Source organism: Acinetobacter sp. YH12116 (genome assembly GCF_013418895.1).
Classification (GTDB): Bacteria; Pseudomonadota; Gammaproteobacteria; order Pseudomonadales; family Moraxellaceae; genus Acinetobacter; species Acinetobacter indicus.
Map to the genome: position 1 here is coordinate 57672 of NZ_VPBE01000007.1, position 57671 is coordinate 115342.

General features: G+C 46.8%; 58 protein-coding genes, 4 tRNA genes and 1 pseudogene (2 of these 63 cut by a window edge). 38 read left to right on the forward strand and 25 right to left on the reverse strand.

Annotation, left to right across the window (positions count from 1 at the left end):
- The 4 genes in view from FTU54_RS06415 to FTU54_RS06430 are tightly spaced (at most 34 nt apart) and all read right to left on the reverse strand, a layout consistent with a single transcriptional unit that may run on beyond the window.
- Window positions 1-44 carry the 5' portion of an acetyl/propionyl/methylcrotonyl-CoA carboxylase subunit alpha gene (locus FTU54_RS06415; protein ID WP_180074566.1) on the reverse strand. 1951 nt of this gene lie to the left of the window's left edge, so only the first 44 of its 1995 coding nucleotides appear in the window; the start codon lies at window positions 42-44; the stop codon falls past the left edge of the window.
- A gap of 19 nt (window positions 45-63) precedes the next feature.
- Window positions 64-858: an enoyl-CoA hydratase/isomerase family protein gene (locus FTU54_RS06420; protein ID WP_180074567.1), complete on the reverse strand. Its 795-nt coding sequence runs from the start codon at window positions 856-858 to the stop codon at window positions 64-66.
- A gap of 12 nt (window positions 859-870) precedes the next feature.
- Entirely contained in the window at window positions 871-2472 is a 1602-nt protein-coding gene (locus tag FTU54_RS06425) for a carboxyl transferase domain-containing protein (protein WP_005177066.1), read from the reverse strand.
- A gap of 34 nt (window positions 2473-2506) precedes the next feature.
- On the reverse strand, window positions 2507-3679 hold the full coding sequence (locus tag FTU54_RS06430) for an isovaleryl-CoA dehydrogenase (protein WP_005177068.1): 1173 nt from the start codon (window positions 3677-3679) through the stop codon (window positions 2507-2509).
- Window positions 3680-3826: 147 nt separating this feature from the next.
- Between FTU54_RS06430 and FTU54_RS06435 the strand changes: the two genes are divergently transcribed.
- The 5 genes from FTU54_RS06435 (at window position 3827) to FTU54_RS06455 (ending at window position 8819) form a co-directional block, all read left to right on the forward strand.
- On the forward strand, window positions 3827-4456 hold the full coding sequence (locus FTU54_RS06435; RefSeq protein ID WP_104488770.1) for a TetR/AcrR family transcriptional regulator: 630 nt from the start codon (window positions 3827-3829) through the stop codon (window positions 4454-4456).
- Window positions 4457-4558: 102 nt separating this feature from the next.
- On the forward strand, window positions 4559-6247 hold the full coding sequence (locus FTU54_RS06440) for an AMP-binding protein (protein ID WP_180074568.1): 1689 nt from the start codon (window positions 4559-4561) through the stop codon (window positions 6245-6247).
- Window positions 6248-6425: 178 nt separating this feature from the next.
- Window positions 6426-7097 carry a class I SAM-dependent methyltransferase gene (locus FTU54_RS06445; RefSeq protein WP_104488772.1) on the forward strand — a complete coding sequence of 224 codons (672 nt, stop codon included), beginning with the start codon at window positions 6426-6428 and terminating at the stop codon, window positions 7095-7097.
- Between the two features lie 63 nt (window positions 7098-7160).
- Window positions 7161-7958 carry a thioesterase family protein gene (locus FTU54_RS06450; protein WP_005177084.1) on the forward strand — a complete coding sequence of 266 codons (798 nt, stop codon included), beginning with the start codon at window positions 7161-7163 and terminating at the stop codon, window positions 7956-7958.
- Window positions 7959-8042: 84 nt separating this feature from the next.
- Window positions 8043-8819 (forward strand): Rossmann-like and DUF2520 domain-containing protein, encoded by a 777-nt coding sequence (locus FTU54_RS06455; RefSeq protein ID WP_180074579.1) that lies wholly within the window; start codon window positions 8043-8045, stop codon window positions 8817-8819.
- 156 nt (window positions 8820-8975) lie between these two features.
- Here the strand turns inward: FTU54_RS06455 and trmB are convergent, their stop codons facing one another.
- The gene (gene trmB, locus FTU54_RS06460) at window positions 8976-9692 is read right to left on the reverse strand and encodes a tRNA (guanosine(46)-N7)-methyltransferase TrmB (RefSeq protein ID WP_075166682.1); all 717 of its coding nucleotides are present in this window, start codon (window positions 9690-9692) and stop codon (window positions 8976-8978) included.
- 221 nt (window positions 9693-9913) lie between these two features.
- Between trmB and FTU54_RS06465 the strand changes: the two genes are divergently transcribed.
- Window positions 9914-12322, forward strand: coding sequence for an ExeM/NucH family extracellular endonuclease (locus FTU54_RS06465; protein ID WP_180074580.1), 2409 nt, complete (start codon window positions 9914-9916; stop codon window positions 12320-12322).
- Between the two features lie 68 nt (window positions 12323-12390).
- Here FTU54_RS06465 and FTU54_RS06470 read toward each other — a convergent pair whose 3' ends face one another.
- Window positions 12391-13836 (reverse strand): SulP family inorganic anion transporter, encoded by a 1446-nt coding sequence (locus tag FTU54_RS06470; protein ID WP_180074569.1) that lies wholly within the window; start codon window positions 13834-13836, stop codon window positions 12391-12393.
- Window positions 13837-14054: 218 nt separating this feature from the next.
- On the opposite strand from FTU54_RS06470, the gene FTU54_RS06475 reads away from it, so the two are divergent.
- Window positions 14055-14666 (forward strand): glutathione binding-like protein, encoded by a 612-nt coding sequence (locus FTU54_RS06475; protein ID WP_005177091.1) that lies wholly within the window; start codon window positions 14055-14057, stop codon window positions 14664-14666.
- A gap of 118 nt (window positions 14667-14784) precedes the next feature.
- On the opposite strand, the gene FTU54_RS06480 is transcribed toward FTU54_RS06475, so the two are convergent.
- The 5 genes from FTU54_RS06480 to FTU54_RS06500 form a co-directional block, all read right to left on the reverse strand.
- Entirely contained in the window at window positions 14785-15570 is a 786-nt protein-coding gene (locus FTU54_RS06480; protein WP_005177093.1) for a thiazole synthase, read from the reverse strand.
- Window positions 15571-15582: 12 nt separating this feature from the next.
- A complete protein-coding gene (thiS, locus tag FTU54_RS06485) occupies window positions 15583-15780 on the reverse strand; it encodes a sulfur carrier protein ThiS (protein ID WP_005177095.1) in 198 nt (65 codons plus the stop codon).
- 32 nt (window positions 15781-15812) lie between these two features.
- Complete coding sequence (locus tag FTU54_RS06490) at window positions 15813-16178, reverse strand: DUF423 domain-containing protein (RefSeq protein WP_005177099.1); 366 nt, start codon at window positions 16176-16178, stop codon at window positions 15813-15815.
- 221 nt (window positions 16179-16399) lie between these two features.
- The gene (rpoH, locus tag FTU54_RS06495; RefSeq protein WP_005177101.1) at window positions 16400-17269 is read right to left on the reverse strand and encodes an RNA polymerase sigma factor RpoH; all 870 of its coding nucleotides are present in this window, start codon (window positions 17267-17269) and stop codon (window positions 16400-16402) included.
- Window positions 17270-17405: 136 nt separating this feature from the next.
- Entirely contained in the window at window positions 17406-17642 is a 237-nt protein-coding gene (locus tag FTU54_RS06500) for a sulfurtransferase TusA family protein (RefSeq protein ID WP_180074570.1), read from the reverse strand.
- A 385-nt stretch (window positions 17643-18027) separates the two neighbouring features.
- On the opposite strand from FTU54_RS06500, the gene FTU54_RS06505 reads away from it, so the two are divergent.
- Together FTU54_RS06505 and rhlB are read left to right on the forward strand one after the other, a co-directional pair.
- Entirely contained in the window at window positions 18028-18240 is a 213-nt protein-coding gene (locus FTU54_RS06505; RefSeq protein ID WP_005177104.1) for a cold-shock protein, read from the forward strand.
- A 95-nt stretch (window positions 18241-18335) separates the two neighbouring features.
- The gene (gene rhlB / locus FTU54_RS06510; RefSeq protein WP_005177106.1) at window positions 18336-19487 is read left to right on the forward strand and encodes an ATP-dependent RNA helicase RhlB; all 1152 of its coding nucleotides are present in this window, start codon (window positions 18336-18338) and stop codon (window positions 19485-19487) included.
- A gap of 112 nt (window positions 19488-19599) precedes the next feature.
- Here the strand turns inward: rhlB and FTU54_RS06515 are convergent, their stop codons facing one another.
- Window positions 19600-19980, reverse strand: coding sequence for a hypothetical protein (locus FTU54_RS06515; RefSeq protein ID WP_005177108.1), 381 nt, complete (start codon window positions 19978-19980; stop codon window positions 19600-19602).
- Between the two features lie 224 nt (window positions 19981-20204).
- Between FTU54_RS06515 and FTU54_RS06520 the strand changes: the two genes are divergently transcribed.
- From FTU54_RS06520 to FTU54_RS06585, 14 genes are all read left to right on the forward strand, one after another.
- Complete coding sequence (locus FTU54_RS06520; protein WP_034597478.1) at window positions 20205-20780, forward strand: nitroreductase family protein; 576 nt, start codon at window positions 20205-20207, stop codon at window positions 20778-20780.
- 30 nt (window positions 20781-20810) lie between these two features.
- The gene (locus tag FTU54_RS06525; protein WP_005177113.1) at window positions 20811-21884 is read left to right on the forward strand and encodes an NAD(P)H-dependent glycerol-3-phosphate dehydrogenase; all 1074 of its coding nucleotides are present in this window, start codon (window positions 20811-20813) and stop codon (window positions 21882-21884) included.
- Between the two features lie 84 nt (window positions 21885-21968).
- Window positions 21969-22424 (forward strand): phosphohistidine phosphatase SixA, encoded by a 456-nt coding sequence (gene sixA, locus FTU54_RS06530; RefSeq protein ID WP_163142241.1) that lies wholly within the window; start codon window positions 21969-21971, stop codon window positions 22422-22424.
- Window positions 22425-22457: 33 nt separating this feature from the next.
- Window positions 22458-23597, forward strand: a complete 1140-nt coding sequence (gene gspL, locus FTU54_RS06535; protein ID WP_180074571.1) for a type II secretion system protein GspL — start codon at window positions 22458-22460, stop codon at window positions 23595-23597.
- Entirely contained in the window at window positions 23597-24076 is a 480-nt protein-coding gene (gene gspM, locus FTU54_RS06540) for a type II secretion system protein GspM (RefSeq protein ID WP_045795041.1), read from the forward strand. The genes gspL and gspM overlap by 1 nt, the downstream gene beginning before the upstream one ends.
- A gap of 90 nt (window positions 24077-24166) precedes the next feature.
- Window positions 24167-25168: a quinone-dependent dihydroorotate dehydrogenase gene (locus FTU54_RS06545; protein WP_160241433.1), complete on the forward strand. Its 1002-nt coding sequence runs from the start codon at window positions 24167-24169 to the stop codon at window positions 25166-25168.
- 4 nt (window positions 25169-25172) lie between these two features.
- Window positions 25173-25748, forward strand: coding sequence for a CvpA family protein (locus FTU54_RS06550; protein ID WP_016658356.1), 576 nt, complete (start codon window positions 25173-25175; stop codon window positions 25746-25748).
- Window positions 25749-25772: 24 nt separating this feature from the next.
- Window positions 25773-27311: an amidophosphoribosyltransferase gene (gene purF, locus FTU54_RS06555; protein ID WP_005177128.1), complete on the forward strand. Its 1539-nt coding sequence runs from the start codon at window positions 25773-25775 to the stop codon at window positions 27309-27311.
- A 90-nt stretch (window positions 27312-27401) separates the two neighbouring features.
- On the forward strand, window positions 27402-29291 hold the full coding sequence (locus FTU54_RS06560; protein WP_104505564.1) for a M48 family metallopeptidase: 1890 nt from the start codon (window positions 27402-27404) through the stop codon (window positions 29289-29291).
- Between the two features lie 136 nt (window positions 29292-29427).
- Entirely contained in the window at window positions 29428-30099 is a 672-nt protein-coding gene (locus FTU54_RS06565; RefSeq protein ID WP_180074572.1) for a hypothetical protein, read from the forward strand.
- On the forward strand, window positions 30096-31064 hold the full coding sequence (locus tag FTU54_RS06570; protein ID WP_180074573.1) for a D-glycerate dehydrogenase: 969 nt from the start codon (window positions 30096-30098) through the stop codon (window positions 31062-31064). Before FTU54_RS06565 ends, FTU54_RS06570 begins: the two co-directional genes overlap by 4 nt.
- 82 nt (window positions 31065-31146) lie before the next feature.
- Window positions 31147-32586, forward strand: a complete 1440-nt coding sequence (locus tag FTU54_RS06575) for a M48 family metalloprotease (protein WP_168405084.1) — start codon at window positions 31147-31149, stop codon at window positions 32584-32586.
- Between the two features lie 38 nt (window positions 32587-32624).
- Entirely contained in the window at window positions 32625-33020 is a 396-nt protein-coding gene (locus FTU54_RS06580; protein WP_168400012.1) for a GFA family protein, read from the forward strand.
- A 48-nt stretch (window positions 33021-33068) separates the two neighbouring features.
- A complete protein-coding gene (locus FTU54_RS06585; RefSeq protein ID WP_171526532.1) occupies window positions 33069-33428 on the forward strand; it encodes a hypothetical protein in 360 nt (119 codons plus the stop codon).
- A 114-nt stretch (window positions 33429-33542) separates the two neighbouring features.
- On the opposite strand, the gene FTU54_RS06590 is transcribed toward FTU54_RS06585, so the two are convergent.
- Together FTU54_RS06590 and rpsU are read right to left on the reverse strand one after the other, a co-directional pair.
- Window positions 33543-33989 (reverse strand): GatB/YqeY domain-containing protein, encoded by a 447-nt coding sequence (locus FTU54_RS06590; RefSeq protein WP_168400005.1) that lies wholly within the window; start codon window positions 33987-33989, stop codon window positions 33543-33545.
- A gap of 33 nt (window positions 33990-34022) precedes the next feature.
- A complete protein-coding gene (gene rpsU / locus FTU54_RS06595; RefSeq protein WP_001136722.1) occupies window positions 34023-34238 on the reverse strand; it encodes a 30S ribosomal protein S21 in 216 nt (71 codons plus the stop codon).
- Window positions 34239-34385: 147 nt separating this feature from the next.
- Between rpsU and tsaD the strand changes: the two genes are divergently transcribed.
- The 3 genes from tsaD to FTU54_RS15275 all read left to right on the forward strand — a co-directional run bounded on the left by tsaD (window position 34386) and on the right by FTU54_RS15275 (window position 36179).
- Window positions 34386-35402, forward strand: coding sequence for a tRNA (adenosine(37)-N6)-threonylcarbamoyltransferase complex transferase subunit TsaD (tsaD, locus tag FTU54_RS06600; RefSeq protein WP_005177148.1), 1017 nt, complete (start codon window positions 34386-34388; stop codon window positions 35400-35402).
- Between the two features lie 67 nt (window positions 35403-35469).
- The gene (locus FTU54_RS15270; RefSeq protein ID WP_228153075.1) at window positions 35470-35856 is read left to right on the forward strand and encodes a hypothetical protein; all 387 of its coding nucleotides are present in this window, start codon (window positions 35470-35472) and stop codon (window positions 35854-35856) included.
- A 38-nt stretch (window positions 35857-35894) separates the two neighbouring features.
- On the forward strand, window positions 35895-36179 hold the full coding sequence (locus FTU54_RS15275) for a hypothetical protein (protein ID WP_228153076.1): 285 nt from the start codon (window positions 35895-35897) through the stop codon (window positions 36177-36179).
- Between the two features lie 113 nt (window positions 36180-36292).
- Here the strand turns inward: FTU54_RS15275 and FTU54_RS06610 are convergent, their stop codons facing one another.
- Window positions 36293-37165, reverse strand: coding sequence for an ATP-binding protein (locus FTU54_RS06610; protein WP_160243372.1), 873 nt, complete (start codon window positions 37163-37165; stop codon window positions 36293-36295).
- Window positions 37166-37345: 180 nt separating this feature from the next.
- On the opposite strand from FTU54_RS06610, the gene FTU54_RS06615 reads away from it, so the two are divergent.
- From FTU54_RS06615 to FTU54_RS06640, 6 genes are all read left to right on the forward strand, one after another.
- Entirely contained in the window at window positions 37346-38860 is a 1515-nt protein-coding gene (locus tag FTU54_RS06615; RefSeq protein WP_180074574.1) for a DUF3336 domain-containing protein, read from the forward strand.
- Window positions 38826-39662, forward strand: coding sequence for a protein kinase (locus FTU54_RS06620; RefSeq protein ID WP_180074575.1), 837 nt, complete (start codon window positions 38826-38828; stop codon window positions 39660-39662). The genes FTU54_RS06615 and FTU54_RS06620 overlap by 35 nt, the downstream gene beginning before the upstream one ends.
- 107 nt (window positions 39663-39769) lie before the next feature.
- Window positions 39770-39854: transfer RNA gene (locus FTU54_RS06625), tRNA-Leu, on the forward strand.
- Between the two features lie 33 nt (window positions 39855-39887).
- Window positions 39888-39961, forward strand: a tRNA-Trp gene (locus FTU54_RS06630).
- Window positions 39962-40000: 39 nt separating this feature from the next.
- A tRNA-Leu gene (locus FTU54_RS06635) sits at window positions 40001-40085 on the forward strand.
- 86 nt (window positions 40086-40171) lie between these two features.
- Window positions 40172-40256: transfer RNA gene (locus tag FTU54_RS06640), tRNA-Leu, on the forward strand.
- Window positions 40257-40414: 158 nt separating this feature from the next.
- Here FTU54_RS06640 and FTU54_RS06645 read toward each other — a convergent pair.
- The gene (locus FTU54_RS06645; protein ID WP_005177162.1) at window positions 40415-40618 is read right to left on the reverse strand and encodes a hypothetical protein; all 204 of its coding nucleotides are present in this window, start codon (window positions 40616-40618) and stop codon (window positions 40415-40417) included.
- A 452-nt stretch (window positions 40619-41070) separates the two neighbouring features.
- On the opposite strand from FTU54_RS06645, the gene FTU54_RS06650 reads away from it, so the two are divergent.
- Entirely contained in the window at window positions 41071-41343 is a 273-nt protein-coding gene (locus FTU54_RS06650) for a hypothetical protein (protein ID WP_005177167.1), read from the forward strand.
- 15 nt (window positions 41344-41358) lie between these two features.
- On the opposite strand, the gene gloB is transcribed toward FTU54_RS06650, so the two are convergent.
- Window positions 41359-42093 carry a hydroxyacylglutathione hydrolase gene (gene gloB / locus FTU54_RS06655; protein WP_045795028.1) on the reverse strand — a complete coding sequence of 245 codons (735 nt, stop codon included), beginning with the start codon at window positions 42091-42093 and terminating at the stop codon, window positions 41359-41361.
- 129 nt (window positions 42094-42222) lie between these two features.
- On the opposite strand from gloB, the gene FTU54_RS06660 reads away from it, so the two are divergent.
- Window positions 42223-44199 (forward strand): acyltransferase family protein, encoded by a 1977-nt coding sequence (locus FTU54_RS06660; protein ID WP_180074576.1) that lies wholly within the window; start codon window positions 42223-42225, stop codon window positions 44197-44199.
- Window positions 44200-44259: 60 nt separating this feature from the next.
- On the opposite strand, the gene FTU54_RS06665 is transcribed toward FTU54_RS06660, so the two are convergent.
- Window positions 44260-45492 carry a pyridoxal phosphate-dependent aminotransferase gene (locus FTU54_RS06665; RefSeq protein WP_005177173.1) on the reverse strand — a complete coding sequence of 411 codons (1233 nt, stop codon included), beginning with the start codon at window positions 45490-45492 and terminating at the stop codon, window positions 44260-44262.
- A 155-nt stretch (window positions 45493-45647) separates the two neighbouring features.
- Between FTU54_RS06665 and msrB the strand changes: the two genes are divergently transcribed.
- Both msrB and FTU54_RS06675 read left to right on the forward strand, forming a co-directional pair.
- Window positions 45648-46067 carry a peptide-methionine (R)-S-oxide reductase MsrB gene (gene msrB, locus FTU54_RS06670; RefSeq protein WP_005177175.1) on the forward strand — a complete coding sequence of 140 codons (420 nt, stop codon included), beginning with the start codon at window positions 45648-45650 and terminating at the stop codon, window positions 46065-46067.
- A complete protein-coding gene (locus FTU54_RS06675; protein WP_005177178.1) occupies window positions 46064-46546 on the forward strand; it encodes a glutathione peroxidase in 483 nt (160 codons plus the stop codon). Before msrB ends, FTU54_RS06675 begins: the two co-directional genes overlap by 4 nt.
- Window positions 46547-46670: 124 nt before the next feature.
- Here FTU54_RS06675 and dapC read toward each other — a convergent pair whose 3' ends face one another.
- From dapC to FTU54_RS06700, 5 genes are all read right to left on the reverse strand, one after another.
- A complete protein-coding gene (gene dapC / locus FTU54_RS06680) occupies window positions 46671-47840 on the reverse strand; it encodes a succinyldiaminopimelate transaminase (RefSeq protein WP_168400008.1) in 1170 nt (389 codons plus the stop codon).
- 24 nt (window positions 47841-47864) lie between these two features.
- Window positions 47865-50528, reverse strand: coding sequence for a [protein-PII] uridylyltransferase (glnD, locus tag FTU54_RS06685; RefSeq protein WP_168400009.1), 2664 nt, complete (start codon window positions 50526-50528; stop codon window positions 47865-47867).
- A gap of 23 nt (window positions 50529-50551) precedes the next feature.
- Window positions 50552-51757: a formate-dependent phosphoribosylglycinamide formyltransferase gene (gene purT / locus FTU54_RS06690; protein ID WP_104472646.1), complete on the reverse strand. Its 1206-nt coding sequence runs from the start codon at window positions 51755-51757 to the stop codon at window positions 50552-50554.
- 190 nt (window positions 51758-51947) lie between these two features.
- Entirely contained in the window at window positions 51948-52295 is a 348-nt protein-coding gene (ygaH, locus tag FTU54_RS06695) for an L-valine transporter subunit YgaH (RefSeq protein WP_104472645.1), read from the reverse strand.
- Window positions 52285-53043, reverse strand: coding sequence for an AzlC family ABC transporter permease (locus FTU54_RS06700; RefSeq protein ID WP_045795021.1), 759 nt, complete (start codon window positions 53041-53043; stop codon window positions 52285-52287). The genes ygaH and FTU54_RS06700 overlap by 11 nt, the downstream gene beginning before the upstream one ends.
- Before the next feature lie 102 nt (window positions 53044-53145).
- Between FTU54_RS06700 and FTU54_RS06705 the strand changes: the two genes are divergently transcribed.
- Window positions 53146-53640 carry a hypothetical protein gene (locus FTU54_RS06705; protein ID WP_163145919.1) on the forward strand — a complete coding sequence of 165 codons (495 nt, stop codon included), beginning with the start codon at window positions 53146-53148 and terminating at the stop codon, window positions 53638-53640.
- Between the two features lie 353 nt (window positions 53641-53993).
- On the opposite strand, the gene ychF is transcribed toward FTU54_RS06705, so the two are convergent.
- Window positions 53994-55085 carry a redox-regulated ATPase YchF gene (ychF, locus tag FTU54_RS06710; RefSeq protein WP_005177206.1) on the reverse strand — a complete coding sequence of 364 codons (1092 nt, stop codon included), beginning with the start codon at window positions 55083-55085 and terminating at the stop codon, window positions 53994-53996.
- A 322-nt stretch (window positions 55086-55407) separates the two neighbouring features.
- Here ychF and FTU54_RS06715 point away from each other — a divergent pair, with 322 nt between their 5' ends.
- On the forward strand, window positions 55408-56172 hold the full coding sequence (locus FTU54_RS06715; protein ID WP_005177208.1) for a glutathione S-transferase family protein: 765 nt from the start codon (window positions 55408-55410) through the stop codon (window positions 56170-56172).
- Window positions 56173-56231: 59 nt separating this feature from the next.
- On the opposite strand, the pseudogene FTU54_RS06720 reads toward FTU54_RS06715, so the two are convergent.
- Window positions 56232-57671 (reverse strand): annotated as a pseudogene (locus tag FTU54_RS06720) (hypothetical protein); it runs 147 nt beyond the window's last position.

Consider the following 57671-nt stretch of genomic DNA (forward strand, 5'->3'; position numbering starts at 1 on the left):
CAGGCAATTTCACCACGGTTGGCAATTAAAATCTTTTCAAACATCCTACGATCCTTCTTGTTGTTATGCCGTGGTCTTGATCCAGGCCGGGCTTTTTTTGTTTAAAAATGCATTCAGTCCATTTTTCGCCTCATCTCCCTGGCGAACATGGGCAATATGCTGTGCGGTTTTAAGCAGCAGATCTTCAGTCAGGACCTGTTGATCGACGAGTTGAATCAGTTGTTTTGAGGCGTTCTGTGCTTCTGGTCCACCGAGTAAGAGCGCTTCAACAATCTCATCAATTTTACTGTCGAGATGTTCTGGTGCAGTTACTTCATGTGCCAGACCAATGGTTTTCGCCTGTTCAGCTGAGATTCGCTCAGCAGTCAGGAAATAGCGTGACGCCTGACGGGCACCAATCGCACGTATCACATAAGGACTAATGGTGGAAGGAGCCAATCCTAAACGTACTTCGGAGGTTGCAAACTTGGCATCGGTGCTGGCGATACAGATATCACAAGCTGAAGCCAGACCCATACCACCACCAAAAGCAATACCATGGACACGGGCAATGGTGGGTTGTTTCAAGGTAGCCAGACTTTGTAGCATTTTTGCCAGTTTTAAGGCATCGGCTTGGTTTTCTGCTTCAGAGGCTTGACCTGCTTGTTTCATCCAGTTCAGGTCTGCACCGGCAGAGAAGCTTTTGCCGCGTCCAGCTAAAATTACGACACGTACATCCTCACGCGTATTCAGATACTGAAAGCAGGCGTGTAATTCTTCAATCACTTGGGTATTGAAGGCATTATGCAGTTCCGCACGGTTAATCCACACCGTGGCCACCTGATCTTGCTGTTCGAGTTGTAAAAATTGATAATCCATTTTTGTCACCTCTTACATGCGGAACACGCCGAATTTGGTTGGCTGGATTGGGGCATTTAATGCCGCCGCCAGACTGAGCGCCAATACTTCACGTGATTGTGCTGGATCAATAACACCATCATCCCATAAACGCGCAGAAGCATAATATGGATGACCCTGACGTTCATACTGGTCACGAATAGGCTGTTTAAACTGATCTTCTTCTTCCGCTGACCAGCTGCCACCTTTGCTTTCAATCTGGTCGCGTTTCAGGGTCGAGAGTACACTCGAAGCCTGCTCACCGCCCATCACCGAAATACGCGAGTTTGGCCAGGTCCACATAAAACGTGGTGAATAGGCGCGGCCACACATGCCGTAGTTGCCGGCACCAAAAGAACCGCCAATCACCAGGGTCAGTTTTGGTACATTGGCTGTCGCGACTGCCATTACCAGTTTGGCACCATTTTTGGCAATACCTTCATTTTCATACTGACGGCCAACCATAAAGCCGGTGATGTTCTGAATAAACAGTAGGGGAATGTTGCGCTGGGTGCACAGTTCAATAAAGTGTGCGCCTTTTTGTGCCGACTCGGAAAACAGAATCCCGTTATTGGCAATAATACCAACCGGCATACCGTACAGTTTGGCAAAGCCGGTGACCAGCGTGGTCCCAAAACGTGCCTTGAACTCGTCAAAACGTGAACCATCGACAATACGGGCAATCACTTCACGCACATCAAACGGTTTACGCGCATCGGTCGGGACAATGCCGTACAGCTCGGACGCATCGAATAATGGTGCTTCGACATTTTCCGGTTGTGGATTTGGTTTTTTATTTAAATTGGCGACGATGTTGCGGGCAATGGCCAAAGCATGTTCGTCATTTTCTGCCAGATGATCGGCCACACCTGATAAACGGGTGTGCACATCTCCACCGCCCAGGTCTTCACTGCTGACCACTTCACCGGTGGCAGCTTTCACCAGTGGCGGGCCACCCAGGAAAATCGTACCCTGATTCCGCACAATAATGGTTTCATCCGACATGGCAGGGACATAAGCACCGCCGGCTGTACAGCTGCCCATCACCACGGCGATCTGGGCAATGCCCATGCTCGACATACGCGCCTGATTGTAGAAAATACGGCCGAAGTGATCACGGTCCGGGAATACTTCATCTTGCAGCGGTAAATAGGCACCGCCAGAATCGACCAGATAGATACAGGTCAGATGGTTCTGCTCGGCAATTTCCTGAGCGCGTAAATGCTTTTTCACAGTCAGCGGATAATACGTTCCGCCTTTGACTGTCGCATCATTGGCAATGATCATACAGGTCACGCCATTGACCTGACCGACACCGGCCACCACACCGGCAGCAGGCACATCATCCTGATACACCTGATAGGCAGCCAGCTGACCAATTTCAATAAAAGCCGTACCCGGATCAATCAGGTGGTCAATCCGTTCACGTGGTAATAATTTACCGCGATCCAGATGTTTCTGACGTGCAGTTTCACCGCCGCCGAGGGCAATTTTCTGGACTTTCTGTTTCAGGTCATCGACCAGGGTTTGCATCGCTGCGTGGTTGTTTTTGAACTCTTCGCTGCGAATATTGATTTTGCTCTGTAATTGATTCATGCCAACATCCTTGTCTATTCTTGTGATTTATTTTTTAGGCAGTTTCGTTAAACAGTTCGCGGCCAATCAGCATACGGCGAATTTCCGAGGTGCCTGCACCAATTTCATAGAGTTTGGCATCACGCCATAAACGTCCAGCAGAAAATTCATTGATATAACCGTTCCCACCTAGCGTCTGAATGGTTTCACCGGCCATCCAGGTGGCTTTTTCGGCTGCATATAAAATTGCGCTGGCAGCATCTTTACGCAGGCTGCGGCTATGCTCGGCTTTGTCACATTCTGCACCTACGGCATAGACCAGTGCTTTACAGGCCAGCCAGGTCGAATACATATCAGCAATTTTGCCTTGCATCAGCTGGAATTCGCCCAGTGCCTGACCAAACTGTTTACGCTCGTGGATATACGGAATCACGGTGTCTAGGCAGGCATCCATAATGCCCAGTGGGCCTGCGCTTAATACAGCACGTTCATAGTCCAGACCACTCATCAGCACTTTTACACCATTGCCGACACCGCCGAGGACGTTTTCTTTCGGTACGCGCACGTTGTCAAAGAACAGTGGATAGGTATTCGAGCCGCGCATGCCCAGTTTGTCCAGGTGCGTACCGTGGCTAAAGCCCGGCATGGTTTTTTCAATCAGGAAAGCGGTCATGCCTTTGGCGCCGGCTTGGGTATCAGTTTTGGCATAGACCACCAGCACATCTGCATCGCCACCGTTGGTGATCCACATTTTTGAACCGTTTAGCAGATAATGATCGCCCTGATCTTCAGCTTTGAGTTTCATGCTCACCACATCGGAGCCGGCATTCGGTTCTGACATGGCCAATGCGCCGACATATTCACCTGAAATCAGTTTCGGTAAATAGCGCTGTTTCTGTTCTTCGTTACCATTACGCTTAATTTGGTTCACACATAGGTTAGAATGTGCCCCGTAGGAAAGGCCAATGGATGCTGAGGCACGTGAAATTTCCTGCATGGCAATAATATGTGCCAGATAACCGAGGTTGGTGCCACCATATTCCTCACTTACAGTCAGACCGAGTAAACCCATGTCCCCAAACTTTTTCCAAAGATGAGCAGGGAATTCGTTGTCACGGTCGACCTGTTGAGCAATTGGTGCGATCTCTTTTGCACAAAATGCAGCAACTGAATCACGAAGGGCGATCAGTGTTTCATCCAAACCGAAATCCAAGCTTTGTAAATTCATTTCTTCATCCATCCTGCGGTTATATTTGTTGTTTCCAAAAAAGCATTTTTGTTGTGCTTGGTTTTTAACATACATCGAAAATTTAAAAAAGTGAACTAAAATTCACAAAATGATTTACAATTCATTTTATCTGGTTGAGAATAAGATATGAGTTATAAAAGATCATCATTGATGCAGGAACGAATGGAACAGAATCGCCTGTCGATTTTGCAGTCCGCTCGTGAACTAATTGCTCAAGGGGGCTTAAAAGAGGCGTCGATTCAGGCCATTGCGGAACGCGCCGGTGTATCTACCGGTCTGGTCTATCGATATTTCGAAAACAAAAGCCAGATTTTAATTGAAGTGTTGTCGAATGCGATTCAGCATGAGGTTGAAATTTTGAACCACATTGCCGGCTCGGATTTATCGCCAAAACAGAAATTGCAAAAATCTGTTACAACTTTTGTGAAGCGTGCCATGAACAGTCCCCAACTGGCGTATGCGCTCATGTTTGAACCGGTCGATCCGGAAATGGAACATGAACGTTTTCGCAGTAAACAGCTGATCAAGCAGAGCATTAAGGAAATTTTGGCTGAAGGAAAAGTCAATGGTGAGTTTGAGTTTGAAGATTTGAATACCGCCGCACTGGGCGTGGTTGGCTCCATGACCTTTGTGGTGATTGAACCTTTAAACCCATCTCGCAATGTGATGTTTGATCAAAACTATAAGGATTACTTTGTCAAACAGATTGCCGATTTTTGTGTGAATGCAGTACGTCGACAGGAGGGAAGTGAGTAAAAAACGATAAAAACGGCAGGGAAGACAGACAGGTAGTCGTGGTTCAAAAACAATTAGTAGAGTTGAAAATCAGAATTACAAAGAATCAAGGAGAACGATTCAATGACACAAGTACGGTTAAGCTACGCCTACGGAACGAGCAGCCAGCCTTTACTGGGCACAACGATTGGTGAAAAATTTGATCAGGCTTGCGCGCAATACGCCGAACAGGATGCGGTGGTCAGCCTGCATCAGAATGTGCGTTTGAGCTACCGGCAGTTGCAAGAGCAGGTGAATGCCTTTGCCTGCAGTTTGCTGAAACTGGGCTTTCAAAAAGGTGACCGTCTTGCAATCTGGTCGCCGAACTGCGTGGAATGGACCATTACCCAGTTTGCGGCCTTTAAAGCCGGCATTATTCTGGTGAACCTGAACCCGGCCTATAAAAGCAATGAGCTGGAATATGTACTGAATAAAGTGTCGTGTAAGGGACTGGTGATTGCCTCGCAGTTCAAGACCACCAATTATCAGGAGATTCTGACCAAAATTGCCCCGGAGCTGAACCAGGCAGCAAGCAAAGTGCTGAAAGCCGAGCGCCTGCCGCATCTGAAACATATTATTAAAATTGATGATCAGGAACATGCCGGATTACACCGCTTTCAGGATTTACTGACCCCGCCAACCAAAAAAATGCTGCAAAAACTGCAGCAGATTTCTAGTGAATTGCAGTTTGATGAAACTATTAATATCCAGTTTACATCGGGCACCACCGGGAATCCGAAAGGCACCATGCTGACCCATAACAACATTTTAAATAATGGCTATTTTGTCGGTGAAGCAATTCATCTCAGCCCGGCAGATCGGGTCTGTATTTCAGTGCCGTTATTCCACTGTTTCGGGATGGTGATGGGGAACTTGGCCTGTATCACTCATGGTTCCACCATGGTTTATCCATCAGCCGTATTTAACCCGCTGGATACTTTAAAAGCCATTCAGCAGGAAAAATGTACCGCCGCTTATGGCGTACCGACCATGTTCATTGCCATTTTAGAGCATGAACAGTTTGATGAGTTTGACCTGTCAAGCTTGCGCACCGGTATTATGGCCGGCAGTCCATGTCCGCAGGAAATCATGCAGCGCGTGATTGACCGCATGCATATGTCGGAAATTACCATCTGCTATGGCATGACTGAAACAGCACCGGTAAGTGCGCAAAGTTCAACGGAAGATTCGGTGGAACGTCGCGTCAGTACCGTAGGCCGAGTCCATCCACATCTGGAAGTCAAAATTGTCGATGAAGAGGGCAAGGTGGTACCACGTGGACAGCTCGGTGAACTCTGTGTTCGCGGTTATTCGGTAATGCTCGGCTATTGGGAAGATCAGGAAAAAACCGCAGAAGTGATTGATGCTGCACGCTGGATGCATACCGGTGATATCGCTGAAATGGACGATGAAGGCTTTGTCAAAATTAAAGGCCGGATTAAAGATGTGGTGATTCGTGGCGGTGAAAACCTGTTCCCGAAAGAAATTGAAGATTTCCTCTATACCCATCCGGCGGTTTGCGATGTACAGGTGATTGGCGTACCTGACCATAAATATGGCGAAGAACTCTGCGCCTGCATTATCTTGCATGAAAACGACCCTTGCACAGAAGAAACCATTCGCCAGTACTGCGCCGAGCATATTTCACACAATAAAGTGCCACGTTATGTGCGTTTCTTTAGCGAGTTTCCAATGACGGCATCGGGTAAGGCGCAGAAGTTTAAGCTGCGTGAATTTATGCGTGAAGAGTTAAACCTAAAAGAAATTGCTTGATTCATGCAGGCATCTAATCACATGACAGGGCGACAGGGATATCGCCGGTCATGTGATTGAATCTCGGGAAAAATCAAATCAGAGCAAAATTGCTTTGCTTTCCGCGAGCTGTCATGACTTTCCAACAAGAATGATCTTCGCAAGTCTATTCAAGAGTCAGAGGTAGAGTGAGTTAAAGATGGCCAAAAACTTTCACAGTGAAGTCATTGTCGCCGGCTATGATGATCACATCCGTAAACTGATTCCCGGCTATGAACTGGTACATCAACAGATTGATGCCATTCTAACAGCAGAATTACCGGAAACTGCGCATATTCTGGTGGTCGGGTGCGGGACAGGCTATGAGCTGACCTATTTATTGGCGCATCATCCACAGTGGCAGATTACCGCCATTGATCCCTCCCGTGCCATGCTGGAACAGGCACAAAATACGATCCGCTCAATTGCAGGTGCCGAGCGGGTGCAGTTTATTCAGGCCGATACCCAGAGTTTAGAGTCCCCTCAGCCTTTTGATGCGGCACTGGCCATTCTGGTGGCGCATTTTATTCCCATGCCGGCCAAAGCCGATTTTTTTCAGGACATCTGCCAGCGCTTAAAACCGGGTGGTGTTTTCCTCAGTTATGACCTGATGCAGCCTGAAACATTGGCTGAACAGCAAGTGCTGCAGCATGTAGCGGTGCAACAGGGCTTAACAGTGAGCCAGAGTGAAAAGATGATTGCACGTCTGGATGATGATTTTGAACTGGTTTCGGCTGAACAGACCAAAGACGTATTAACAAAAGTCGGATTTAAAAGTTGCAGGGTTTATTGTCAAATCATGAATTATTATGGTTTTTTTGCACGAAAATAAACGAGACAGGGGCTACACAGGCAGGTAGCACACAGACCAAAGAGCAAGGAAGTAGGGAAAATAATGTCGGCATATTACAGTTTTATCAGACGTGAACAGCATGCAGATGGCAGCAGCACAGCTTATTATGAATCGAATATTCATGCTCAGGGCGCGTGGAATCCGCATGAGCAGCATATGGCACCTGCCACCGGTATTCTCTGTGCAGAGCTGGAACAGTTCCAGCCACGTGCAGAAATGCGCATTGGCCGGGTCGGGCTGGATATTTTTGGTTTGATTGCCTTTGGTGAATTTTCGATTACCACCCGCATGATTCGCCCGGGAAAAACCATTGAACTGATTGAAGCGGAAATGTGTGCCAATGGCAAAACCTGTATTGTGGCGCGTGCCTGGAAAATGCTGACTTCCGACACTCGTGCCATTGCCGGTCTGGAAGATTTACCGGCAGAAAGTCCGGACTATTTACCCGAGTGGGATGGCATGCGCTGCTGGCCAGGCGGCTATATTCAAAGCATTCAGACCCGTGCCCATCTGGACCATCGTCCGGGCAAAGGCATTGTCTGGCTCAGTAATCAGCTTGAAATGATTGACGGCCAGCCGACATCGGATTTCACTCGCCTGATGGGTATGGTAGATACCGCCAATGGTGTGGTGCCACGTCAGGACCCAAATGCCGGTTGGGGCTTTCCAAACCTGGATTTGCAAATTCATCTGCACCGCTTACCGCAAGGCCAGTGGCTAGGACTGGAAGTGGTACAACAATATGGTGAAGACGGTATTGGTCTGACCAGCGGCATTCTGCATGATGTTCATGGGCCATTTGGACGCAGTGAACAGATTCTGACCTTAAGAAAGTTCTAAAACTGGCTCAAATCTATCAGGACGAATTGATTCGTCCTTTTTTTATTGGCATGCTGTGGGCGGTTCAAAATATAGATGAAACAGATGCGAATCGGGATTATTGGCGCGGGGCGGGTAGCACATCATCTGGCACGGGCATTGAGTGCACGGCACCAGATAGTACAGATTTATAGCCGCAGTTTGGATAAGGCAGCGCAGCTGGCACAGCAGGTACAGGCCAGTGCAATTCACAGCCCGGCACAGTTTGATGCGACACTGGACTTGGTGATCATTGCGGTGAGTGATCAATCCATTGCCGCAGTGATTGAGCAGGTGCATCCTCATCTGCCTGAAGTGCTGATGGTCCATACCTCCGGCAGTACTGCAATGCAGCTGTTACAGCAGGTACATGCACGTGCCGGAGTATTTTATCCGCTGCAAACCTTTAGTCTGGAACGTGAGATTGACTGGAGTCAGACCCCTGTATTTATTGAAGCGGCAGATGAAGACGATCAGGCTGTATTATTGCAGCTGGCCAATGAACTCAGTCAGCGGGTCTATGCCTATAGCTCCGAGCAGCGTCTGAGCCTGCATCTGGCCGCGGTGTTTGCTTGTAATTTCAGTAATTATTGTTATGACATAGCTCGGCAAATTGTTGATGTCCAGCAGGTCGATTTTAGTCTGCTGTATCCGTTAATACTGGAAACGGCGCAGAAGGCCACCCAGGCCGATCCTAAAACCATGCAGACCGGCCCGGCCATGCGTGGTGATCAGAATATTTTACAGATGCATCAGCAGTTATTGGCCGATGCACAGCGACCCGATTTACAGGCGGTTTATCAACTATTCAGCCAGCAGATTTTAGAACGTCATCAGTCATAACCCATTGTTGTTATTTTCGGTTTTATACTGGTTAATCGAGTCGTTGATCTGATCTTTTAAATCACTTTTGACTGGTAGATCATCTATTTTGTCTAATCTCAAGATAGGGACGTATAAAAAAAGCGCTGAGATTTCAGCGCTTTTTCAACTTTGTGATTAAGAAATTTTCTTAAAGATAAAGTCGTTAATCTTGTGACCGGCTTCAATACCGCGGCGTTCAAATTTGGTTTGTGGGCGCCATTCCGGACGTGGATAGCTGTTGCCTTTGCCTGCCAGGTTTTCTAAACGGGAACGGTTGTCCAGCACGTCCAGCATCCATTCTGCATACGGTTCCCAGTCAGTTGCTGCATGGAAAGTGCCGCCCATTTCCAGCTTTTGTTCCACCAGTTCCATACGCTCATCCACTACAAAACGGCGTTTGAAGTGACGTTTCTTCTGCCATGGGTCCGGGAAGTACAGTTGCACCGTGTTAATGCTGTTGTCTGGCATTTCACGCAGCACCTGAATTGCATCGGCATCCAGTACACGCAGGTTGCTTAAACCAGCTGTGCCTGCTTCATATACGCACTGGGCAATTCCCGGCACATGCACTTCAATACCCACAAAGTTACGCTCCGGATTGGCCTGCGCCATTAAGACCAGTGAACGGCCCATTCCAAAACCGATTTCTACCGTTAAAGGACGTTCTGGATGTTCAAAATGCTGACGTAAATCGCCAACCGGATATTCCAAAATTAGGTGACCATATTGTTCAAGCGCAGTACGTTGAGAGGTGTTGAGTGGTGAGGAACGACGCATAAACGTCACAATTTCACGGTGCTCGTTTAAGTTGTCCAGCTCGACGACTTGCTGGTCTAATTGATCATTCGACATAACTTTGGCAATCGTAAAAAATTCAAATGCGGTATTTTAAGTCCTGAGCAGTTGAAGTCAAATTTTTTCATGCATTGCGCTATTTTTTTCACGGTAGCTGTCATGAAAATGCAGAAATAGTTTCATCAAATGTTCATACATCTGTCATGTCTAAAAAATAGCCTGAATAAGCTTTAACAACTGATAAAAAAATAATGAAATTACATACTTTATGCTGGGCCATGGCACTCATGGGTTGTGGATTTTCTGCACATGCAGAGCTGATGTTCAGTCAATATGTCGATGGTACGTCGAACCGTAAGGGACTGGAGATTTATAACCCCGATACGACAGCGGCCGATTTATCTCAGTATCAAATCAAGATTTTTTCCAATGGCTCAACCACAGCCGGACTGACGGTATCTTTAGAGGGAGTGTTGCCGGCCAAAGCTGAATATCTGGTCGGGCGAAGTGAATTGGAGCTGGTGCTGGGCGATCTGGTCAAAAAAATCGCAAGTCTGAATTTTAATGGTAATGATGCGGTTGTGCTGTATAAGCATAATACACCGGTCGATCGTTTTGGTGTGCTTGGACAGACTACGAGTTGGGCAGAGGGCACCAGTTTAAGCCGCAATAAAACCACGCATAGTGTTAGCTCAGTTGATCCAACAGCGCCCTTTGATGTGAACAGTGAATGGACGGCCTGGTCTGACCGGAACGCTTTTAGCCAGTATTTGCTGCCAGAAGGAGAGCAGCCACCGCCTGTGACGGAAACGATTAGCTGTAGCAGTTCCGATACTGCCATTGCCGATTTGCACAGTGCCAGCAAGAACCAGATCTATACCGTGCGTGGGGTGATGACCGCAGATTATCGTTATAGCAATGGTTTTTCCGGTTTTTATCTGCAAACGCCAGATAGCAAAGCCAAGCCAAACCTGAATAATGCGATTTTTGTTTATATTCCGGCCAGCAGCCAGATCAAAGGTGGTCAGGTTGGGGAAGAGGTGATTTTACGCGGTCGCCTCACTAGCTATCAAAACCAGCTGCAGCTGGACCAGCTGACTCAGGATATTCAAACCTGTAATCCGCAAGCGGCAAGCTGGGTAGCACCAAAAACGGTAAATTTACCGTTTGAAAGCCTGACGGATATGCAGCAGCATGCACCGCAGCGTTATCAGGGTGCGCTGGTTAAACTGCCGCAAACTCTGACCGTCAGTGAAAACTATAATTATGGCCGTTATGGCGAGCTGGCCTTAAGCCTTGGGCGCTTATATATGCCGACCAATCTGTATCCGGCCAAATCCGACGAAGCACTCAGCCTGGCCAAGCAAAACCTGCTATCCAAAATTATTCTGGATGATGGCTATAACAACCAGAACCGGACGCCGTGGTTGCCGCTGAACTTTAATGCGCAAAATACCTTAAGAGCCGGCTATGAGCTGCAAAATGTAGAAGGGATTTTGGAATATCGTTTTAACCAGTGGCGTATTCAGCCTGTTCAGGGCAGAACCTTGCCGAATATCGTGGCAGACAAAAATGAGCGCAGCAGCGTCAGTGCCAAAAATACTGCCCAGATTCGTGCTGCGGCCTTTAATGTCCTGAACTATGACAATGGCGCTGCACAAGGCTTCCCGACCGAGCGCGGTGCAAAAACCAAAGCAGAGTTCGACAAGCAGCATCAGAAAATTGTCAGTGCCTTAAAAGCTATTGATGCCGATGTCTATGGCCTGAATGAAATTGCCAACAATGGTTATGGCCCAGACAGCGCCATTGCCTATTTAACCCAAAGTCTGGGGCCAGACTGGAAGTATGTGACACCGCCAAATGCAGATCGCTTGGGCACCGATATCATTGCCGTAGCCATGATTTATAACAGCAAACGCCTGACGCCGGTGAATGCCGCTACCGTGTTTGATGATGGTACGCAATTGAACCGTGTCACCATGGCGCAAAGTTTTAAACCTGTGGCGGGTGGCGAAAGCTTTACCGTGGTGCCACAGCATCTGAAATCCAAAGGTAGCTGTCCTGACACGGGTGTAGATGCAGATCAGGGTGATGGTCAAGGCTGCTGGAATAGCACCCGTGTGACCGCAGTACAGAAATTAATGCAATGGCTGGCGACCAATCCAACCAAAGTAACGCAGCCCAATGTCCTGATTCTGGGCGACTTAAACAGTTATGCCAAGGAAGATCCGATTTTGGCGCTGGAAAAGGCCAACTATAAAAATCTGTTTAATGATGAAAAAATCGGACAGGGCAAACAGGCTTATAGTTATGTGTTTGGTGTAGCCAGTAATACCCAGGGCTATGGCGGCGCCGGTAATTTAGACCATGCCATTGCCGATGCGCAATTGTATCCACGGGTTAAACGTGCTTTTGCATGGGCCATTAATGCCGATGAACCGACGGCGCTGGCCTATAATGAAGACTATAAAACCGCCGAGCAGATTCAGGCCTTTTATAGCCCGGATGCTTTCCGTTCATCTGACCACGACCCGATTATTATTGATCTGGATTTGGCAGATGCACCGGTAGAGCCAAAGCCATCGGAAGACTCCAAAGCGGATACCCATGGGGGGAGTACCGGTCTATGGTCATTATTGGGATTATTCGGTCTGAGTGCTGCGGCTTGGTTACGTCGCCGTAAATAAGGCGGGTATTGATCTGCCATAAAAAACGCCTGATTATCAGGCGTTTTTTTATGTGGTTTTACTCAAGCTTAATTCGGACTTAATTTATCAATCAGGGTGTCACTGGCTTCATTTAAGCCAATCAGCTCGACCTGAATCCCGCGAGCTTCAAATTTTTGCACCACAGTATTTAGCATATTCACTGAGGTTAAATCCCAAATATGCGCATGAGTCAGATCAATCTTTACCTGTTGCAGATTTTCCTTAAAGTCAAAGAACTGGAAAAACTTGTCCGAGCTGCTAAAGAAAATCTGTCCGGTAATCTGATAACGGCGTGTATCCTGTACGCGTTCAGACTGAACTTGGACTTCACTTTCCAGCTTATTCACCAGGAATAAGGCCGACAGCAATACCCCAACGAAAACACCCAAGGCCAGGTTGTGTGTGGCCAGTACAATCGCCACCACGGTCAGCATCACAATATTACTTTGCTTTGGATGCTTGCTAAAGTTACGCACCGAATCCCAGTTAAAGGTGGTAAAGGCCACCATAATCATAATCGCCACCAGCGCCGCCATTGGAATATAAGCCAGCCAGTCTTTAAAGAACACCACCAGACACAGCAGGAAAACGCCGGCGACCAAAGTAGAAAGACGAGTACGCGCACCAGAGCTGACGTTAATAATCGACTGGCCAATCATGGCACAGCCGGCCATCCCGCCCATAAAACCGCTGACAATATTGGCATAGCCCTGACCACGACATTCCTGATGACGGTCACCTTCAGTTTCCGTCACTTCATTCACAATGGTGGTGGTCATCATGGTTTCCAGTAAACCCACTGTCGCAAGGGTGATGGAATAGGGGAAGATAATCGCCAGCGTTTCAAAATTCAGCGGGATTTCAGGAATTAAAAATACCGGTAAAGTATCTGGAAACTGTCCCAGATCGCTCACCGTACGCATATCAGCACCTAAAAATAGCGCCAGCAAACTCAGCACAATAATGCAGATTAAGGGTGAGGACACCGCCTTGCCAATTTTAGGCAGATAGGGAAACAGATAAACCACCGCCAGCCCCAAGCCAACAAAGGCATAGCCCCACAGATCCATTTGCATCAGCTCTGGAAGTTGCGCGACAAAAATTAAAATCGCCAGCGCATTCACAAAACCATAGACCACCGATTGCGACACAAAACGCATCAGCTTGGCCACTTTAAAATAGCCGGCCACCACCTGAATGATCCCGGTCAGTACCGTTGCCGCCAGCAAATATTGCAGCCCGTGCTCTTTGACCAGGGTAATCATCAGCAGCGCCATGGCACCTGTCGCGGCCGAAATCATTGCCGTGCGGCCACCAAAAAAGGCAATAGTCACAGCAATGCAGAAGGAGGCATATAAGCCAACTTGTGGATCGACGCCGGCAATCGCAGAAAAGGCAATGGATTCAGGAATCAGGGCCAGCCCCACCACCAGACCGGCCAGCACATCGGTCCGGATATTGGAAAACCACTCTTCTTTTTTCAGACTAATCACAATCGGCTTTTCATGAAACTTTAAAGGCGACTATGGTAAAACAAATGAAGTGAAAAAAGCAGCCGCAATCCACTTGAAAAAGCGCCGCGCTTGCTCAATATTGAAAAGGTAAATGTTTTTTACGCATTTACGCTTTTTTGCAATTTACAGGTTCGATCACTTGAAAGTTTGTTAGAAGCCATTTAAAACAGTTAGTAGTTATATAACAAGGATCAGATATGAAGCTTTATTATTCACCGGGTGCATGTTCTTTAGCGGCCCATATTATTTTAAATGAAATTAATGTAGATTTTGATTTAGAACGTGTCGACCTGAAAACCCATAAAACCGAAAAAGGTCATGATTATTACGAAATTAATCCAAAAGGCTATGTTCCGGCGCTTGAGATTAATCCAGGTCTAATTCTGACCGAGAACGTGGCAATTTTACCGTTTCTGGCCCAGCACGATCCAAAACAAGATTTAATTCCGCCATCTGGCATGGGCCGTGCCAAAGTGCTGGAATGGTTAGGTTATCTCAACTCGGAACTGCATGATGCCTACGCGGTATTCTTCGGTGGCCAGTTAACCGATGATGAAAAAAATAAAGCCTATGCTGAAATTGACCGTCTGTTAAGTTATATTGATAAAACTATTGGTGAATCAGACAATGAGTATCTGGTCGATGATAACTTTGGCCCGGCCGATGCCTATTTATTCGTACTGACCAACTGGTCGAACCATATTCATCATGATTTAACCCCATATACCCATATTATTGCGCTACGCAATAAAGTGGCCGAGCGTCAATCGGTGCAGATTGCCATGCGTGATGAAGGCTTGATTCCTTGATTCAGGTCTAAAAACCGCAATAAAAAAGGACTCAAGCAGAGTCCTTTTTTCATGTTTAGCTTTTAATCAAGTAAAACCTGAAGGAGTAACTTATCTCTCAGCGCAGATAATGTTCGGATTATTTAAAGAAATAACCGGTTTCTGGCGAGCTGGCATTGGCCATACGTTTACGCGGCATCCGGCCTGCCAGATAAGCTTCACGGCCCGCTTCCACTGCTTTGCGCATTGCCGAAGCCATCAGGACCGGATTTTGCGCTGCTGCAATTGCAGTATTCATTAACACACCATCACAGCCCAGTTCCATGGCAATTGCTGCATCGCTGGCAGTGCCGACACCCGCATCGACCAGTACCGGTACTTTGGCATTTTCTTTAATAATAGAAATAGTATGCGGGTTTAAAATCCCCAGCCCTGAACCAATTAAGCTGCCTAAAGGCATAATTGCCACACAGCCCATGCTTTCCAGTTCTTGTGCCACAATCGGATCATCCGAGGTATAGACCATAATCTCGAAACCATCATCAATAAGCGTGCGCGCTGCCTTTAAGGTTTCGGTGATGTTTGGATACAGGGTTTTTTCATCGCCCAGTACTTCCAGTTTTACCAGATTGTGACCATCGAGCAGTTCGCGCGCCAGCATACAGGTACGCACTGCACTGTTGGCATCAAAACAGCCGGCAGTATTCGGTAAAATGGTATATTTTTCTGGTGGAATCACAGACAGCAAATTTGGCTGATCGGGATGCTGACCAATATTCACGCGACGAATAGCAACGGTCACAATTTCCGCACCACTGGCCTGAATGGCCAGATCTGTTTCCTGCAAATCTTTATATTTTCCCGTGCCCACCAACAAGCGCGAGTTAAAAGTGCGTGAACCGATTTTAAGTAGGGTGTCTTCCATACGTGCTCCGTCTTAGCCGCCGCCAACGGCATGAATAATTTCAATGCGGTCTTGATCATGAATAGGGGTGCTTTCCAGTCGGCTTTTCGGCACAATCATCTCGTTTTGTTCTACCGCAAAACGTTTGCCTTCCAACGCCAGTTGTTGCACCAGTTCTAGTAAATTATGGCACTGTGTCTGTTGTAATTCGCCGTTTAAATAAATGTGCATACCTGCAGTTTCCTAGCTGTTCCGTTCCCGAATTATCGGGCATATTTCATGGCATTCCAGGCCAGTACCAGCCAGCCGGCAATCATTAGCGCACCGCCAATTGGGGTAATGGCCCCCAGACCGCGCGGCAAACCTAGCGCCATCACATACAATGAGCCACAGAAAAACACAATCCCGACCTGAATCAGCAGGAAGCTGGCTTTAATGGGAAATTGAGTCATGACTTTGGCCAGAATCGCCAGTGCCAATAATCCGAGGGCATGATAGAAAAAATAATCAGTCGCTGTTTGCCACCACGCCAGTTGAGCTTCTGTTGCGCGTGCTTTTAAGCCATGTGCCCCAAATGCACCTAACATCACCGCAAGTGCTAAATTAAGGGCAGAAATTGCAATCCACATAGCAAGAATGACCTGAGTAAATTTGCGCTCAACCTTAACATTTTTCCGGGCAACGAGAAAGTGAAAAACTTTCACCCTGAAATGTGGTATTGAATCCAGCTTTTTGATTTTAGGGGGGAAGAAAATGGATTTCTTTAAGATCATCGCCCGGTTTCAGCAAGCACAGACAGCAAAAAAGGGCAGATCGCCCTTTTTTAACTTTAGCACTCTGGAATCATCACTTAGTTAGATGACATTGCCACTTTAATTTTTTCCATGGCATTTTTTTCAAGCTGGCGAATACGCTCCGCAGAAACATTATATTCAGCTGCTAGTTCATGCAGGGTCGATTTATCATCATCTAACCAGCGACGCTGCAAGATATTACGCGAACGGTCATCCAGCTGCTCCATGGCTTCATGCAGGGCAGAGGTACTTTGTGCCTCATAATCTTCATCTTCGACCAGACGGGCCGGATCGTAACGGTTATCTTCTAAATAAAGCGCCGGCGCAACATGGGTAGTGTTTTCACTTTCATCATCATTTTGCGCTTCGAAAGCCGCGTCATAAGCGGTCAGACGGCCTTCCATTTCCAGGACCTGTTCCGGAGTGACATTCAGGTCGTTGGCAATCGATTTGGCTTCTTCCAGCGTCAGTTTTTTGCTGGATTTTTTCAGGCTGCGTAAATTAAAGAACAGTTTACGCTGTGCCTTGGTGGTGGCAATTTTAACAATACGCCAGTTACGGATCACGTATTCGTGAATCTCGGCTTTAATCCAGTGCACGGCAAATGACACCAGACGCACGCCCATATTCGGGTCGAAGCGTTTCACGGCCTTCATTAGACCGAGGTTGCCTTCCTGAATCAGGTCGCCTTGTGGCAAACCATAACCTGCATAACTACGCGCAATATGGACTACAAATCGCAAATGCGACATGACCAGCATTTTTGCTGCATCTAAATCTTGATCATAATAATAACGTTCAGCTAACTCTTTTTCTTGTTCAGCCGTTAAAATAGGAATTTGATTGACGGTACTAATATAAGCACCGAGATTTACGCCTGGCGCAGATAATGACAGGGGCATCAACTGATTGCGGCTGTCACTCATGAGTTCTCCTTATAGGATCGGTGGGTCGTATTACCTGTAAATTTCATCTTAATACCAATATCCTTGCAAATTAAGGAAAAAAGGTAGAGAAATGTAAAGTTTTATGCCAATGCATGCTGTTTACTTTAATTGAAAATTATTTAATTTCAATAAAGTAATGAAACTCGTTGGCAGAAATTTGTGTCAATTCACAGCCGTACTGGTGAATCTGACAATAGCGGCTGACATCTTGCTGACTATGCGGGTCAGAGGACTTGAGCAGAAAGTGTCCGGCGCCGGTTTTTTTTAAAACGCGTTTTAGCATCAGTAAGGGCATGGGGCAGGGTTGTCCCATCGCATCAATGATGATCATTTCATCGACAGAGTTGTCCATAATCTGCTTCAATCGGGTCTTTAAAAAAGGACTCAAAATATTAGCAAATTTGGTGCCAAATCTAAAGTTTATTTGCGGTTTTTATCAAAATATAACATTGAAAAATCTTGAATTAACTTTGTCAAAAAAAGCATGAATTCTGAATAAGATAAATCAAAAAAAATCTATTATTTGTCATAAACCCGTGTTAAGCTCGATGCGTATTTAGGATTTGAGATAGGCAGTTGTTGTTTGTCGCCCTATTACAAATTGGATGTAACCGGGATTTTGTTAATAGTTATACAGAATGATTACAAGCTTAGAAATAAAAATATTTTTAAACTTTGTTTACTCTGCTGTTTGCAACACCGGGTGGTCCTTCTTTTTAATCAATGAGGATTAACTTATGACAGCTCGTGAACAAGGCGTAGTTAAATGGTTCAACGACACTAAAGGTTTTGGCTTTATTCAACGTAACGGCGGCGACGATGTATTCGTTCACTTCCGTGCGATTCAGGGCGAAGGCCACCGTTCACTTCGTGACGGTCAACGTGTTGAGTTCAGCGTAGTTAAAGGTCAAAAAGGCTTCCAAGCGGAAGAAGTACAACCTTTAGACTAATCGTTGGATTAATCTGAAAAACGCTCCATCTATTGGGGCGTTTTTTGTTTATAATATGATACGTTTTTGTGATTAATAAGTTAGAGCACATTTTTATGTCATCTGGTTTTGAAACCTTAAATTTACATCCGAAACTGAGACAAGCTATTGCGGCCTTAGGTTTTAAGGAAATGACGCCCATTCAGCAAAAGGTTTTAAAATTTACTTTGGCTGGACATGATGCCATTGGTCGCGCCCAGACCGGTACCGGCAAAACCGCTGCCTTCCTCATTAGCGTAATCAATGACTTATTGAATAATCCGGTGAAAGAGCAGCGTTTCCGCGGTGAGCCGCGTGCCCTAATTCTGGCACCGACGCGTGAACTGGCCTTACAGATTGAAAGTGATGCCAAAGAGCTGGTGAAGTTTACCGACCTGCATGTGGTGACTTTGTTGGGCGGTGTCGATTTTGACAAGCAAAAAGCGCAGCTGGATAAAAACTTTGTCGACATTATGGTCGCGACCCCGGGTCGTCTGATTGACTTTGTCGAGCAAAAAGAAGTCTGGCTGGATCAGCTGGAATTTCTGGTGATTGATGAAGCCGACCGTTTACTGGATATGGGCTTTATTCCATCGGTAAAACGGATTGTGCGTTTTTCACCGCGTAAAGAGCAGCGCCAGACTTTAATGTTCTCAGCCACTTTTAGCTATGATGTGCTGAATCTGGCCCAGCAATGGTTATTTGAACCGGTGACTGTCGAAATTGAACCGGAAAAGAAAACCAATGCCGATGTCGAGCAGCGCGTATATATGGTGTCGAATTCAGACAAATATAAACTGCTGCAAGATATTTTGCGCGACGAGCCGATTGAAAAAGTCATGATCTTTGCCAACCGCCGCGATCAGGTGCGCCGTCTGTATGACCATCTGAAACGTGATGGCTATAAAGTGGTGATGCTATCTGGTGAAATTGCCCAGGATAAACGCCTGAAAATGCTGGACCAGTTTAAAAATGGCAAACACAACATCATGATTGCCACCGATGTCGCCGGACGCGGCATTCACGTCGATGGCGTGTCGCATGTGGTGAACTTTACCTTGCCAGAACAATCAGATGACTACGTGCACCGTATTGGCCGTACTGGTCGTGCTGGTACGCGTGGGGTGAGTATCAGTTTCCTGGCCGAAGATGATGCTTTCTATTTGCCAGAAATTGAAAAAGCCATCGGACAAAAACTGCCATTAACCCGTTTAGATGGTTATTGCTAGACTTTACTATGTCGTGTTGTTGCTGAGGCAGCTACCCGCATCAAAATGAAAAAATGGATCAGCTCGAAAGGACCTGATCCATTTTTTATTGCATCTTTTGATTACGTTCAGATTAGTTGGCCTGACAGCGGAAGGTGAGTACGGTCTGATAATCATCATCCTGTGCCAGCTGGGCATTACGACCCGAGATGGTGCCGAGCACAGTCGCGGCAGCCTGAATCATCTGTCCGGTCTGTTCATCGACCACGCCTTTTAAAGCGCCGTTATAAGTGGTCTGTTCATCGACCACCACCGGTGTAGCGCGGCTACCACAGGTTTTGTTGGCCGCACTAATCGCATTGTTTTTGGAGATGATATTGCTTTTACCTAAACCGGTGACTTCGTACTGATTATTTTCTTTCTGAATTGCCAGCGAAGAGGTCGGGTTTGAAGCACAGGCGGTCAAAAATAGCGCAGCGGTGGCTGCAGCACTTAAACCAATCAGCTTGTTCATGTGTGGTCCCCATATTTTATTTGTTGAATCAGTCATCTATCTAAACATATCTGCACTTTTAGAGTTTGTAGAAGCTGTAAAGAAATGCAGTTTTATATAGTGGCTCTGTGACAGACAAGCCGGCCATTAAAACTCAGGATTTATACAAATAACCCAACGCAAATAGAGTAAATTCTGTGGTTTATGCTAATCTTGAGGCAGATTTTATAGATAGATATAAGCCAATGACGGATACAATGGAAGCTACGGTTCATCAGAATATTCATCAACGTCAGTCGATTGGGCATCTGGTCGAGCCGGCACCGAATGCAGCGCAGCTGGAGCGTGCCTTTCAGGCAGCCTTGACCGCGCCTGATCATCATCGTTTAAAACCGACCCGTTTTGTGGTGATTCCGGCAGAGCGCCGCGAAGCTTTTGGCGAGTTGCTGGTACAGGCTCTGGCCGATTTAGGCCAGACCGATGCGGTGCAGCTGGAACGTGTGAAACATCATCCTTTCCGGGCGCCATTACTGGTGCTGGCACTGACCAAATTCCAGCCGCATCCTAAAGTTCCGGATTTTGAGCAGACCTTAAGTACCGGGGCGGCGGTACAGAATTTCCTGCTGTCTTTACAGGCACAAGGCTTTGCCAGCATGTGGCGCAGTGGTGCCGTGGTTGAATCAAAATTATTGAAAAAAGCTTTGAAATTAAATGAAGATGATTTAATTTCAGGCATCATCTATATTGGAACTGCCGCAAAAGCGATTGCGCCGCGTGCGGACATTCAGACTGACGCCTATGTCAGTTACTGGACGGAATAAGCATCGCATACGGCTGAGGATATAAAAATAATGTCAGAATTGAATTTTGCCAGTCTGGTAGAACCGGTCAATATTGATCAGAAAACCGCATTAAGAATTACCGTCTTGGGTGGGGGCAGTTTTGGTACCGCAATGGCCAATACCGCGGTGCGTAACGGCTGCGATACCATGATCTGGATTCGGGATGAAGCCACCGCTGAAGAAATTAACCGCACTCATATCAATAAACGCTATTTGCCGGATTTTCCTTTAGAGCCGGGCTTAAAAGCAGTATCGGATCTGGAACTGGCGGTGCGCGACCGAGATATTATTCTGGTTGCCATTCCAAGTCATTCTTTTCGTGATGTGCTGAAGCAGATTAAGCCGTTTATCACCTCGCAAGCGGTGGTGTCCCTGACCAAGGGTATTGAGGCCAAAACCTTCTGCTTTATGAGCGATATTATTCGCGCCGAATTGCCGGAAGTGCCGTATGGGGTGCTGTCTGGCCCGAACCTGGCCAAAGAAATTGTAGCCGGGCAGCCTGCCGGAACCGTGATTGCCAGCCAGTCAGAACTGGTACGTTATGCGGTGCAGCAGGCACTCCATAGTGCTTTATTCCGTGTATTCGGTAGTGATGATGTACACGGGGTGGAACTTGGTGGGGCGTTAAAAAATATTTATGCCGTGGCCATGGGCATGGCCGCCGCGTATAACGTCGGTGAAAATACCAAAAGTATGATTTTAACCCGTGCTTTAGCTGAAATGAGCCGTTTTGCGGTCAAGCTGGGCGCCAACCCGCTGACATTCTTAGGTCTGTCAGGTGTCGGTGATTTATTTGCCACCTGTAGCAGTCCACTGAGTCGTAACTATCAGGTCGGGTTTGCACTGGGCAAAGGCAAAACCCTGGAACAGGCCACACAGGAACTGGGCCAGACCGCAGAAGGGATTAATACCATTGTGCAGGTCAAAGCGCGTTCTGAAGAGCTGGATGTGTATATGCCAATTACCAGCGCCTTGTATGATGTAATTTATGAAGGACAGCCGCCGCTGACGATTGCACTGGCACTCATGAAAAATGGCCATCGTAGTGATGTAGAGTTTGTATTGCCACATCATGAGGTATAAATTGGTTAAAATATGACAGTTTGATGAACCGAACTGTCATATTTACTGCTTATAATGCGGACAAAATGAAATAAGGAAATGTATATGCAATTGACCCTAGTGCGTCATGGTGAAGCTTCACCACCCGTGCATGGTAATGATATTAAACGTCCCCTGACCGAACGTGGGCATACCCAGGCACAGCAAACGGCAGAGTATTTAAAAGATCTGATCCGTCCGGATGTGTTTGTGGTTAGTCCGCTGTTACGTGCCCAGGAAACGCTGGCGCATATCCAGACCTATTTTAAAGATGTGCCTGTGGTGATCTGCAATACCATTAAACCGGATGATGATGCGACTCAGGCTATTGAGTGGTTATCGCATTTGCCTTATGAATCAATTGCGGTGGTGTGTCATATGAATGTGGTGGCACATATTGCAGAGCAGTTAACCGGGGAATCTTTCCATCCTTATGCGCTGGCAGAAGCGCGTATTTATGAGCAGGCGGTCATTGCTGCAGGTTTATCGACACAAATAAAAAGTTTTATTCCAGACGCATAACAACACACTTTATTTCATGGCAGTACAATAACAATGTTGCAAATATGGATGCCGGAAGCCAATGGGGTTTGGCAATGGTCGAGCGGGGAGTACTGGGTTCAGGCCAATACCCTTGAAGACCTGATTCAGGCGATACAGCTTCATCAGGGTGAAGAAGCAGTGGTGTATTTCCCGAGCCGGGATATACAGATGCTGCAACAGCAGATGAACAAGGCCCAATACAAGCAGCTGGGGCCAGAGGGGATTAAATTCCTGCTAGAAGAGTTTGTGGTATTGCCAATTGATGCCATGAAAGTGCTGCATCATTTTCAGCAGCCGGACCGCCTGACTTTACTTGGTGTGGCGCAAAGCCATGTCGAAACCTTGCAACATGCTTTGGCGCTATTGCCGGTCAAAGTCACGGCCTTATTGCCAGACTTTTTATTGCTGCCAGTGCCTGAGCCTGATCATATTGTGCTGGCCAATGTCTGTGGCCGGTTGCTGGTACGTGAAAATGAATATCTGGGCAGCTCGGTCGATGATCTGGCTTTATTTCTGGATTATCAGCCGCCTGAACAGTGTTATCAGATCAGTAATTTTACCGCCGAACAGATGCACAGTATTGAGGCTATCAGCACGCATGAGCAGTTAAGCTCTTTCCATTATGAAGTGCCGGTGCTGAAAAAAGTCAAACAGCATCCTTTTAATATTTTACCCAAAGCCAAAAGTGAATCGGGCATTTCGGGTTACTGGAAAGCCTGTGCTGCGGTATTTTTGGGGATTCTGGTGGTGCAGTTCAGTTATGATGCCACGCGCTGGTATCAGTATAAAAAAGTCGCGAATCAGACCGCGGTGCAGGCGATTGATCAGTTTAAATACTGGTTTGGGCAAAACTATCCGGTCACCGAACAAAATATTAAAAGCCAGTTTGAATATCAGTTAAAACAAAGCCAGACTGCCGATACCCAGGCCTTACAGCTGCTCAGTCGGATCGGGCCGGTATTGATGCAGAATCAGATTGTGGCCAGACGGGTCAATTATGATCTGTCCAGTCTGAATATGGAATTACAGGCCAGCTCTGCAGCCAGCTTGCAGGCATTGACCCAGCAATTAAACCAGCTGGGCTTTAAGGTCGAGCTGGGTAATATTCAACCGGCTGCCAACGGCGCAATCGGACTGGTGAAAGTACAATAATGAAAGCAGTAGAAAAAATTCAGCAGCGTTGGGATCAGTCGCTGGAAAAATTAAATGACTATCTAGATACGCTCAGTGTGCGTGAACGGATCATGGTGATTTTTACCGGTATTTTTGTGCTGGTGGCCGCCGTCGGATCGGCGCTGTGGTATATGCACGGCGCAGCAGATCAGCAGCAAAAACGGCTCAATACCTTAAAAGATCTGGTGGTGTGGATGCAAAGCAACGCCGTGACCATGAAGCCGGCCGGGGATGTACAGCTCAGCAGTCTGGAAAAAGTACAGCGCGTGGCACAGCAGCAGGGTTTGTCGGTGGCATCGCAGCAGTCGGGTGAAAAAATTCAAATTGTAAGCAGTCATGCACAATATTCTGTGCTGGCCAATTTCCTGACCCAGCTGGCACAAATGGGATTAAGCATTGAAAAAATGGAATTAATTTCTGATGCCGGGCAGATTAAATTAACGGCGACAGTGCAATAACCGGTAAAAATAAACAATGGTCAAGCATGGTGTTTTCAACAATCTGGGCCTATAATAGGCCGACTTAAAAAGCCGTAGACTTTTGCCGATATGTTGTATTCTCTTGCCCGCCCTTTGTTGTTTTCTTTGGCACCGGAGCGTGCACATGAGCTCACATTATCTTTATTAAAATCAGGTCATAAAATGGGCCTGATGCGTCAGCAGGTGGCAGCAAAACCAGTCACCTGTATGGGTATTGAATTCCCGAATCCGGTGGGTCTGGCTGCAGGCCTGGACAAAAATGGTGCCTATATTGATGCGCTGGCCGCTTTAGGTTTTGGTTTTATTGAAATTGGTACCATCACCCCGCGTCCGCAAGCCGGTAATCCACATCCGCGTCTGTTCCGTTTACCGCAGGCCAAAGCCATTATTAACCGCATGGGCTTTAATAATGATGGCGTCGATAAGCTGATTGAAAACGTCAAGGCCGCCAAATTTAAAGGCGTACTGGGGATTAATATTGGTAAAAATGCCGATACTCCGGTAGAAAAAGCGGTCGATGATTATCTGATTTGTTTAGAAAAAGTTTATAATTACGCTTCTTATATTACGGTGAATATCTCATCACCCAACACCAAGAATTTGCGCAGTCTGCAAAGCGGCGATGCCCTGACCGAGCTGTTGCAAACCTTGAAACAGCGTCAGCTGGCGCTGGCCGAAGAGCATCAGCATTATGTACCGTTGGTGCTGAAAGTTGCGCCAGATTTAGAACTGTCCGATATTGAATTTATTGCCCAGCAATTACTGCAATTTAAAATTGATGGTTTAATTGTGACCAATACCACCTTGTCTCGTGAAGGGGTAGAGAATTTGCCACATGGCGATGAAGCCGGTGGTTTATCGGGTGCGCCAGTATTTGAAAAGAGTACCGCGTGTCTGGCAGCCTTTGCCAAAACCTTAGAGGGCAAAATTCCTTTAATTGGTGTTGGTGGTATTCTTTCAGGTGAGCAGGCAGTTGCGAAACGCAATGCCGGTGCAACTTTGGTACAAGTGTATAGCGGTTTGGTCTATACTGGCCCGGAACTTGTGAAAGATTGTGTAGACGCACTTTAAAGTCATGAACGCCATCGATATCTTTATACTGATTATTCTGCTCATTGGAGGGCTTAACGGTTTGCGTCAAGGATTTATTAAAGCCTTTGCGAACTTGGTCGGTTGGATTTTTGCCCTGATTGTGGCGGCAAAATATGCTTCCGTTCTAGCGCCTTCAATGACCGCTCTCAGTGCTGATCCGGTGGTTCAGAAAATTGCGGCCTTTGCTTTTATTGTGTTGGTGATTGTGGTGCTGACCTGGATGGTGAGCGCATTATTAAACCGCATCTTGAAATCGCTGAAACTGGGCCCATTAAATCGTTTAGCCGGTGGTGCGTTTGGTACCCTCAAAGGTCTGCTGATTGTGCTAATTGCCATTCAGGGCATTGGGCCGTGGGTCGAAAGTTCGCCGCACTGGAAACAGTCCAAATTTATTCAAACCCTTTTACCTTATGCGCCTTGGGCCACACAAATGTCCAAAGATGCCGCCAATGAGGCTTTACAGCACATCAAATCAGAAGATGCTCCGAAATCTTCTGGTTCTTCATCTGAACCTGAACGAAAGGGCGCAGATGAGTCAACGAATAATCCTTTTTATTAATCCTAGCTGGTCTGCGAGGTTGCTATGTGTGGAGTAGTTGGTATAGCTGGTAAATCACCTGTTAACCAAATGTTGTTTGATGCATTAACGATGTTACAACATCGGGGACAAGATGCAGCTGGGATTGTCACTTGCCATGAAGGTCGCTTGTTCTTGCGTAAAGACAACGGCATGGTGCGTGATGTATTCCATACCCGTCACATGCGTGCCTTGCTGGGCAACTACGGGATTGGTCATGTGCGTTATCCGACGGCAGGTTCATCTAGCAGTGCAGAAGCGCAGCCGTTTTATGTGAACTCGCCGTACGGTATTACGCTGGCGCATAACGGTAATCTGACCAATGCCGAAGAAATTCATGAAGACCTGTTCAAGACTGATTTACGTCACATGAATACCGATTCAGATTCAGAAGTACTGTTAAACGTTTTTGCCCATGAATTACAAAAACGCGGCAAGCTGGAGCCGGCAGCAGAAGATATCTTCCATGCGGTAACGCGTGTGCATGAGCGTTGTAAAGGGGCTTATGGCGTGGTGGCCATGGTGACCGGTCAAGGGATTGTGGGCTTCCGTGACCCGCATGGGATTCGTCCGTTAATTTACGGTTCGCGTGAAACCGATGAAGGCATGGAATACATCATTGCCTCTGAATCGGTGGCAATTACGGCACTGGGCTTTAAAGTCGAGCGTGACCTGGCACCAGGTGAAGCCATCTTCATTGACTCTAACGGCCAGATGTTTACCCAGCAGTGTGCGGCGCAATCTGAATATCATCCATGTATTTTTGAATATGTGTATTTCGCGCGTCCAGATGCGACCATTGATGGTATTTCGGTATACAAAGCCCGTTTAAAAATGGGTGAGAAGCTGGCGCAAAAAATCCTGCGTGAATGGGGTGAGGAACACGATATTGATGTCGTAATTCCAATTCCAGATACTTCGCGTACTTCGGCCTTGGAACTGGCCAACACCTTAGGTGTTAAATTCCGTGAAGGCTTTATGAAAAACCGTTATATCGGTCGTACCTTCATTATGCCAGGTCAGCAGCAGCGTAAAAAATCGGTACGTCAAAAGCTGAACCCGGTTGAGCTGGAATTTAAAGGCAAGAATGTGTTACTGGTAGATGACTCGATTGTGCGTGGTACCACCTGTAACGAAATTATCCAGATGGCACGTGACGCTGGTGCCAAACGCGTATTCTTCGCTTCAGCGGCACCGATGGTGAAATATCCAAACGTGTATGGTATTGATATGCCGGCTAAATCGGAGCTAATTGCCTCTAGCCGTAGCGTTGAAGAAATTCGTGAAATTATTGGTGCTGACCGTCTAATTTTCCAGGATCTGGAAGATTTGAAAGCTGCAGTACGTACCCATAAAGTGCCAGAAGTGAATGATTTCGATTGCTCGGTGTTTGATGGGGTTTATGTCGCAGGCGGTATTGATGAAGCCTATCTGGATAATCTTCAGCAAAAACGCAGCGATACAGCTAAAAAGAAAAAAGACAATTATATTGATGTAAATATTGATGCTGCATCGGTAGATTTGACCGGTTTGAAAGAAGAATAATTCTTGTAAAACTGGCAGGAAAAGCGGGAAATTCCCGCTTTTTTCATTTATGATGTCGCCTAAAGACAATGTAATTTAAGGAAATTTACATTGAAAGATGTAGGTTACTACTTTATTAAAAACAAGAATATGATGTGGTCTGCAAGCCTGTGTCTGCTTGCGGTCATCCTGACCATTTTTATTTTAAATACTGTACTGGGTTTGCTGGTGCATTATATTGATGCTTCGCAGTCCATTTACTGGCATAGCTTAAGTCCTTATCTGGTCGCGGTGCTGCTGTCTTTAATGGGTATTTCCATTGCCATTGAATTATATATTTTCCGTTCTGGCGGCCACTCACTGGCCAAGCAGCTGTGTGCACGTCGTTTAAGCCTGATTGAAAGCACGCCGGAAGAAAGTGTTGCCTTAAAAATTACCGAACAGCTGGCCGATACCTTCGCGATTGATACGCCGGCGCTGTATGTCCTGCCGGATGAAGTCGGGGTAAATGCACTGACCGCCGGTTTTTATCCACGCGATATTGCGATTATTCTGACCTGGGGCGCCTTGCAAAACCTGGATGAGCAGGAACTGTATGGCTTGCTCAGTCATGAGTTTCATCAAATTTTAAGTGGTGAAACTGCGGAAAATACCAAGCTGAAAATTCTCTACAGCAGCCTGACCACGTTTAGCCAGTGGGGCAGTAAAGTGGCCAAACTCGGCTTTGGCAAGCAGTATTACAACACCGCTTATGCACCTGCCACGCCTTTTGTTGCACTGGGCGGCATGATCTGGCTGATTGGCAGCTTAGGCATGCTGATTACCCGTTTTATTAAATATTTAAACCTGAGCGGGCGTACCTTTAAAAACGACCTGAAAACCAAACGTTTAATCCAGAACAATGCCAATATTCAAACCCTGCTCAGGATTTATGTGCACCATGCCGGTTCGCAAATTCACAGTGAATATTCGGAATCGATTGCGCATATGTGTTTTGCCAACTCGCTGAGTCCGCAAAGCTGGTTGAATATCCATCCGAGTATTGATGCGCGGATTTATGAGTTAAATCCGGCACTGGTGCAGGATCTACAACTGGAAAATTTAAAAAAGCTGCGCAGTCAGCCCTGGTTTGGTCTGTTTCGTTCACTGGAAGAGGTCAATGGTGAATATTATGCACCGTGGAGTTCGCCGCAACCTTTGCCTTTATTGCGATTATCCCCGATTAGCTTTGCCATTAAAGATGCAATCAAGCCGCTGAAACCGGAAATCCGCCGTAATATGCCGCGTCCGGAACTGATCCAGCGTGCCTTGCAGACGGCCACTGGTTCGCGTGAGGTGATGATGGCAATTTTAATGATTCGCCAATACCGCGAATTTATTCCGCCTGAAGTAGAAGTCAGCCGTGCCATTGTCGATGCCTTGTTGAATCTGGATGGTCGGGTGCATATCTCCATTTTTCTGGAAGCCTGCCAGAATATTGGCGGTATGCCGGCCAGTATCGCGCGGCAGTTTTTGACCAAGCTGGCCAAAATTATTCAGGAAGATGGGGAAATTGGACTGCTGGATGCCTTGCTGCTGGAGCGGGTCAAATCCGAGTTGAACCTGCTGCCGCTACATACCCCGACGGCGTTGGATGAAGTTAAACCGCAAATTGTACGTTTAATTGATGCCTTATTGCATGTTCAGCAGATCAATAGCGGCAACCAGCTGGAAGTGCGGGAGAAAATTTTACAGCGCGTACTGACACCGTATGAAATGTCGCTGTATGAAGAAATTTCCGATGAGCCAATTGATCTGGCAGAAATTCTGAATGATATGGCCGGGCTGTTGTTGCGTGACCGTTTAAGTATTCTGGGTATTGCTGAAGCCTGTTTGTGGAATGACCGGATTATCACTCAGGATGAGCTGGATGTACTGGAGCTGCTGTACTGGCGTTTAGGCTTTGCCACCGAAGAAATGGTTGAGCGTATGCAGAAGAAAAACAGTTTAATGATTATCTAAGGACTCTATTTCTGAGTGCGGTAGGCGGATCGAGTCATCCTCATTGAGCAGCTTTGATATGACTGGATGCAGAAAGCACAGCAAAACCGGACTAATCCGGCTAGAATAGCCCTATGGACATAAGTGACGATAGCAGATGATTGGGCATCAACGTGAGATTTTGGCAAGTTTGGGAATTGATATATGGATTCCCCGAGATGCTGCATCTCAAAATTTACCCGCATCTTCCTTATGGCGAGATCAGGCCCCGGCAGAACTGCTGACTGAAATTATCATGCCGGCAGCTGTCGCGACGGCAGCGCCTCAAGATATTGCCTTACAGCTTAGACAGCCTGTTGCTGAACCACAAGTCTCTCCGCAAGAAAATCCAGTAGAAAGCCCGGCAGAACCTGTCACACCTGCAGCCCTGGTGGAAGTGCAGCCCGCCTTACAGATTGATGCATTTCATCTACAAGCCATTGTTAAAGAACAATATACGATTGTGCTGGATGCCACCCACATCAATGAGTCGCAGCAACAGTTATGGCGCAATATCCAGCGTGCGGCACAGGCAGAATTTTTTGAGCTGAATTGGCCTTTTGCTTTGCCTGAGCTGCAAGATGGTCGAGCGGTTTCGGTATATGTACAAGGTTTTCTGGATGCGATTGCACTGGAGAAAAAGATCATTGTGTTGGGTCAATTGCCTCATGTACAGTTAACGCAAGCTACAGCATTGCCCGCTTTGGCCGAGATGCTAGAACAGCCGCTATTGAAAAAACAGCTATGGCAGGCTATGCAAGATAAAAAACACATGACGGATCAGGAATGAAACAAAAAGTTATCGCATTTAGTCAGGTTGATCAGGACGTTTTAAGCCAGCTGAAACAGCAGTATGACGTGGTAGAAATTAGCCCGAAACTGGGTGATGTTAATGAGCAGATTCGTGCTCATGTCCAAGATGCTGATGGCATGATTGGTGCGGGGCGTTTGCTCAATGCCTCTAACCTGACGGGTGCAAGCCGTCTTAAAGTGGTTTCCAGTATCAGTGTCGGTTATGACAATTATGATGTGGACTATCTGACTGAGCAAAAGATTTATCTGTGCCATACACCGCATGTGTTAACCGAAACCACTGCTGATTTAGCTTTTAGTCTGTTAATGGGAGCCGCGCGTCAGCTGGCCTATCTGGATCGCTGGACCAAACAGGGCGAATGGAAACGTACCGTTGGCCCGGCCCAGTTCGGTCAGGATATTCATGGTAAAACTTTAGGGATTATTGGTCTGGGTAATATTGGTGCCGCCATTGCCCGTCGTGGGCGTTATGGCTTTAACATGAATATTCTGTACCATAACCGCCGCGAAAATCTGGCCCAGGCACAGCCTTTAAATGCGCAATATCGCAGTCTGGATGAGCTGCTGCAACAGTCGGACTTTGTGGTGGTCGCGGTGGATTTAAACGCCGACTCGACCGCTTTAATTGGTGCGCGTGAATTTGAGCTGATGCAAAAACATGCGGTATTTGTGAATATTGCCCGTGGTTCCGTGGTCAATGAACAGGCTTTAATTGACGCGCTGAAACAACAGAAAATTTTTGCGGCCGGTCTGGATGTCTATGAAAAAGAACCGCTGCAAAGTTCGGAGCTCTTTGGTCTGGACAATGTGCTGACCTTGCCGCATATTGGCTCAGCGACCGCAGAAACCCGTAAAAAAATGGCCTGGCTGGCCTATAAAAATCTGGTGGATGTGCTGGAAGGCCGGCAGCCGGGCTACGCGGTCAATGGCGGATTTGCGTAAAACTTCCTAACACTTCGTTGCATATTTCTTCGATATTGAATGCTATATTCAAGACACGAGCAGATAATTTGAGAACGGCAATTTGAAACGGTTGTTTTTAGCAGGTAGTTTAGGCCTGCTTACAGCATTCACTTCGACACATGGGGCAAACTTCACCACTTCACCACAATTTAATGTGCCAGAAATTGGCGCAGGGGTGGGGCTGATCGATCAGCAAAAAGAACGCATGATTGGTGAAAAAGTCTATCGTGAAGTGCAGCGTCAAATGCCGGTGGCGCAAAATCCGTGGCTGGAAGACCAGCTGTTCTCGGTCTTCTCGCATCTGCTCAGCCAGACCCAAATGGGCCAGCCCATTGGTCTGCTCATTATTAATGATCCGCAAATTAATGCCTTTGCCGTGCCAGGCGGTCTATTTGCCTTAAATACCGGTCTGGTGACTTCTGCGCGTAATATGGATGAAGTGGCCGGGGTGATGGCGCATGAAATTGCCCACGTGACCCAGCGTCATTATAGCCGTTCACAGGAAGCTTTTAAGGGACAGGGTCTGCTGGCACTAGCAGGTGTGCTGGTGGGTGCATTGGTAGCATCCCAGGCCGATGGTGATGCCGGTGCTGCCGTAATGATGGGTTCACAGGCTGCATTAATGGATAAGCAGCTGACCTATAGCCGTAATCAGGAACGTGAAGCCGACCGGATTGGCATGCAATATATGTATACCGCCGGTTATAACCCGCAAAGCATGGCCGATTTTTTTGAGGTAATGCATCGTGCCACCAGCCGGGTCAGTTTCCTGCCAGATTTCTGGTTTACCCATCCACTAACCACAGAACGGATGAGTGAAGCGCGTTTACGTGCCAACCAGTTGCCACGGGTGAAATCATCATTACGTGATGAAGAATTTGATATTTTAAAACAGTACACCTTGGTGGTATCCAATCAGGCGACAGAGCAGCAATTGCAGGTGCTGGCCAGCCATAACAACTTTGCTGCACAGCTGGCTTTAGCGGCTTTTTATACCCGGCAGGGAGATTATGCTCTGGCGCAGCAAACTTTGGATCAGGCCAAAAATCATCGCCGTTTACATCATCTTATTAGCTTAATTCAAACTGACATCTATTTAGGGCAGAATAAGCTGAGTGAGGCTTATAAAGTGATCAGTTCGCCTGCGCGGATTATGCCGGAGAATCGGGCCTTGAATTACAAGCTGGCTGAAGTGCTGATCCGGCAGAATCAGCCGGCTGAAGCACAGGCACTGGTGCAAAAGTTCCTGAACCGGAATGAGCGTGATTTAAGTGCCTGGCGTTTGATGCAGCAGGCCGCCAATATTGATCGTAGTTCGCCATTACGCACGGTGAATGTATTGCGTTATCGTGCAGAACTGCAATACTGGTCTGGATGGGAGGAAGAAGCGATTAAATCCTTGCTGCATGCCCAGCGTCTGGCCAAGGATAATCAGGCCATGACTGCCAAACTGAAAACACGTACCACAGAAATGCAGCGGGAACGACAGCTCAAAATTTAACAGCATGAAAAATCATAATAACAATAAGGAGAACAATGATGTTACAGGGACAATGTTTATGCGGGCTGGTGTATTACCATTATCAGGCCGAGCTGGAAAAGACCATTTTATGTTTTTGCCAGCATTGCCAGCGTGCGCAGGGGACCATGCTGGGCTGGAATAGCCCGATTGATCAAGCCAAATTTAAAATTGTACGCGGCCAGCAATATTTAAAAGAATATTTTCACAGTCCGAATAAGGCGCGGGTGTTTTGTCAGGAATGTGGTAGCCCGATTTATTCTTATCGTTTAGATTTACCAGGGATTCTGCGTTTGCGTTTGGGAACGGTGACTGAAGGCTATGTGCCGGCGCCGACCGAACAGGCTTTTGCGCATCGAAAACTGCAGTTTTTGCAAGTCAGTCTGCTGGAAACCTCTGTAAGGCATGGGGTTTAAAATGCTAGAATTCTGGCTCTTGGCTAAATAATGATTTTAAATAACGCGATGAAAAAATTATGGATGGGCATATTGCTCTGGGGGAGTCTGTCTGTGGTCCAGGCAGCGAGTGTGGAGCAGTATGTACTGGCGGTTGAGCAGATTAACCAGAGTTATAAGCAGCAGACCCGGCAGTTTTTAAAGGGCTTGAATCCGCAGCAATCGGGTTTTAGTCCGGCGCAGCAACAGCAGTTTTGTGGCATTGTGCAGAATTATATTGATCAGCTGTATAGCGCTGCAGATGAAAACCGTGCCTATCTGGATCCGCAATATCGCAACATGACCAAGCAGGATGTGGCCCAGCAGGTGTATTCATCTAAAGAAATGCAGATGCTGAAAAAATATCAGGTCAATTGTGCACACGGATAGAAGTGACTCAAGAACTGCTTAAAACTTTAGGCAGTTTTTTTATTTTCGGGAAAATAAACTGATACAGCTGTTGATGCTGTTCGGGGAGGAAGTGAGGCGTATGCCTGACTTGAATTAGCTTAATTTGGCTTTAATTTTGGCAGATACTTGTGCAGGATCGGCGCGCCCGGCTATGAGCGGACGCAGAGAATTCATCACCTTACCCATATCTTTCATGCTAGTAGCTTCTTGCGCTGCAATCATTTGCGCAATGATGGAATCAAGTTCTTCCTCAGTCATAGCTTCTGGTAGAAACTGAGATAACACCTCAATTTCGGCTTGTTCCTTACTAGCTAAATCTTCTCGGTCAGCACCTTCAAAGGCTTTAACCGATTCTTTACGTTGTTTAATTTGCTTTTCAATGACCGCAAGAACCTGAGCATCGTCAAGCTCTTTGCGCTCATCGACTTCGATTTGCTTAATTGCCGCCTGTAGACTACGAATGACCGTTAACTTGTCCATTTCTTTAGCGCGCATTGTCGCTTTCAAAACGTCAGTAATCTGGCTTTTTAAAGTAGTCATGTTTTAATCCAGGCAGTCAATCACAAATTAATCTTAGTAAAGGCGAGTAGTACGTACTGATTCACGCGCCAATTTCTTTTGGTAGCGTTTAACAGCAGCAGCTTTTTTGCGCTTACGTTCTTGAGTTGGTTTTTCGTAGAATTCACGCTTACGTACGTCAGCTAAAACACCTGCTTTTTCGCAAGAACGTTTGAAACGACGGATAGCTACGTCTACTGGTTCGCCTTCTTTCAATTTAACTTGTGGCATGAAGAATCCTCATTAAGTTATGGATAAGATCTGGGGCCGAATTGCCCTCGATCACAAGTGAAGGTCAGTATTTTACTCATTTACATCTCATATCACAAGTCTATAATAGTTCCCGCAATAAATTTGATACAGGTTATAGGCAGTTTAATGATCGTTTTAGGCTTAGAAACATCGTGTGATGAAACAGGACTCGCGCTGTACGACAGTGAGTTGGGTTTACGCGGACAGGTGCTGTATAGCCAGATCAAACTGCATGCCGAATATGGCGGCGTGGTGCCAGAACTGGCCTCACGGGACCATGTGCGTAAACTGATTCCATTAATGAACGAACTGCTTGAGCAAAGCGGTGTGAAAAAATCGGATATTGATGCCGTGGCCTATACCCGCGGTCCGGGCCTGATGGGTGCCTTGATGACCGGGGCTCTATTTGGCCGTACCTTGGCATTTGCCTTAAATAAACCTGCGATTGGCGTGCATCATATGGAAGGGCATATGCTGGCACCGTTATTGTCTGCAACGCCGCCTGAATTTCCATTTGTTGCACTTCTGGTTTCAGGGGGGCATTCACAGCTGATGGCCGCGTATGGCATTGGTCAGTATGAACTGCTGGGTGAGTCAATTGACGATGCGGCCGGTGAAGCTTTTGATAAAGTGGCCAAGATGATGGGCTTGCCGTATCCGGGTGGACCGAATATTGCCAAACTGGCCGAGCAGGGTGATCCGAATGCCTTTGCTTTCCCGCGTCCGATGTTGCATCAGGATTTAACCTTTTCCTTTAGTGGTTTAAAAACTGCCGTTTCGGTACAAATGAAGAAACTCGGTGATGAAAACCGTGATGCCGATATTGCCGCCAGTTTCCAGGAAGCGATTGTAGATACTTTGGTAAAAAAATCGGTGAAAGCATTAAAGCAGACCGGTTTAAAACGTCTGGTGATTGCGGGTGGCGTGAGTGCCAACAAGCGTTTGCGTGAACGTCTGGAAGCCGATTTAGCCAAGATTAAAGCCACGGTTTATTATGCAGAGCCTGCGCTGTGTACCGATAATGGCGCCATGATTGCCTTTGCAGGTTATCAGCGTTTAAAAGCAGGACAGCAGGATGGTTTGTCTGTGACGACCACACCGCGCTGGCCGATGACGGAATTGACCAATCCAGAGCAAGTATAAAAGAGGCGAAAGCCTCTTTTTTAATGCTTATAATGCAATGAATTTAATAATTTTTTATTGAGTTAAAATGAAATCAGTCAGATATAAAGATTTAAATTTGGGTAATGGGATATTTGAAGGTTGGAATGATCAGCAGGGTTTGATGATATGCGGTTATGAATGGGGTAACTCTAAGAAAGATCAGGAGCAGTCACAGGACGCAAAGCCAGTTGATTTTAATATCGCTTGTACCTTTAGTAACAAAGTTCCGAGATATGGGCAGGGTGCTTTATCATGGCCCTATGATAATAGAATTAAACGGTGGTTTGCTTTATGGGGGCATCCGCTAGATAGTAATGAATATGGTCAGGATTTTGATAAGTCCATTATACAGACCAATTGGGCCAATACCTGCAATCATCAATTAGCGAATTACTCGCATCTGTTGAGCGAAGAACAGGTCAATATTTTATAAATCATATCAGTACCTTAAAACCTAAGATTATCCTGTTTATGGGAAGTCAGCTGATACATCTTTTAAGAAATCCTATAGTTAAAGCCCGTTTTGAAGAAATTGTGGGTACAGAAATTCCAGATAGTTTTGTAGTGAAGCAAAAGAAAGAGTTTTCAGGAAGAAAATTTAAAATATATTTTTGTGAGTTTGAAAACTGTCAGATTATAGGTTTACCACATCCATCTTCAAGCCGCGGGTTATCTGATCGGTATATTGAATTATTTGAACCTGAAATGAATACGATCATTTCACAATTTAAAAAAGAAAAAGCGATTAATCCTTAAGATAGAAAGCCCAATCTCACAAGGTTGGGCTTTTCAACATGAGCGAACAGATTGTAGATGAGGATTTTCAATCCATAATCGCTATTTCTGTCTGGCAGAGCAATATAGGCAACTTAAAGTTGCTTTAACTGCGCAGACCCAATCCAGTGCTTCGAGAATTGATAAGCGGCACGACCAGAACGCTGCCCACGCGCCTGACACCAGCGTAAAGCTTCGGCACGCGCTTCAGCGGTGAGTTCCATCTCCGCCTTTTGCAGATAATGCTCGACAATTTCTAAATACAGATTCTGATCCATTGGATAAAACGACAGCCACATCCCGAAACGATCGGACAGCGAAATTTTTTCCTCAATCGCTTCCTGTGGATGCAGCTCGGTATATTGCGGCACATCTACCCGCGTTACCGGCGTATTTTCATGCATAAACTCAGGCAATAAATGCCGGCGGTTACTGGTGGCATAAATCACAAAATTACTTGAACCGGACTGTAATGAACCATCTAGCACGCTTTTTAAAGAACGATAATTTTCATCTTCGGCGTTAAAGGCCAGATCATCACAATAGACAATAAATTTTTCCGGCCGATCTGCAATCAGCTTCTGAATTTCAGGCAAATCCGATAAATCATCGCGTTCAATTTCAATTAACCGTAACCCTTGTGCTTCATACTCGGTTAGCAGGGCACGCACAATGGAAGATTTTCCGGTACCACGTGAACCGGTAAGCAGTACATCATTGGCCGGTAAGCCTTTTAAAAACTGTAAGGTATTTTGAATTACTTTTTCTTTTTGTTTTTCAATGCCTTTTAAATCTTCCAGATAGATTTTTCGTGGCTGGTAAATGGCTTTTAACTGTTGATCCTGCCATTTAAATGCCGATGCAGAAAAATCGGTGGCTTGCTTGAGTTCAGGCAAATGTTGCTGGAGCTGCTGTAAAACGGTTGCAAGCGAGGTGAGAATATTATCGGGTAAATCAATATGCGCCATGATTATTCAGCTTTTCGGTCTAGGTCAAAAGATTATCGGGTGCACAAACGACTGTATACCAAGGCGAAATGATTTAGCAATGAAAACATGAATTATGCAATTGAAGAATGTCTGAAATTTCTGCATAGTTAGGAGACATCGACAGATCAGCGCCTATTCAGCGAAGCGCAGAGGGAAGCTATGTTGTTTAAAGAGTTTAGCCAGGACATTAATCCTCATCAGGCCTATCGGATCAAAAAATTAAAACGAAAAATAGAACATGCCGAGAGTTACGAAGAATGGAAAAATCTGGCACTAAAAATAGATGAAGAATCGGGGGCGCAGGAATGGAAGTATGACAACACCTCGCCGTATTTTGATGCTGAAATTATTGCCCATCGTCTGAACTTATTACGCCGTTATCGCCTGGCAGAGCGAACTAGCGATCTGATGTATATTCTGCGTGAAGGCCTGACCTATGATGTGGCCAATATTGCCCATCCAATGCTGTTTACTGCGACCTATGTCGGCACCAAAAAAATTATTGAAGATTATATTGAAGAAGTCAGCAACAGTCTGGCCTTTATTGCATCCAAAGAATGCCATTTACTCAGTACTCAGGAAAAGATCGAATTTTTTAAAAACTGTCAGGTGGCCTATGGCCAGCCGGCGATTATGTTTTCAGGCGGGGCAACCCTGGGTCTGTTCCACACCGGCGTGTGCAAGGCGCTGCTCGAGCGTGACCTGATGCCGCAAGTGCTGTCCGGTTCCAGTGCTGGGGCGATTATGACCGCCATGCTTGGCATTTCTAAACCATCGGAGATGATGCACATTTTAAATGGCGAATCGTTCTTTACCGAAGCTTTTCATTTTCGCCGCTGGGAAGACATTTTAAAGGGCAATGGCGGTATTGCCGATGTGCGCTATCTAAAAAAATTCCTGCTCACCAACCTCGGTGATGTCACCTTTGAAGAAGCCTTTAAGGTGTCCGGGCTGCATATCAATATTGCAGTTGCGCCTTATGATGCATCACAGGAAGCACGCATCATGAACAGTTATACCTCGCCAGATTTGCTGGTCTGGAGTGCAGCTTTGGCCTCCTGTGCGGTACCGGTGCTGTTTCCACCGGTGCGTTTGTCCAGTAAACGGCAGGATGGGGAACATACGCCCTATATGGGCAGAACCCGTTGGGTCGATGGCAGTGTGCGTAGTGATTTCCCGCAGGAAAAAATGGCGCGTTTATATAATGTGAATTACACCATTGCCAGTCAGGTCAATCCGCATGTGGTGCCATTTATGCAAACCGATGCCGAGCGTTTCCGTAAAGATATGCTGAGCTGGCCGGAGCGTATTGTGCGCCGTCAGGGCAAAGTGATTAGTAAGGGGATTATGGACTTTACCCGTGAACGTGTCGGTGGTGTGCCGGCGGTACGCCGTCTGCTCGATCATGGCCATGGCATTGTCGATCAGCGTTATTATGGTGATGTGAATATTGTTGGCAAATATGGCTGGCGTCATTATAGCTATATGTTGCAAAATCCGCGTCCACACCTGTTCCGATTGCTGCAACGCGAAGGTGAACGCGCCACCTGGCCAAAAATCTCCATGATTGAAACCCATGCCCGCGTGGGTAAAACCATTCAGCATTGTCTGGAACTTTTAGAATATCAGCAGAACCCCGTTGAACACGCCAAATCCGAATTTATTGCCGTTTAGTCCGGCTGAACTTGAACACTATTGTTTTGAGTTAAAAACCAAGCCGCAAAGCTTCAAGATGGGGCGGCGTCTGTTTCAGTTTCAACAAGGGCAATCTGTATACTGGTTGAAAGCCCAGCAGAGGGATGCGCATCCGCAACTGAGCGCAGGTTTTTGCCGAGAGCTGGATTTTTATCGCCAGTTTCAGCAGGCAGATGCACCGGATTTTCTGCTACCTTTCTATTGTGCGCAAAATACCGAAATGCTGTGCATTCAGCAGGAGACTTTTCAGGATTATCTGATTGTGCCAGATGCGCCGGCGTTTTTTACTTTAGCACCCTCACAATTTAGCCCAAGCCAGATTCAAACACGCTTGCTGCAGGTGTTAGACAGCCTGGAACAGCTAACACGGTTGGGCTATCTACATGCAGATTTAAAAGCCGAACATTGGCGTGAATGGGCAGGGCAGGTCAAACTGATTGATTTTGAACAGTTGCAGGCCATAGATGATCCGCTAATGTCCAATATGACAGCCACACCACGCTATATGGCACCTGAATTATTTCATGGTGAAGCCAAAACATTGGCCAGTGATCTCTATGCATTGGGGATTATTGTCTATGAATGGCTGACTCAGCGCCGTTTACAGGCCAAAAGCTATCAGGATTGGGCCTATTTGCATTGTCAGCAGCTTAAAATTGAGTTACCCGCAGCGTATTTGGGCTTTCAGGACCTGCTTGAGGCGATGCTCAACAAGCAAAAAAGCCAGAGAGAAGTCAGTTTTTTGGCCTTAAAAACACTGTTAAGCACTGAAAATGCTTAAGAAAAAACCAAAATAGAGGCTTTTGTTTTTTATTTAAACAAACAAGTGGCTTTTTCATAAAAAGGGCTTGTCATCGGGAAGTGATCTCTATAATATACACAGCCATCGGGGGCGTGGCGAAATTGGTAGACGCACTGGATTTAGGTTCCAGCGCTGCGAGGCGTGAGAGTTCGAGTCTCTCCGCCCCCACCACTTAAATATCAAGTGAGCTTGATTTTAGGTAACAGAGGATTGGTGTAATGGTAGCATGACGGTCTCCAAAACCGTTCGTCAAGGTTCGAATCCTTGATCCTCTGCCAGAATTTTGAGAAATCCAGCATTAAGTTGGTACCCGGTATGGGGGCGTGGCGAAATTGGTAGACGCACTGGATTTAGGTTCCAGCGCTGCGAGGCGTGAGAGTTCGAGTCTCTCCGCCCCCACCACTCAAAATCAGCAAGGTTAAACTCCTCGCTTCTTTTGTTGAACCGGCCAGCTTGAGTATTTCTTCAAAAAATTGGCATATTTATATGGGGATGTGGCGGAATTGGTAGACGCACTGTGTTCAGGTCGCAGCGCCGCAAGGTGTAAGAGTTCGAGTCTCTTCATCCCCACCAAATTCTGAAAAAGCAGGGCAGATGTCCTGCTTTTTTATTGCCTGTTATTTTGTCAGGCCTTTATCTCGCCCAAAGAAAAGCCCGCAGAACAGACGGTTCAACGGGCTCAAGTTATGAGAACACTTTATTTTTCTCGATCAAAGAGTGCGTAAACGAATTCAGGCTTTTAAGTGGTCCTCAAATTCTTCACCGAGTTGTACGGCTAGTGCATTGCCGGCCAGTTCACCAGTGACCAGACCATATTCTTTTTTAAAACTAAAGGTAAAACCACGGCCATCGGCTAAATTTTTGACTGAATATCCCAGTTTTTCTAACCAAATACGAAAGGCAATTAAATTTTTAGCTTTTACCACTTTTTTCACGAGTGTACTCCCTTATCTTCAATAAAGTATAGATATGGTTATATCAAGATTTTTTAAAGGGCAAAATTCAAGAATGTGTCAAAAAATATTGAGATTGATGATTTTTGCAGCAAAAAATCCAGAATTTGAGCGCCTAAAAAACGTGTATTGATGAATAAAGCGGCAGAATTTTAAGAAAATTTTAAATTAATTGATTGATATATTTGATGTATTTTTATTCTAAATTTTCAACATTATCTATGGGCTATTTAAGCCGGCTTGAAATAATTTGTTAAATATTGATGACAACACATCTTTAAGTATTTCTTACAACCTCGGCCTGGCGCGAGATAAAAAGTTGTAGCGATCTGCCGGCTATAATTTGCATACGCTGAGTGATTGATGGCTTTATTTTAAGCCATAGCGGGCCTGGAGATCGGGTATCATAAAGCACAGCCACAGGAGTGAGTAAGATGACGCCAAATACCATTGAAGCTGACGTACAGCAGACCATTCAACAGATGCAGCAACAGGGCCAAACCCCGGTGGCGGTAATGCTAGGCCATGAAGACTGGCTGGTCTTTACCGAACAATCGCAGGTGGCCTACACTCCATTTGGCAGTGCGCGTCGTTATCAACCAGCGTTGGGCGGCTTACTGCTGGTACGCATTGATGAAATGAATGCGGTACGTGTGGTGACACAGACCGAGCTGGATGCGTATGCGGCCAGTCACCAGCTGTTATAAACCGGTTAAACCGCTTTAAAAATTATCTTTCATTTCACGTAATTTTTGGAATTCTTCGACGCTGTCCACCCGTAAAAAAGGATTGGTCTGCAGTTCCAGTTCAATTGTACTTGGCAAGGTCGGCTGATTTAGCAGGCGTAAATCTTCCACCTGCTGATAACGCTGTTGTAGCGCCAGATTATCCGGTTCAACATGCAGGGCAAATTTGGCATTGGACAGGGTATATTCGTGGGTGCAGTACACTTGGGTGCGCGCTGGTAATGCCGCCAGACGGTTTAAAGAGTGATACATCTGCTCAAAGGTGCCTTCAAAAACCCGGCCGCAGCCCATCGCAAACAGGGTATCACCGCAAAACAGGGTATCGATGGCATCCATAAAATACACAATATGCCCCAGGGTATGGCCGGGAACCGCCAGTACATCCACCTGCAGATCATGAAATTTAAAATGGGCTTCATGCTGCAAAGGGTGGGTGATAAACGGAATTTTACTCAGCTCTTCGCGTGGTCCATACACTGGAATATTGCGTGATTGCAGCAGCTCCGGCACACCCCCAATATGGTCTTTATGCCAGTGAGTCAGCCAGATCTGGCTTAAATTTAAACCATGCTCACGGCAATACTGTTCCACCGGTTCGGCTTCGGTGGGATCGACCACAATCACATCTCTGGATGTGGTATGTTCCAGCAGCCAAATATAATTCTGTAACTGGTTCTCAATATCCAGCAGATGCACTTTATAGTTGCTCATCCCTCACCCCCACATAATATAATGCCCAGTATAGCCTGAAAGCGATGTTGTCGTCGCTGTGTATCCAAAATTGATCTTTGACTGAAAAGGTCTACAATAAGCCACGTTTCAATTTTCCCCTGCACGTTCATGAGTTTTGCCTATCGCGCCGATATTGACGGTTTAAGAGCGATTGCCGTCCTGTTGGTGATTTTTAATCATATTGGCCTGTCTATTTTCCCCGGTGGTTATATTGGCGTCGATATTTTCTTTGTGATTTCGGGCTATTTAATTACCTTGATTTTAAGCCAAGAAATCCAGAACCAGACTTTCTCAATTGGTCGCTTTTATAAAAAGCGGGTGGTGCGTTTGGCACCGGCCTATTTTACTGTACTGAGTGTGGTGAGTCTGGTGGCCTGGCAGGTGATGCTGCCCGATGAGCTGAGTCGTTATTTCGACAGTGTCTTTTATGCCACGTTTCTGATGGCCAATATTTATATGCAGCGTGAAGTCGGTGATTACTTCAGTCAGAGTGTCAATGAAGTGCCGCTGCTGCATTTATGGTCGTTGGGTGTTGAAGAGCAGTTCTATATTTTCTGGCCGCTGATTCTGCTGTGCTTTATGAAAAGAAGTAACCGGCAATGGGGTCTGCTGATGGTCGGATCTTTTATTCTCATGTCGTTGCTGTATGCGCAGCAGCAGTTGAGCGTGAATGCCGAGAAAGCCTATTACAGTATGCCGGTCCGCGCCTTTGAACTGCTCTTGGGTGCGCTGATCTGCTTTTTGCCACAAATAAAATGGTCAAAATGGCTGGCGCAAACGCTGGTCTGGAGTTGTCTGGCGCTGTTGTTAGGCACGGCAATGTGGTTGGATCATGCCACACCATTTCCGGGCGCAATGGCGCTGATTCCATGTCTGGCAACGGCCTTGATTATTTATATCGGCCAGAGCATGCAGTCGCAGAATGTGGTACTGACCAACCGTTTTAGCCTCTGGATGGGCAAAATTTCCTATCCTTTATATTTATGGCACTGGCCGGTAATTGTACTGTTCAGTATCTATATGCTGCCGGTTAATGCCGGTTATCAGCTGGCTATGGTGCTGCTTAGTATCGCGCTGGCCTATCTGACTTATCGTTATATTGAACAGCCGAGCAAAGGTTTTGTGATGGCTGCCAATTACAAGGTCATTCTGAGCGGTTTTGTGGCGCCGGCGCTCTGTTTCATTGGCGTGGCGCAGCTGGTCAGTCAGCATCAGGGTTTTCCGGAGCGCCTAAGTCCGCAAGTGCAAAACCAGATGGCAGCCTTAAATTCGTTTGCGCATGGCATCCGGCAGAAATGTCACAGCTTTCCCAATCCTGAAACGCTGGCCAATCCGCAAGACTGTGTGCTGGGCGTGGAAAAACCGCAGATTGATTTTATGCTGATTGGTGACTCACATGCCAACAGTTATACCGGACTGCTGGATGTCTGGGCCAAAGATGCCGGACTGCGTGGTTATGACAGCACTCAGGACACCACCATTTATTTACCGGGTGTCCAGCGTGGCCGTGGTGAGCATGAAGTGGCTGCCTTTCAAGCCCGCAATGACGCAATTGAGGCGCATTTAAAACAGCATCATTATCAGTTTGTGGTGATGTCAGCTGCCTTTAGCCAGTATCTGGATGCCGGGCATGATCTGCATCCGAGCGCAGAAGAGGACAGTCAGGTCGCGAATCATTTAGACAGTTATTTTGCCGGTTTACAGGCTGCGGTGGATAGTGCACTGGCCAGCAGCGAGTATGTAGTGATGCTGATGGATGTTCCGGTGATTGATCCGGATCAGGCCAATTGTTCATTACGCCGTGAATGGCTGGGGATTGAGCGTGAATGCGCGGTGTCGGCAGATGAATTCCAGCAGAGCAATGCACCAATTTATCAGTGGATGAGCGAATTGCAGCAGCAGTACCCACAACTGATTGTGGTCGAGCCGACCAAGGTGCTGTGTGATGCGCAGCAATGTGATTTAAGTGTCGAGGGAACGCCGCTGTACCGAAATCAGGATGATGATCATCTCAGTTTTAAAGGTTCGGAAGCGCTGGGGCAGGCCTATTTACAGCAATACGGCAATCCGCTGAAATCACTTTAAGCTTTCTCGTCTGCACAAAAAAGCCGTGAATTGATCACGGCTTTTTTATTGTATTTCAGCTTAGCGGATTTTCGCCAGGAAACGGCCCAAGCGGCTAAGCGCTTCACGTAATTCATTTTCAGCCGGCAGGAACACCACACGGAAATGATCTGGGGTTGGCCAGTTAAAGCCGGTGCCTTGAACCAGTAGCACTTTCTCGGCTTTCAGGAAATCCAGCATCAGCTTTTCATCATCTTCAATGGCGTAGACATTTGGGTCCAGTTTCGGGAAGCAGTACATTGCACCTTCTGGCTTGACGCAAGACACACCCGGAATTTCGTTCAGCATTTCCCAGGCAATATTGCGCTGTTCATACAGACGGCCACCCGGACGGATCAGGTCATTAATTGACTGATAGCCACCAAGCGCGGTCTGAATCGCATATTGCGCCTGATGGTTGGCACACAGACGCATAGAGGCCAGCATGTCCAGACCTTCAATATAGTCGGCCGCGCGTGAACGGTCACCAGTAATGGCCATCCAGCCAGAACGGTAGCCGGCAATACGGTAGGCTTTAGATAAACCGTTGAATGAAATACACAGCTGATCACCGGCAAGGGCTGCAACCGACACATGCTCAATGCCGTCATACACGATTTTGTCGTAAATTTCGTCGGCAAATAAAATCAGATCATATTTTTTTGCCAGCGCGACAATCTGTTCCAGCACATGACGTGGATAAACCGCACCGGTCGGGTTGTTTGGGTTAATAATCACAATACCGCGGGTATTGGGTGTGATTTTGCTTTCCATATCGGCCAGATCTGGATACCAGTGATTTTCTTCATCACATTTATAGTGAATGGCCGTACCACCCGACAGATTAACCGCCGCTGTCCATAGTGGATAGTCCGGCATTGGAATCAGCATTTCATCACCATCATCCAGCAGGCCTTGCATGGCCATTACGATTAGCTCAGACACGCCATTGCCGATATAGACATCATTAACGTGCAGGTCAAAAATGCCTTTTTGCTGATAATACTGGCAAATAGCCTTACGTGCCGGGAAAATCCCTTTGGAGTCGGTATAACCGACTGCATTTGGCAGGTTCAGCGCCACATCGTTAATAATTTCCTGCGGGGCTTCAAAGCCGAAGGGGGCGGGGTTACCAATATTCAGTTTAATAATTTTATGGCCGGCTTCTTCCATTTCATTGGCCGCTCGTAACACAGGTCCGCGAATGTCGTAGCATACATGCTCGAGTTTTGAGGATTTTTTAATTTCGCGAGGAGTCGTGTTACCTGTGGACATAATTCCATCCAATTATATGTTTCTGTTAGCAAAAAATAGATTACGCAATTATCACAATCTATACTGAAATTTAGCTAGATATTTTGCAAGCTCTAGCGTAAATATGGAAGTACTGAAGCATGACATTGAATGTCAAAGATTTAAAGGAGTTAGTGATGGGAAAACTCAATAAAACAGACCGAGAATGGCAAAGAGAGTTATCACCAGAAGAGTTTCGGATTACACGACAAAAAGGAACCGAACCGGCCTTTACAGGGAAATACTGGAACAGCAAACAGGATGGGGTGTATGTGTGCCGTTGCTGTGGAGAAGCCTTATTTTCTTCCGATACCAAATACGACAGCGGCAGTGGCTGGCCAAGTTTCTACCGTCCGATTGCCCCGGGGGTCGTGGAAGAACATAACGATCAGTCGCATGGCATGGTGCGTACCGAAATTGTCTGTCATCATTGTGATGCACATTTGGGCCATGTTTTTGATGATGGACCGCAACCGACCGGCTTGCGCTATTGCGTCAACTCGGCGTCATTAGAACTAAAAACACAAGAAAAAAGTGATGAGGAAACCTATCCATGACCAACATTTATCAGTTTGAGGCTGAGTTGTTAGATGGGAAAAATAAATCATTTGCCGATTATGAAGGCAAGGTTTTATTGGTGGTGAATACCGCCAGCAAATGCGGTTTTACCCCGCAGTTTGCCGGACTGGAAAAGCTGTATGAAAAATACAAGACCCAAGGCTTTGAGGTGCTCGGCTTTCCCTGTAACCAGTTTGGTGGCCAGGACCCCGGTTCCAATGAGCAGATCGGGGCCTTTTGCCAGAAAAATTATGGGGTCAGCTTTCCCATGTTTGCCAAGGTTGATGTCAAAGGCCCGGAAGCACACGCGATTTTCCGTTATTTAACCAATAACAGCAAAGGCATTTTGGGCAATGGCATCAAGTGGAACTTTACCAAGTTTTTAATTGGTAAAGATGGCAAAGTGCTGAATCGCTATGCACCAACCACCAAGCCGGATGCATTGGAACAGGATATTGAACAGGCTTTACAAGGTTAATACAGGACAAGCGACTTCAGCATCAGCTTTAATTTTGGGGATGATCCTCATCCATGCAAACAGTGTTTAGTCCTGCCTAAAATGAAAAATCCACTCAATAGAGTGGATTTTTTAATATCAGCACCTACAAAATCGCTTTGAGGCGTTGAATCACCTGTTCGCACTGGGCGATATCGGCCACCAAGGCTAAACGGACATGATTTTCACCCGGATTACCTTGCTCGGTTTCACGCGATAAATACCGGCCCGGCAACACTTTAATATGCGATTTTTCCATCAGCATTTTGGCAAAGGCTTCATCATTATCAACTTTGAGCCAGTAATAGAAACCGGCGTCCGGTTTCTGTAAAGGGAGTAGATGCCCCAGTTCGCTTTGGAACAAGTCAAATTTGGCGCGGTATTGCACGCGGTTGTCTTCAACGTGCTGCTCATCATCCCAAGCTGCAATAGAGGCCAGTTGATGCTGTACCGGCATGGCTGCACCATGATAGGTACGGTATTGCAAATACGGTTTCAGTAAATCGGCATCGCCGGCAACAAAGCCTGAACGCATCCCCGGCAGATTGGAACGCTTGGACAGCGAATGGAAAACCACGCAGTTTTTATAGTCGTCGCGGCCTATTTCGGCACAAACTTCGAGCAGGCCCGTTGGTGCTTCATCAAACCACAGTTCTGAATAGCATTCATCCGAGGCAATCACAAAACCGTATTGATCGGACAGCGCAATCAGCTTTTTAAACTGGTCTTTGGACAGTACCGCACCGGTCGGGTTGCCCGGCGTGCAGACAAATAGCAAGGCAGTTTTTTCCCAGACTTCGGCTGGTACGGCATCAAAGTCACCTAAATACTGGTTGTCTTCGGTACAGTTAATGAAATACGGCTTGGCCCCGGCCAGTAAGGTTGCGCCTTCATAAATCTGGTAAAACGGGTTTGGCATCACCACATACGGTGCATCTTCACGTTTCACCAGTGCCTGTACAAAAGAGAAGATCGCTTCACGGGTACCTGAAACCGGTAAAACATGGTGATCTGCACTGATGCTGTTCAGCTTGAAACGGCGACTTAGCCACTGGGCAATGCTGTGGCGTAATTCAGGCAGACCCTTGCTGTTCGGGTAAGTCGATAAATGCTGGAAGTTGTCAATAATGGCCTGTTTTACAAATTCCGGTGCCGGGTGCTTCGGTTCTCCAATTGAGAGGGGAATCAGCGGTAAATCGGCCGGTTGTATATCCTGAAAAAGTCGGTTTAACTTTTCAAATGGATAAGGGTGCAATAAAGACAAACTTGAGTTCATGTAATCGTTACCGATAGGTTGATGTTAATGTTGGCACACCTGATTTGAGGCTTCATCAAGTGCTGCCTTTAATTTGGCCGCAAAGCTTTTGGCTTCTTCTGCATTCATGGGCGCGCCATCTTTTTTGGTGACAAAGAAAATATCTTCGGCACGTTCGCCTAGGGTGGCAATTTTAGCAGAATGAATATCCAGCCCCTGCATCATAAACAAGCCGCCGACTTTGGCAAGTAAGCCCGGCTGGTCAAGTGTCGCAATTTCCACCATGTTCTGGTTGAGTGCGGCATTCAGGCTAATGTCGACAGTATTTTCAATATCAAAATGGCGCAGCTGGCGCGGAATCAGGCGCTGCATCAGTCCCGGATATTTATCCGACTGGCTTAATGCAGTGACCAGTGATTGAATCACGGTGTCCTGACGCTCGGCATCGGTCAGCAGGGTACCAAAACGGTCCAGTACCACATAAGTATCTAAACTAAAGGCTTTGGTGGCGGTAATAATCCGCGCGTCCTGCACATCCAGATTCATGCGGTCTAAAATCGCCACGGTGGTGGCAAACAGGTTTGGCTGATCCTGAGTATAAATAAAGATCTGCACGGCATCTTGCGCATATTTACGATGCGCGCGCATCAGTACTAAAGGTGCCGGATTGTCACTGTGCTGCAAGATGGCACGGGTATGCCAGGCAATTTCATCGGCGGTTTCTTTCAGGAAGTATTCATCGCCCAGTTCCTGCCAGACTTTTTCCACTTCTTCCAGCGAGAAATCCTCGACCAGTAATTCGCTGGCCGCAAATTTGGTGTCTTCAATCAGCATCTGATAATCCACCGGACGACCCAGGCCAGAACGGATCACATCACGGGCATGGGTGTATAGCTGGCGCATCAGCGAGGCGCGCCAGGTATTCCACAAGGTTGGATTGGTGGCGTTAATATCTGCTACGGTCAAGGTGTAGAGATAATCCAGATGCTCCATATCGCCCATTAGTTCGGCAAAGGCTTTGACCACATCCGGATCGGAAATATCTTTTTTCTGTGCAGTGACTGACATCAGCAGATGGTTTTGCACCAGCCAGGCCACCAGATTACATTCACGCTCGGTAAAGCCATGCGTGCGGCAGAAGGCAATTGCATCGGCGGCACCAAGCTCACTATGATCGCCGCCACGACCTTTGGCAATGTCATGGAAAATTGCGGCGAGATAGACAATGTCACGACGCGCCAGACGCTGGAACACCGAGCTGACCACCGGAAAATCTTTGGCAAATTCCGGTTCTTTAAAGCGGTTCAGGTTGCGAATCAGCAGCAGGGTGTGCGCATCGACGGTATAAATATGGAACAGGTCATATTGCATCAGGCCGGTAATTTGCCCGAAAGCCGGAATATAGTTGCCCAATACACCATAGCGTTTCATTGCCACCATGGTGTCATATAAACGGTACGGCGAGCGTAAAATCGCCATAAACAGCGCCTGATGGACTGGATTATCACGAAAATTGCGGTCAATGCGTTTGGCAGCCAGGGTCAGCAGGCGTAAGGTGCGGGCACGAATCCCGGTAATTTCAGGACGATTGGCCAGCAGATAGAAAATTTCCAGAATCGCACTGGGCTTTTCAGAAAAAATCTTGTGATGCTGCACCGCCAGTTTGCCATCGACCAGTTTGAAGTTTTCATTAATTTCTTCAATCTGGCGTTCATATTGCGGCAGGCGCGGGGTAATCACCGATTCATTAAAATAGGCCAGTAACATTTCATTTAGCGTCGACACCTGCTGCGCGGTGCGGTAATAACGCTTCATGAACTGTTCAATCGGATAATTGGGTGATTTGCCTTCTTCACGGACATAGCCGAACTTGGCTGCAATATCACGCTGATAATCAAACAGCAGGCGGTTTTCATCGCGTTTGGTCAGCAGGTGCAAATAATGGCGAATTTCCCAGAGGAAACTTTCAGCCTCTTCCAGCACGCCCAGCTCAAACTCGGAAATAAAACCCAGATGCACCAGATCATAAATACGGTTGACACGGAAATGCCGTTTGGCAATCCAGCCAATCTGGTTAATATCGCGGATGCCACCCGGTGCAGTTTTAATATCCGGCTCTAAATTGCTTTCGGTATGGTTGTGCTGAGCATAGCGTTTGGCTTGCTCTTCCATCTTGGCATCAAAAAAGGTTTTATCGGTCCAGGTTTGCGACACAATCCGGCGTGGCCATTTGGCCAGATGTTCATTGCCAATAATCAGTCGTGCTTCAATTAAAGCGGTGGCCACAGTCAGGTCATTGGTGGCCTGAATCACGCAATCCTGAATGGTACGCACGCTAATGCCGGGTTTGAAATTACCGACATCCCACAGCGATGAAATAAAGGTTGAAATCAGCTTTTCCTGTTCCGGCGAGATTTCATCTTCTGACAGGATCATGATGTCGACATCGGAATAGGGCAACATTTCGCGGCGGCCATAACCGCCCACCGCAAACAGGCCTAAATCGGTCTGGTCCAGTCCGGCATGTTGCCACAGGAATTTTAGCGCCTCATCAATAAAATTGGAGCGCGCCAGAATAATGTCACGGATCGAATGTCCATTTTCAAAACATTCCCCCAGCTGATGTTCAACATCACTTCGCCACTGATTAATGGCCTGAATGTCATGGTTACTTTTTACGTAATTCAGCAAGGGTAAGGTGTTGATCATGAACAGCGTTCCGTGTTGTGCGACTAGTTTTGATTGACACTGACGTTTTGTGCAGTAGCGTAAGCCAGCTCACGTGCCTGCTCAGTGGTTTCTGCGCGGGCGGTGGCCACACCCATGCGGCGACGCTTGAAGCCTTCCGGTTTGCCAAACAGACGTAAATCAGTATCCGGGTGAGCTAAAGCAAGATTCAAGCCAGAAAATGACAGGTTCTGGTCATCCACACCGGCATAAATCACTGCACTGGCAGCCACACTATGACGCGCCGTGTTCACTGGCAAGCCGAGAATCGCACGGGCATGTAATTCGAATTCACTCTGGTATTGTGAGGCCAACGTGACTAAACCGGTATCGTGTGGACGAGGTGACACTTCACTAAACCACACTTGATCGCCTTTGACAAACAGTTCTACCCCAAAAATACCGCAGCCGCCAAGTGCGCTGGTAACCTTGTGGGCAATACGTTTGGCTTCTGCTAAGGCCTGGCTGCTCATTGGTTGTGGCTGCCAGCTTTCGACATAATCACCGGCATCCTGACGATGGCCAATCGGGTCGCAGAATGAGGTTTCAATTTCACCAGTTTCTGGATGTTTAGAGCGTACCGTGAGTAGGGTAATTTCAAAATCAAAATCAATCTGCGATTCAACAATCACGGTGCCCTGATTCACACGGCCACCGGTTTGCGCATAGTCCCAAGCGGCATCGACTTCATCAAAGCTTTTTACCCGGGATTGGCCTTTGCCTGAGGAGGACATCACCGGCTTCACAAAGTTTGGATAGCCAATATCATCACAGGCTGCGCGGAAGCTTTCCAGCGAGTCGGCAAAACGGTAGGCAGAGGTTGGCAGTCCCAGTTCTTCTGCAGCTAGACGGCGGATGCCTTCGCGGTTCATGGTCAGATTGACTGCCTTGGCTGATGGAATCACGGTAGCAACGTTTTGCGCTTCAATATCCAGCAGTACTTCTGTGGCAATGGCTTCAATTTCCGGCACAATCAGATGCGGTTGCACCTGAGCAATCAGCTGTTTCAGTGCGTTAGGATCGGCCATATTAATCGTGTGGGCATGATGCGCCACTTGCATGGCAGGGGCATGATCATATCGGTCGGCGGCATGCACTTCTACACCTAAACGTTGTAAAGAAATCACCACCTCTTTCCCCAATTCTCCTGAACCCAATAGCAATACTTTAAATGCCGAAGCTTGAAGAGGAGTACCAATCGTCACGCTCATGTAATTCATCCATGCTTGATTTTATGGGCTTTTAGCATAGCAGAACTGCACCGCGATGTTAGTGCCGATTCGGAGAAAATCGTGATTTTGTCCAACAATTTTTAGACGCAGTGGACAAGAGGAAATACAGCGTTGAAAACGCAGCACAACTGCAGCACTGCGTCAATGGGTCTGGTGTTGAAGTCAAAACCTAGAAGGAAAATGGAATATAGGTATAAATCAGGCCATAGGTCACGGCCGCAGTCAAGGTGGCCGGTACAATTTTCTTGTATTTAAAATACAGCCCGGCCAGCACTATAAATCCGACCAGCATGGCAAAACTTTTATTGGGCGTTTCCAGTAACGGTGGCAAGGTCGCGACCACCAGCATTGAACTGATTGCAGCAATACCAATTGAACCCAAAGCAATCTTTAGCCAGAGGGCACCCCGTTTTTGTGAGTCCTGCTGAAACTTCTGAATCACAAAAAACGGCCCGAAGCGTGAAGCAAAATTGGCGATGCCGACCACAATCCCGACCAGAATAATTTCAAGATTCATGTGAGCCTCCTGCGTATGCATCATCCGGTTGTTTTAAGACATAGTGTTTGAACAGACCTGCAAAAATGCCCGATAAAATACCAATAAAGATGGCAGCGGACAGGTCAATGAAATAGCAGGCGATAGCTGATACCACCAAAGTCACACTGACCACAAAGGTATGTTTTTTCTCAAAGGCGGCCAGCAGGAAACTCAGGAACAGGGCCGGTAACAGGAAATCCAGTGCGGCTTGTAAAAACTGCGGCAGCTTACTGACCTGATCGGCAAACAGACCGCCCAGTAAAGAACCGAGCGCCCATGACATCCAGCTAAACAGACTTAAACCCAGCATCCAGGATTCCGACCATTGTTGCCGGCGCTGCGACAGCTTGATCATGCCAGAAGCAAAGACTTCATCGGTCAGGCCCCAGGCCCAGATCGCGGTTTTCTTTAAATTGAGCCGGTCCTGAATCAGGTTGGTTAAGGCCGGGCCATAGAGCAGATGGCGAATATCCAGTGCAATGACAGTCAGGGCGGTCATCCAGATGGAGGTGCCGCTGCCTAACAGGGCCACCACCAGAAACTGGCTGGCACCGGCATACATGGTGCAGGATAAAAACAGGGCTTCCCAGGCGCTAAAACCGAATTGGGTCGCCGAAACGCCAAATGCAAAAGAAACGGGGAGATAAGTAAAAATAATGGCTTGGCTATCTTTAGCGCCTTGCCAAAAACCGGCTGGCTGTGTGGAAAGCGTTTTGTGTTCAGACACGACACACCTGAAGGAGAGTTGAACAAGGAGTCAAATGATGATTGTGTATTGTACCCGAATTCACTAGCATAGTGCCGAAATGTTTGTTGAAGCGAGCCAGATATGTGGATGTTCAAAACACGTCAATTTGTGGTTGCGACTGTACTGGGCAGTAGCCTGTTATTACAGGCCTGTGGGAGCGATCAGTCCGGTGAAAAACCGGAAATTAAACCTGCACCGAAACTGACCAATGATGCAACGGCGTATGCAGAAGCGGCCTGGAAGCTGATGAATGAGGTGGAACCTTATGTTTATCGCAAACAGCGCAATTTAATTGAAGATAATGTACGCAAACCGGCGCGCCAGTTAAGCACCGAATGGCGCATTAACGTCAAAATGACCGATTCAGTCACCGAAGGTAAATATGCTTTATGCCGTAAAGCACTCACCAGCCTGGAAATCTGGGCGCGTGCGACGTTAGAAAGTAGCGCAGCAGTAAGCCAGAAACAGGCCGATTATGAACGCGATAAACAGCAATGTGCCGATGCAATTGCCCATCCGGAACTGGGCAATACCGATCCCAAACAAAAAGGCAATGCGATTGCGACAGCATCCTGAAGCATCAATAAGCGGAGTTCTGGCTCCGCTTTTTTAATGGCGCCGCCGTATTAAATTGATCTTTGCAATCAGAATAGCGATTACATTACACAATTAGTCTGCAAGATATTGGCGCATCTCTCACGGTGCTGAACGGTTATGGTGCGCTTGAGTGCACTGAAATCAAGCGCTTTCGAGAACTGGAAAGCGTAGGGAATTCAATAACATCTCAGTAAATCAAAGAAGATATCAAGATCGGTTCGCTGATTGATTAATTTTCTTGCTTAAATTGTGGTGAGCCAAAGATTGCTCTTCAAAAAAAGAGTATAAAAAAACCCTCAAATATTTGAGGGTTTTTCATTGATATCAGGCGATTACACGTTAAAACGGAAGTGTAAAACATCACCATCTTGTACGATGTAAGTTTTACCCTCTAAACGCCATTTACCTGCTTCTTTGGCACCGGCTTCGCCGTTGTATTGTACGAAATCATCATAGGCCACACATTCAGCACGGATAAAGCCTTTTTCGAAGTCGGTATGAATGACACCTGCCGCTTGTGGAGCGGTTGCACCGACTTTCACCGTCCAGGCACGTACTTCCTGCACACCGGCAGTGAAGTAAGTTTGCAGACCGAGTAAGCCATAACCTGCGCGGATGACCACGTTCAGACCAGGTTCTTCCATACCCATTGCTTCTAAGAATTCAGCACGTTCATCATCTTCTAATAATGAAATTTCGGCTTCAATCTGGTTGCAGAGTGGTACTACAATCGCATTTTCAGCTGCTGCCAGTTCACGTACTGCATCTAAATGCGGGTTGTTTTCAAAGCCATCTTCCGCCACGTTGGCAATATACATGGTGGGTTTTAAGGTTAATAAACCAAAACCACGAATCAGTTTACGTTCGTCATCGTCCAGATTGGCTGCACGTGCTGGTTTGCCTTCATCCAGTAATGGCAGGATTTTTTCTAGCACGGCTTTGGTCGCAACTGCTTCTTTGTCGCCGCCTTTGGCTGTTTTGGTTAAACGGGTCACGGCTTTCGATACCGTTTCTAAGTCGGCCAGCGCAAGTTCAGTGTTGATGGTGGCAATATCGTCCAGCGGGTCAATTTTACCATTGACGTGAATGACGTTTTCATCTTCAAAACAACGCACCACGTGAGCAATCGCGTCAGTTTCACGGATGTTGGCGAGGAACTGGTTACCCAGACCTTCACCTTTTGAAGCACCTGCAACCAGACCGGCGATATCCACAAATTCCATGGTGGTCGGCAGGACACGTTGTGGGTTTACAATGGCCGCCAGTTTGTCTAAACGCGCATCCGGCACCGGCACAATACCGGTGTTTGGCTCAATGGTACAGAACGGGAAGTTTTCAGCAGCAATTGCAGCTTTGGTTAAGGCGTTGAAAAGAGTCGATTTACCAACGTTAGGCAGACCTACAATACCACAATTAAAACCCATGAAATGACTCACAAAGTGTTATTCAAAAATTGTCGCTGATTTTACATGAAAGCCAGCATAAAGTCAGGTCATGGCGGGGATGTTTGTTGAAAAAGCATATTTCTGAAATATGTGCTGCGGATGGTGGGTAATGCGTGCCGTATCTTTGGTGATTTTTAAACAGGATAGCCTGACCTAAATACGCTTGATGAAGCGTTTGGCCGAATACCGGCGATTTTTGAATAAAAAGCGCATTGTTTTTCAGTAGCAGTATGACTAAAGTAGCCAATGGATGTTGGCTGTTCAAATTATTGAACAAAAAATAAAAATTGACGGAGAAGATATGCGTATTTTGTACCAGTTTCCTTTATCTCATTTTTGTGAAAAAGCACGCTGGTTGCTGGATCATAAGGAACTGGATTATAACGCGCAGAACTTAATTCCGGGTGTGCATCGTGCTTTTGCCAAGCTAAAAACCGGACAAAACAAGCTGCCGATTTTACGCGATCAGGATCAATGGATTGCGGACAGTACCCAAATTGCCCTGTATTTAGATGAGGTGTATCCGGAGCATACCTTATTACGCCCAGACCCGACACAGCGCAATGAAGCACTGGAGATTGACCAGTTGGCCTCGACTCTGGGCTATCACGTTCGTCGCTGGGGCTTGGCACATACTTTATCTGAAAGTGAGCAGCCTTTAGATTTGCTGATTGGTGAAAAAGGTTATTTACGTCAATTTGAAAAATACTCCAAACCGATTATGAAGATGCTGATTTCCAAAGGCTATCAGCTGGATCAGGACAAGGTTGATGAATCGGAACGGGAAATGCGCCGTTTAATAGCCGAATTAAACCAGCGTCTGATAGCCAATGGCGGCGCATATTTTGTCGGTGAGCGTTTAGGCCTGGCGGATATTGCGGTCTGTTCCATGCTGGCTCCGATTCTGGAAATTCAGGATACACCGTGGGAAAAAGAGCAGGGCGAAACCTTGTCCGAACAATTCCTGCAATTTAAACAGGAACTCAGTGATTTACCTTTAGGGCAATATGTACTGAGAATTTATCAGACCGAGCGTCATGCCCGTGTGGACTGGCGCGGTATCTAAACGGCAACCATAAAAAATACGCGCCTGTAGCGCGTATTTTTATGACTTTATCAAATCCATTAAATGAATGGGGTAGATGAATCCAGATCAATTGCAGGCAGTTGCGGCGCAAGGCTGAGCAGGTCAAAGTTGCTGCTACTGCTTTCTGTACTGGTCGATTGCAGAGCTTCTTGAAGTTCAGGTAACAGGTTGTCCAGACTCAGACTGCTGTCTGCTCCTGTACTGGCGCCTTGTAACAGATCTTCCAGATTAAAGTCAGTTGAACCAAATGCATCGCCCAAGCTGTCAGTAAGATTGCCTAGGTCAAAGTCTGTGCCACCGTCAGTCAGACCTTCCAGTAAGCCACCTAAATCAAAACCACTGCCGATGTCTGGGAGACCGCCAAGTAAGGCACTTAAGTCAAACTCACTGCTGCCACCTGTTAAGCCTTCAAATAACTGGGTCAGTGTTTCAAGGTTCAGATCAGCTGTGTTATTGCCGATGAGTCCTTCAAACAGTTCAGAAATCGTTTCAAGGTTAATTTCACCCGTATTACCACCGATTAAGCCACCGACCAGTTCTGAAATTGCACCAATATCAAAGTCGCCGGCGCCACCGCCAATCAGACTACCGACCAGATCAGCAATGGCTGCAATGTCGAGATCACCTGAACCACCACCGATTAAGCCACAGACCAGTTCTGAAATTGCGCCAATATCAAAGTCGCCGGCGCCACCGCCAATCAGACCACCGACCAGATCAGCAATGGCAGCGATGTCGATATCACCTGAATCACCACCGATTAAGCCACCGACCAGTTCTGAAATTGCACCGATATCAAAGTCACCCGTACCGCCGCTAATCAATCCACCAACCAATTCAGCAATGGCTGCAATGTCGATATCACCTGAACCACACCGATTAATCCGCTGACTAATCCGGCAATCGCGCCGATATCAAAGTCACCTGTACCGCCGCCAATCAATCCACCAACAAGCTCAGCAATGGCTGAAATGTCGAGATCACCCGAACCACCACCGATTAATCCACCGACTAATCCGGCAATCGCGTCGATATCAAAGTCGCCGGCATCGCCGCCAATTAAACCACCGACTAGGTCAGCAATGGCCGCAATATCGAGATCACCTGAACTGCCACCTATCAGGCCACTCACCAGTTCTACGATTGCACCAATGCCAAAGTCGCCAGCACCACCACCGATGAGACCACCGACCAGGTCAGCAATGGTACCGATATCCAGGTCGCCCGTATTGCCGCCAATCAGCTGGCTAATGGCTTCAAAATCCAGATCAGCGCTATCACCGCCAATCAGACCACCGATTAAATTGCTAATTGAGCCCAGATCAAAACTGCCACCATTGGCTTGGGTCAGTTGATTAATCAGGCTGGAGATATCCAGACTACTGCTATCCTGTAAACTGGCTGATTAAATTGCTAAGACTGCTGCTGTCCAGGCTGTTTCCAGACAACAGACTTTGCAATAAGCTGTCGAGGGTTGG

Coding starts and splice junctions, on each gene's coding strand:
- FTU54_RS06420 (WP_180074567.1), bottom strand. CDS start 858: ATGGATTATCAATTTTTACAACTCGAACAGCAAGATCAGGTGGCCACG.
- FTU54_RS06425 (WP_005177066.1), bottom strand. CDS start 2,472: ATGAATCAATTACAGAGCAAAATCAATATTCGCAGCGAAGAGTTCAAA.
- FTU54_RS06430 (WP_005177068.1), bottom strand. CDS start 3,679: ATGAATTTACAAAGCTTGGATTTCGGTTTGGATGAAACACTGATCGCC.
- FTU54_RS06435 (WP_104488770.1), top strand. CDS start 3,827: ATGAGTTATAAAAGATCATCATTGATGCAGGAACGAATGGAACAGAAT.
- FTU54_RS06440 (WP_180074568.1), top strand. CDS start 4,559: ATGACACAAGTACGGTTAAGCTACGCCTACGGAACGAGCAGCCAGCCT.
- FTU54_RS06445 (WP_104488772.1), top strand. CDS start 6,426: ATGGCCAAAAACTTTCACAGTGAAGTCATTGTCGCCGGCTATGATGAT.
- FTU54_RS06450 (WP_005177084.1), top strand. CDS start 7,161: ATGTCGGCATATTACAGTTTTATCAGACGTGAACAGCATGCAGATGGC.
- FTU54_RS06455 (WP_180074579.1), top strand. CDS start 8,043: ATGCGAATCGGGATTATTGGCGCGGGGCGGGTAGCACATCATCTGGCA.
- trmB (WP_075166682.1), bottom strand. CDS start 9,692: ATGTCGAATGATCAATTAGACCAGCAAGTCGTCGAGCTGGACAACTTA.
- FTU54_RS06465 (WP_180074580.1), top strand. CDS start 9,914: ATGGCACTCATGGGTTGTGGATTTTCTGCACATGCAGAGCTGATGTTC.
- FTU54_RS06475 (WP_005177091.1), top strand. CDS start 14,055: ATGAAGCTTTATTATTCACCGGGTGCATGTTCTTTAGCGGCCCATATT.
- FTU54_RS06480 (WP_005177093.1), bottom strand. CDS start 15,570: ATGGAAGACACCCTACTTAAAATCGGTTCACGCACTTTTAACTCGCGC.
- thiS (WP_005177095.1), bottom strand. CDS start 15,780: ATGCACATTTATTTAAACGGCGAATTACAACAGACACAGTGCCATAAT.
- FTU54_RS06490 (WP_005177099.1), bottom strand. CDS start 16,178: ATGTGGATTGCAATTTCTGCCCTTAATTTAGCACTTGCGGTGATGTTA.
- rpoH (WP_005177101.1), bottom strand. CDS start 17,269: ATGAGTGACAGCCGCAATCAGTTGATGCCCCTGTCATTATCTGCGCCA.
- FTU54_RS06500 (WP_180074570.1), bottom strand. CDS start 17,642: ATGGACAACTCTGTCGATGAAATGATCATCATTGATGCGATGGGACAA.
- FTU54_RS06505 (WP_005177104.1), top strand. CDS start 18,028: ATGACAGCTCGTGAACAAGGCGTAGTTAAATGGTTCAACGACACTAAA.
- rhlB (WP_005177106.1), top strand. CDS start 18,336: ATGTCATCTGGTTTTGAAACCTTAAATTTACATCCGAAACTGAGACAA.
- FTU54_RS06515 (WP_005177108.1), bottom strand. CDS start 19,980: ATGAACAAGCTGATTGGTTTAAGTGCTGCAGCCACCGCTGCGCTATTT.
- FTU54_RS06520 (WP_034597478.1), top strand. CDS start 20,205: ATGACGGATACAATGGAAGCTACGGTTCATCAGAATATTCATCAACGT.
- FTU54_RS06525 (WP_005177113.1), top strand. CDS start 20,811: ATGTCAGAATTGAATTTTGCCAGTCTGGTAGAACCGGTCAATATTGAT.
- sixA (WP_163142241.1), top strand. CDS start 21,969: ATGCAATTGACCCTAGTGCGTCATGGTGAAGCTTCACCACCCGTGCAT.
- gspL (WP_180074571.1), top strand. CDS start 22,458: ATGTTGCAAATATGGATGCCGGAAGCCAATGGGGTTTGGCAATGGTCG.
- gspM (WP_045795041.1), top strand. CDS start 23,597: ATGAAAGCAGTAGAAAAAATTCAGCAGCGTTGGGATCAGTCGCTGGAA.
- FTU54_RS06545 (WP_160241433.1), top strand. CDS start 24,167: ATGTTGTATTCTCTTGCCCGCCCTTTGTTGTTTTCTTTGGCACCGGAG.
- FTU54_RS06550 (WP_016658356.1), top strand. CDS start 25,173: ATGAACGCCATCGATATCTTTATACTGATTATTCTGCTCATTGGAGGG.
- purF (WP_005177128.1), top strand. CDS start 25,773: ATGTGTGGAGTAGTTGGTATAGCTGGTAAATCACCTGTTAACCAAATG.
- FTU54_RS06565 (WP_180074572.1), top strand. CDS start 29,428: ATGATTGGGCATCAACGTGAGATTTTGGCAAGTTTGGGAATTGATATA.
- FTU54_RS06570 (WP_180074573.1), top strand. CDS start 30,096: ATGAAACAAAAAGTTATCGCATTTAGTCAGGTTGATCAGGACGTTTTA.
- FTU54_RS06580 (WP_168400012.1), top strand. CDS start 32,625: ATGTTACAGGGACAATGTTTATGCGGGCTGGTGTATTACCATTATCAG.
- FTU54_RS06585 (WP_171526532.1), top strand. CDS start 33,069: ATGAAAAAATTATGGATGGGCATATTGCTCTGGGGGAGTCTGTCTGTG.
- FTU54_RS06590 (WP_168400005.1), bottom strand. CDS start 33,989: ATGACTACTTTAAAAAGCCAGATTACTGACGTTTTGAAAGCGACAATG.
- rpsU (WP_001136722.1), bottom strand. CDS start 34,238: ATGCCACAAGTTAAATTGAAAGAAGGCGAACCAGTAGACGTAGCTATC.
- tsaD (WP_005177148.1), top strand. CDS start 34,386: ATGATCGTTTTAGGCTTAGAAACATCGTGTGATGAAACAGGACTCGCG.
- FTU54_RS15270 (WP_228153075.1), top strand. CDS start 35,470: ATGAAATCAGTCAGATATAAAGATTTAAATTTGGGTAATGGGATATTT.
- FTU54_RS15275 (WP_228153076.1), top strand. CDS start 35,895: ATGGGAAGTCAGCTGATACATCTTTTAAGAAATCCTATAGTTAAAGCC.
- FTU54_RS06610 (WP_160243372.1), bottom strand. CDS start 37,165: ATGGCGCATATTGATTTACCCGATAATATTCTCACCTCGCTTGCAACC.
- FTU54_RS06615 (WP_180074574.1), top strand. CDS start 37,346: ATGTTGTTTAAAGAGTTTAGCCAGGACATTAATCCTCATCAGGCCTAT.
- FTU54_RS06650 (WP_005177167.1), top strand. CDS start 41,071: ATGACGCCAAATACCATTGAAGCTGACGTACAGCAGACCATTCAACAG.
- gloB (WP_045795028.1), bottom strand. CDS start 42,093: ATGAGCAACTATAAAGTGCATCTGCTGGATATTGAGAACCAGTTACAG.
- FTU54_RS06660 (WP_180074576.1), top strand. CDS start 42,223: ATGAGTTTTGCCTATCGCGCCGATATTGACGGTTTAAGAGCGATTGCC.
- FTU54_RS06665 (WP_005177173.1), bottom strand. CDS start 45,492: ATGTCCACAGGTAACACGACTCCTCGCGAAATTAAAAAATCCTCAAAA.
- msrB (WP_005177175.1), top strand. CDS start 45,648: ATGGGAAAACTCAATAAAACAGACCGAGAATGGCAAAGAGAGTTATCA.
- FTU54_RS06675 (WP_005177178.1), top strand. CDS start 46,064: ATGACCAACATTTATCAGTTTGAGGCTGAGTTGTTAGATGGGAAAAAT.
- dapC (WP_168400008.1), bottom strand. CDS start 47,840: ATGAACTCAAGTTTGTCTTTATTGCACCCTTATCCATTTGAAAAGTTA.
- glnD (WP_168400009.1), bottom strand. CDS start 50,528: ATGATCAACACCTTACCCTTGCTGAATTACGTAAAAAGTAACCATGAC.
- purT (WP_104472646.1), bottom strand. CDS start 51,757: ATGAGCGTGACGATTGGTACTCCTCTTCAAGCTTCGGCATTTAAAGTA.
- ygaH (WP_104472645.1), bottom strand. CDS start 52,295: ATGAATCTTGAAATTATTCTGGTCGGGATTGTGGTCGGCATCGCCAAT.
- FTU54_RS06705 (WP_163145919.1), top strand. CDS start 53,146: ATGTGGATGTTCAAAACACGTCAATTTGTGGTTGCGACTGTACTGGGC.
- ychF (WP_005177206.1), bottom strand. CDS start 55,085: ATGGGTTTTAATTGTGGTATTGTAGGTCTGCCTAACGTTGGTAAATCG.
- FTU54_RS06715 (WP_005177208.1), top strand. CDS start 55,408: ATGCGTATTTTGTACCAGTTTCCTTTATCTCATTTTTGTGAAAAAGCA.